A 57,671-nucleotide genomic window follows, 5' to 3' on the forward strand; every position below is an offset into this window, starting at 1 on the left:
ATAAATACAGTGATAACAAGGCGTAAATTTTGACATGTAGTTGTTCTACTTGAAAAAATTATAACGCAGTTAGCGCTTTATTTAGCTCGCTAGAATGGTTAAATATTTAAGTCGATTGGTATAACTAGGAGTTAGGGTGTATTCGAAGCTTGTCGCTCAAAGCCAGTGACGTTTTACCTAACTTCCTAACCTATCAATGTAATTATCTTTTCATACCCAGCTACAGCCCATACAATAAACAACACTATCAGTGCTAATGTTACAGCCGCTGAAGCGATATCTTTCGCACGCCCTGATAGCACGTGGTATTCAACACCTACTCGATCTGTTAATGCTTCAATTGCTGAGTTTAGCAACTCAACAATCAACAATAACAAAAAGCTGATTACAAGAAGTGCCCAGTGCTGCAATGATTGTGCTAGCCAAAATGATAACGGCAATAATACTAGCCCTAGCGCAAGCTCAGTGCGAAAGGCCGATTCTTCCTTAAATGCAGCTTTAAAACCTTTAATTGAGCACTTGGTTGCTTTAAAAATACGCCCAATCCCTATGCCGTTGGGTTTGTTTACTAAATTAATTTCTGGTTTAGTCATTTTATAATCTTTAGCGTATAGCTTTTGCTTATCGGGTGATGGGCCAAACACATTACCTTAATCCATGCCTTGAGTTAATAACTGCCAGGCTGTCGCCATATACTGGGTATATGCTTGCTCTGCCTGCGCATCAACTTCGACAAATTGCGGTGGTGTTGTCGGTAAAAGCTGAGTTTTATCCCGCTCATTGACCCTATAATACTCATAAAGTGCCGATAAATCACCACGCCAAAGCTGCTCATTGTGACGTATTGTTTGAAAACCAAATACCCTTCGATCTGGCGCTGCATTAAATAATGATTGTCCCATGCTATAAAACTGAGTATTTGCTGGCGCAATTAAATCTAATAATGTTGGAGCGATATCCATATGGCTTGCCACTTGTTGTGCTGGCACTAAATCTGCGCTAACACCTTTGCCATAAATCACCATCGGCACATGAGTTAACTCATATAAATTTGGACGCTTGTGAAAGTTACGACGACTATAATGATCCCCTGTAATGACAAATAATGCATCTGGATAGCGTTGCTCCATCTTAGCCACAAACTCACCCAGCATTTTATCTGCATACCACAAGTGCCCTAATACATACGGATCTAATAACTCCCCTTCTAATCTATTTATCTCTGCAGGGTAATCTGCAGCCGACTTATAAGGGTAGTTATATTTGTCTAAATCGAGATTAAACGGGCCATGATAACTACCAGAGAGAATCACATTAAAACTTTTCTGTGTGGTTTTTTCTGCCACTAAATCAAATAACTGACCATCATCAATGCCCCAGACTCCTGCACTACCTTTTCCGCCAGCATCGGTAGCTGAATAGACCTTATCAGCACCTTGAGATAGAACGTACTCACCGACATTCTGCCATGATAATAAACCACCATAAAAAAACTGGCTGGTGTACCCTAAATGCTCTAATTGATTAAATAACGATAACTTGCTGCTTGGTTTTTGTGGCCCAATCAAACTCATATTAACCCCTGCATAAGGGATCCCAGATACAATACTGGATAGCGAATTCATAGTACTGCTAGCTGCAGGTAAAACGTTATCTAGGTAAATACCTTTACTAGCTAGATTTTTTAACTGATTGGTTAAATTAAGCGAAGCATACTTCTGTTGTAACGGCCAAGAATCATAGCTTTCCATAACAATCACGAACACGTGTGACGGTGCAGCTAACAAAGGTGCTGTAGTATATTGACTCAATGCGTTTAAAGGTAAGACATCAAGCACTGAGTTATGATTTAAATATGGATTTTCGCCGTCTACGCCATGATTTTGTAGATCGTTGTAATCTTTAATGGCATATAAAAAGCTGCGAAATGGATTGATCACTAAATTATTAATAAATGGGTCCGGCGTTACCGCAGACCACTTCCGTGAAGCCGGACGTGACTCAAAAGAACCTCGAATAGCACAGATAAATAACACCACTATGATGCTAATTAACAACGTACGCTTCCATTTACAGTCAGTAAAAATGCGCTGTAAAAAGCTATTCGACTGCTTATCAACGCGATGACATAACTTAAATGCAACCACTAACAGTGTAAATAACCCCAGTAAACTTCCCCATGGCCGATATTGTTCAATCACGGTTAAAGCAATTGCTTGCTGATCATCGTGCAACCCTTCAAACATAAAATAATTGAATTGACTGCCGTACTCTGAAATATACGTAATACTAGTTATACAGAGTAAAATAGCGACCACAAAAAAGAGTTTACCTGTAAAGTTACGCACTATTCTTACCCAATGACCTAAGCGCATCGGCTGTAAAATACAATTTAATAAAAAGGGAATGCTAAAACACACACCACTGGCTGCTGAGTCAAAAGCAAATCCTGTTTCTAAGGTGTTTAAAATGACATCAAGATCTATTGGTGCAGTGATTCGGTCATGAAAGTAGACTAAAAAGAAAATCCGAAAGCTCATAAACAATAAAACACCCGCTAGCCATAATGTAGCGATGCGCCAACTTTCGTTAACAAATGAAAACCAACGGCTTGAGCCTGCAAGTGATGAAGCTAACACTATACTGTCCTTAAAGTAGTATGTTCCCAGAGCGGGAATATTACCGATTTAAGTTACAGTAACAATATTTTTTTTGTAATTATTTGTAATAAATATTTAATAAAAAAACAGTAACAAGAAATTAACTAGCCATCTAGATTATGTCGATTGTTAGCATTAATACGCTATTGTTTATTGGTATGACTACAATTGCCAACTTGGCTTACTTGCTGATCTGTTTGATAGGTTTTATTGATTAAGCGTAATTTAAGAGCAAGCAAGGTATGCATCGCACTTTTTAATCCCACTTTATTGCTTAGCCAATAAGGAATTGCACCACCAGGGTTGGCGTATATTTCATATGTTATGGTTAACAATGATTGCCCTTCACTGCTATGCTGGGTTAATAACCAATGTGCTTTTAGATCTGTGATACGGATCACAGCTTGGCGCTTTGCAAGCTCCCCTGTTTTTGCTGCAATCGTTAACTTCGTCTGAGTGTCGTTCAGTTGTTGGTAGCATGAGTAACTCACCATATCGCGATCAGCGAGCGGCCACGGCGAGTCAAACTCGGTATGTACAATAGTTTCTGAGGGGCTTAGTCGTTCCAACACTTTCACATGGGTAACATTATCAATCCATAACGGCGCGCTGTCAGTATCACTTAGCAATGTCATAAAGTCATTGGCCGTGACGCCTTCAACAGTGATCTCTGCCTGCACTTCAAAAATACCATTGTCATGTTTTTTGTAGTACACACTTGCACCATCACGCTGTTTCCAGAGTTGCCAATGCTGAACATCACTGATCGCATCAGCACTAAATAGCAGAATTAGTAATAATACCCGCCGTACCATGTGTATTCCCTATGTACTGGCTTAAAGGCGATTACTGCCAGTAAGGTGATATTTTATATGAAGCTAAGCGGCTTTGTTCCATTGCGTCGACCAAGAATTCAGACTTTCTTTCAAGCCAGCTTTGAATTTTTGCCAGCTCTTCATCATCTTGTCCTGCACATAACTGCTTTAGATACTCAAGCGTGCTGAGCTCGTACATGCCGTGTGAAATATCTAACCATGGAATACGAAACTCACTGCGTTCATCTTTTTCAAATAACGAACCTAAACAGTTACCACTGAGTAAGCTGTTTTCTAAACGCATACGTAAATCTAAGTAATCCCTAACAGTCAGTGTTTTTTGTTCTGGCAGTAACTGATGAAGGTCTTGCCAATCTTTTTCAAATAATCGATTAGCAATCTCAGCGACTGGTTTTTCAGCTGCTTGAAACTGTACTTGTCCCCAACTTTTACGCCATTGCTTATCCACCAGCCAGGTGGTTAAAGACAATAATAAGCGGTTATAGCGAGCGCTATGAAACAACCGATTAATATCATCAATACTTGGCTGTAGCTCTTTTAAGTCATTAATAACTTGCGTTAACTCAGGTGCACTGTTGATTTTTTTATAGTATGCGTGGCGCTTGGATGTGTAGGTTTTTAGTTGAATCGCGTTTTCAACCCATGCTAATTCACTTAATAGCCATTTTAGCTCGGTGCGTAATAGCTCGGTGGTGCTTTTATCAACAATATCGTCAAACAACCAGAACGTATGACGGATTAAACTAATTCCATCGGTCACTCGTTTCAGAGTTTTTAAACTCGGTTTATCGAAATAACACTGTTCATGTTTTTGTACAAAACGAATACCAAAGCCAATTGCGGCTATAAGTGCTTGCTCTTGTGTTGCATATTTAGGTAACGATACAAAGCCAATTGATTTACTTGGCTTAAGTGGTTTTTCATCCGCAAGGCGATAACCACGAGCCGCTTTAGAATATAACCCTAAACGAATATTACTTTGACTCACTAACTTATCAGCTAAAGCAAATAATTCATCGCGGCTGCCTTCAACCAGTTCAATTTCAAGCTCACAAATTGGCTCCATCAAGCCCGATGCAGATACTTCGCCTTTATCTAACACGACCTCAATTTTAGCGCCACTGTCGGTTTCAATAAGCCAAGTACGACGAATAAAGTTAGTACTAAAAATAGGATAAAGATTAGCGGCAATTGCACTTATTTGCATACCATGCGGCCAAATACTGGCATCAAATGCAGTTATATTTGGTCGGCTACTTTCCAGCGGTAAATTATATTCAGGTCGTTGATGCAACCCGCCCATAACTTCTCCAGCAAGCTTGATAGTTTGCTCACATTGATTATCAGCACAGCGGGTACGAAAACCGATATCGAGCGCTCTTAATTCACGGCTTGGCGTGTCAAAATAAGCATTTTGTAAACTACGCGAAGGTTTATTAGTAACCGTTTTTGCAAATTGAGTAATTAACGCGGGGATCAGTGGGATTACGGCGTCTGACACCAAAAACTTCAGTTCTATCTCAGTATCCATTAGGCTTGAGGATTACCTTTAAAATAAATAAGAGCTCAAAATAAACAAAGCTGCTCAACATTGCAAATTTTTTAGCTTATTTGAATCATGAAACAGCAGCCATGATTACAATATCAGTCTTGCTATTAGGGCGCTAAATCCATACTATCTCAATACTTAACTATGAATAATACGATTGCTGTCCCACAGACGGTTACATTAACAGGGTAGATTGATGTTTAAACATTCTTTATTAGCTTTGCTATTCGCGGCGGCCGCATTTATGACTCACGCAGAAGAAAGCAATTCAGCTAGCGATGCAAACACCGCTTATATAGTCGATAATCTTTATACATTTATGCACTCTGGCGCGAGTAAAAATTACCGCATTGTTGGCTCTGTTGATGCTGGTACAAAATTAACCCAGCTATCTGCTGAAGAAAATGGCTTTGTTAAAGTTATTGATGATAAAGAACGAGAAGGCTGGGTAGAAGCTAAATTTGTTTCTAAAACTCCTGGTATTCACCAACAATATCGCACGCTCAGTGCTGAAATGGCATCAATGCAAGAGCAACTTCGTCAAGCACAAATTGAATTGCCGCAGCTGCAAGAGCAAAGCCAAACTTTAACTGACCAAAATAGTGCTCTATCAGAGCAGATTACTAAATTAAAAAGTACCTTAGAAGTTGAACGCACTGAAAAACAACAAGCCGGTGCAAAAGAAAAACGTCAGCTACTAACTTATGGCGGAGCAATTGCCTTCATAGGTCTATTTTTAGGTATTATTTTGACTATCGTATTATCGCGCCGTAAACGTTACGACGGCTGGGCTTAATCGATAACCACTATATTTGATATTAAAAAAGCACCCTTGGGTGCTTTTTTAATGCGTGGGGTAAACCCGCGCCTACGTATTGGTAGCAGCGAGTTTACCTCGCGACTGTTTATACCTTTACACAAACAAACCTATTTAACCACCGAGGGCACAAAGGCGCTGCGCGCTACACAGAAAAACCAAAGTAAAAAATCACTTATTTCTTCTCTGTGAACTCTGTGTTCTCGGTGGTGAATTAATCACTGACAGAACTTGAATCTATTGCGCGGGGTAAACCCGCGCCTACGCATTGGTAGCTGCGAGTTTACCTCGCGATAAAGCCCATTATTTACCACTGAGGGCACAGAGGCGCTACGCGCTACACAGAGAAACCAAAGTAAAAATCACTTATTTCTTCTCGGTGGTGAATTAATCTCTGAAAGAACTTTAATCTAATTGCGTGGGGTAAACCAGCGCCTACGTATTGGTAGCAGCGAGTTTAAATTTAAGTATCGAGTCTGAGCCCAGTGTCTTGTTTAATTTTTTCGATCACCATATAAGTGTGGTGCGTACCAACTCCCGGTATATCGACTAAATCACCAAGCACTTGACGGTATTCATCCATATCCGAAACCCGAATCTTTAATAGGTAATCATAGCCACCAGCAACCATGTCGCACTCAACAACTTGCTTGATTTTTAAAATATGTTCACGGAACACTTTAAATACCGCAGTATTTGACGTCACTAACGACACTTGCACATGCGCGACTAAGCTTTGATTAAGTTTGGCTTCGCTCAACTTGGCAAAGTAACCTTCGATATAACCTTCTTGTTCAAGCCGTTTTACTCGATCAAGACACGGGCTGGGACTTAAGTTAACCTGCTTTGCGAGGTTAACATTAGAAATTCTGCCGTTTTTTTGCAGAACGTCTAAAATTGCTAAATCGATACGATCGAGCATGCGTAATCTATTCGGACTTGTCATAACAGAATTTTATGCGGATAAGTTTAAAGTATGCCCTGTAAATTATCGTAAAACGCTAAATTTAACCAGCATATTCTGCTGGATTTTAATTAGAATGCACGCATTACGTACATAAAAATCGGGCAGCGAAATTTTTTAGCTGCAAGACTCCATACACCAGAGGGTTGCTTATGTTATTTGACGGCGATTTGACAACAACGTGTCCAATCAGACAAAAAATCCGTGACTTTTATCGCATTGACGAAAATGCTGTAATTGATCATATTTTACCGCTTGCTGAAGTAGGCGTAAAAGCTCGCAGCCGTGCTTGGGAACGTGCTCGCCAGATAGTTCACACTATTCGTCGCGATCAAGATGGTCAAAGCGGTGTTGATGCGCTACTTAATGAGTTCTCACTCTCTAGTGAAGAAGGTGTGGTATTGATGTGCTTAGCTGAAGCATTGCTTCGCGTGCCAGATAAAGCCACTCAAGACACGCTAATTCGCGATAAGTTAGCCAAAGGCGACTGGAGCTCTCACTTAGGCAGCAGCGACTCACTATTCGTTAATGCGTCATCTTGGGGTCTATTAGTGACCGGTAAAATGGTTAACTACACTGATAAAACCAAAGAACAGCAGTTTGGTGTACTGAAAAAAACCATTGGTCGTTTAGGCGAGCCGGTTATTCGTAAGTCAGTAAACTTTGCCATGAAGATCATGGGTAAGCAGTTTGTTATGGGTCGTACAATTAACGAAGCCATCGAACGCGCAGCAGAAAAAGAGCAAAAAGGCTATGTATATTCATACGATATGCTTGGCGAAGGCGCTCGCACCATGAAAGATGCACAGCGTTACTTTAATAGCTATATGAATGCGATTCATGCTATTGGTAAAGCGGCAAATGGCCGTGGCCCAATTAAGAGCCCTGGTATTTCAGTGAAACTGTCTGCGATCCATCCTCGTTATGAGTTCACTCATAAAGAACGTGTCATGAACGAAATTGTGCCTAAGCTTAAAGAGCTGGCCATGGCAGCTAAAAGCTACGATATTGGCTTTACTGTTGATGCTGAAGAAGCTGATCGCCTTGATATTTCACTTGATGTAATCGAAGCAGTATTTAGTGATGATGACCTAGCTGGTTGGCATGGTTTTGGTTTAGCTGTGCAAGCGTATCAAAAACGCGCAATTTTTGTGATTGAATGGTTAACTGAGCTTGCCAGCCGTGTTGGTCGTAAAATGATGGTGCGTTTAGTTAAAGGTGCCTACTGGGATACCGAAATCAAAACCACACAACAAGATGGTTTAGAGCACTTCCCAGTATTTACTCGTAAGGCAACAACCGACGTATCTTACAAAGCATGTGCTATCAAAATGCTAGAAGCACGTGATGTACTTTATCCACAGTTTGCAACCCACAATGCCTACACTGCGGCAACAATTTTAGAAGTTGCTAAAGGTGATAACCAAGGTTTTGAATTCCAACGCCTGCACGGTATGGGTGAATCATTATTCGACCAAATCGTAACTGAAGAAAAAATTCAGTGTCGTGTTTATGCCCCTGTAGGTCAGCACGAAGATTTATTGGCTTATTTAGTGCGTCGTTTACTTGAAAACGGTGCTAACTCATCGTTTGTTAACGCCATTGTTGATACCACTAAACCTGTTGAATCGTTATTACCGGATCCGGTAGAAACACTGCAAGGTTTGCGTAACAAGTACAACACGCAAATTAAGATGCCAATTGATTTATACGGCGCTGAACGTGCTAACTCAAAAGGTATGGATTTAACCGATATCAATGTGATCACGCCATTCAAGGAAAATCTTGATAACTGGTTTGCAGAGCACCGTATTAGTGAAAGCGATATTCCTGAAGGTTCAATTGCAGTTAAAAACCCTGCCAATCATCAAGAGATTATCGGTCATATCAAGCTACAAAATAGCGATGATATGCTCACTCTACTAAGCAATGCAGAAACCGCCTTTGAGTCGTGGTCACAAACGCCAGTTAAAGAGCGCGCAAACCTATTACGCCGCATTGCTGATATTCTAGAACGTCATCACGACGAACTTGTGGCTATCTGTATCAAAGAAGCCGGCAAAGTAGCACAAGATGGTATTGACGAAGTACGTGAAGCGGTTGATTTTTGTCGCTACTACGCTGCTCGCGCCGAAGAGCTAAGTGAAGATGAGCGTTTTGAAGCCCGTGGTGTGATTTTATGTATCAGCCCATGGAACTTCCCACTAGCAATCTTCTTAGGTCAAGTTGCTGCAGCAATCGTAACTGGTAACACTGTTATTGCAAAGCCAGCTGAACAAACTAGCTATATTGCACTGCGTACTATTGAGCTTATGTTATCTGTTGGTTTACCAGAGCATGTGGTACAGCCTGTTATCGCACGTGGTAGTGAAGTAGGAAAAACCATTGTTCCTGATGAACGCATTCAAGCGGTTATGTTCACAGGCTCTACTGAGACCGGTACCATCATTTCTCAAACACTTGCTGCACGTAATGATCTTCAAGTACCGTTGATTGCCGAAACAGGCGGTCAGAACTGTATGATCGTAGATTCAACAGCACTGCCAGAGCAAGTCGTTGACGATGTGATCAGCTCTGGTTTCCAAAGTGCTGGTCAACGTTGTTCTGCACTGCGTGTATTGTTCATTCAAGAAGATATCGCAGATAGCGTAATTGAAATGATCAAAGGCGCGTTAAAAGAGCTACACATTGGCGATCCATCATTACTATCAACCGATATCGGCCCTGTAATTGATGAAAAAGCCTTGAAGAACTTAAACGAACACGTTGAGTACTTAAAAGGCAACGCAACACTGCATTATGAGTGTGATATTCCAGATAACAGCGAAAACGGAGCGTATTTCTTTGCGCCACGTTTATATGAAATCAAAGATCTATCTGTACTGAAACGTGAAGTATTTGGCCCATGTGTGCATATAATTCGCTTTAAAGGCACAGAACTTGATAACGTGATTGACCAAATAAATAACACTGGGTTTGGTTTAACCATGGGTATCCATTCACGCATCGAAGAGCGTTGTGAATACTTAGCAAAAATGTCGCGTGCCGGGAACGTCTACGTTAACCGTAATATGATTGGCGCGATTGTTGGCGTACAACCGTTTGGTGGTCGTGGTTTATCTGGCACCGGACCTAAAGCAGGTGGCCCTAACTACTTAACTCGTTTAGTTAAAGAAAAAGCATCGCCTGAAAACGTGCAAATGACTAACTTGACGCCAGACGAGCTTGATACTCACCACTATTCAGGTGCTGCTGAGCAAGTCGAGAAGTTAATGGCAAATTCAATGCGCGATGAAAAAATTTGGCGCGCAACACCACTGAACGATCGTGTTTCAGCGGTACGTCAGCTATTAGCTAAAGTTGCCACAGTCGATATTATCGATGAACTAGCCGACGATTTAGCATTAACACTTGCCGATGCACGTGCCCAGCTTAATCGCCTTGAAAAGCACATGCGTAAGTTTACTACTTTGCCGGGGCCAACAGGTGAATCAAACACCCTTCACCTTGAAGCGCGTGGTTGTGTGGTTTGTTATGCAGATAAGAGTACCTCGTTTAACTTCTGGGCTATTTCGATCATCACAGCTCTTGCTGCTGGTAATACCGTGATCACCGTAGCATCTGAGTTATTCTATGACGAAGCGGTAGCCTTTAAAGATAAATTTATCTCAACTGGTATTGCTGAAGGGGTATTCCAAGTAGCTAAGCCGAATCAGTTACAAGCTATTTTGGCGCACCCTCATTTAGCAGGTGCTGTTGTTGCAGCGCGCTCATCGCGCTTAGGTTACTTCAGTCAACAGCTGGCACAACGTAAAGGAGCTATCTTGCCAGTGATCAGTGCTGAGTACTACGACACGCTAATCAAACGCTTAGTAACAGAAAAGACCATAAGTATTGATACAACAGCTTCGGGCGGTAATACATCACTAATGACTTTAGTTGAAGATGACGAGTAGAGTTTAAGTAGATATTAACAAAGGGCGCTAATTAGCGCCCTTTTTACTACTTATCCAGTAAAAAGTTTGCTAGTTTTGTAGTACGTTATTTATTATGAAGTAAACACATTGAAAATTATCCCAATCGATCAGCTTATGCCAGGTATGTTTGTGCATAGCGTAACTAAACAAACTGGTAAAATAAAAATCAAAAACCAAGGTTGGGTAAAAACGCAAGCAGGCGTGCAGCAGCTTATAAAAGCCGGTATCTTAGAAATCGAAATTGATCCTGATAAAACCATCGTTGAACTCACTCCTACAGCCACAACAAACGATATAAAGGTTGAACCGCCTAAACAACGTGATCCTTGGTCTACAACACACAGTGTTGAGCAAGAGATGGACAAAGCATTTAAGCTCTACAGCGAAGCAAAACAACTGCAAAGCAAAGCATTTACCGATATAAAAGCCGGTAACACTATAGATATTGCCCCCTTTAAAGAGTTAGCTAGCGGCTTTATTGATTCGGTATTTCGTAATCAAGATGCCCTAGCATGCATCACCCGTATGCGTGAAAAAGACGCCTACCTACTAGAACACTCGATCAACGTCTCGATCTTAATCAGTATTTTTGCCAAACACTTAGGTTTTGAACGAGCGCTTATTGAAGAACTTGCCACCGGTGCGCTGTTACATGATATTGGTAAAATTCAGATACCGGATGACATTCTTAATAAGCCGGGTAAGTTAACCGATCAAGAATATAAAGTGATTCAGGATCATGCGCGCTTTAGTAAAGAAATTTTAGAACTGGCGGGCCTTAAAGGCATTGCTGTCGATATTGCAGGCTTTCATCATGAGCGACTAGATGGCACGGGTTACCCGTTTGGCAAGCGAGCTGATGAAATAAGCCAGTACGTGCGTATGGCATCGATTGTTGATGTCTATGACGCACTTACCGCAGAGCGTGTTTATAAGGCCGGCATGGAGCCAATCAAGGCCTTTAAAATACTCAAAGACGGTTGTCCAGATAGCTTTGATGGCGAGTTACTGACTAAATTTATTCAGTGTATTGGCGTTCATCCAGTTGGCACGTTAGTTAAACTGTCGAGTCAAAAAGTCGGCCTAGTGACCAAAAGCAACCCTAGCAGCCCTCTTAAACCTCAAGTGAAAACTTTTTACAATGCAAAACACGCTCACTACACACAAGTTCAAGATATAGATCTGGCGCACAACCGAACTCAAGATTCGTTAGAATCCGCCATTAAACCAGCGGATTTCAACATTGATTTAATTAGATTTTTCAAAAATTCAATTTTGCCGTAATAATCGCCGAAAACGAAATTGGCCTGCGCGAAGTAGCTATCTAATCTTCACTCGGGCCAATCTTGCAGCGCTTTTAAGCTAAATTCATAATCATCAAAGCTCAGCACCGTTTGCTCTGGAGTGATCTCTAATACTCTTAAGTCCCCAATGCTATCCCCCTCATACAACTCCCGATTATTGAGCTTAACCCAACGTTTATCAGGTGATGATGAGTAAATATGCGCTTGGTATTTAATTTCTGGCATCAATGCCAACAAAGCATCAGGTAGTAACTCAATCGGCTCAGCATAAGATGAATTTTTAGTGCCTTGCGTTACTTGATGAGATTGGGTGCTTTGAGTATCTTCGATAGCGCGAGCAAAGGCATTTTTAAGCGCCGTTGGCACAGTTTCAAGTTCTTCATCGCTTACCGTTGCAACCGGCTTTGATTTCTCACTAGTCGGTTCGCCAAGAGGCTTCCCCAATACTTTGTATTTACTCATATCGATATTGCTAGCGCTATTGTTAATCATTGGCTGCATTTGCACTGCATTAGGATTATATTGCTGCTGAGGCGCTGCATATACTTGCTGATAACCATTAGGTGTTTGCACCAGTATTGGCTGACCTTGCGGATAAGTTGGTGCAGTATTTACTGGCACTTGCACCCACTGATATTGCCCTGTTGCTTGTTGGTATTGCTGAGGTTGAACAAATTGCGGCTGAGACATCGGCTCCGTGCTAGCAACTTGCGCTGGGCTAGTTTGTACTGGATTCGTTTGCACAGGTATCGATTGCTCAGGTTTCACTGTGGCAGGCACAGGTGTTTTGTCATCAGCAGGCTCCACTGATTGATCCTGAACACTCGTTACCATTTGTTCAGGGGTATTTAAATGATTTTTTTGTAACCATTTACCAATTGAAAACCCTGCCATCAAGGTCAGTAAAAAAGCAACCAACAAGCCAAGCGAAATCGCAATAAAACGATAACGCTGTAGTTCTTGCTGCTGTTTTAATTGCTCAGCGTTTCTGTCATGTGCTGACGCTTCATCATGTTGTTCTGATTGTTTTAAGGCATCTAATAAATACGACATATATGACCATTAATTAAAGAATGAACGACAAACCAATACCCAGACTGAGCACAGTTAAAAATGCCAACGGATAGAGCCAATTAAACGACGACTGCTGCTCTATGCTAACGGAACTTAATGCACTCGGCGGTAACGCTTCTTGTGCTGAGCGCATTACTATATCACTATCAATCATCGTTAGCTGCTTAGAAAAAGCTCCCATTAAACAGCGTTCACATAATAAATTTACTAAACGCGGAATACCTGCAGTAACTAAGTGAATCGTTTTTAACGCATCATTTGAGAATAGTCCCCGATCACAACCTGCAACATACAAACGATGTTTAACGTAAGCAAAAGTTTGTCCTTCAGTTAACGGTAGTAAATGATAACGAGCAGTGATCCGCTGCGCTAACTGACGCAACTCATTACGCTTTAATAAAGCCTGTAATTCTGGCTGACCAACCAATACTATTTGTAGTAATTTTTTATGATTTGTTTCTATGTTAGTTAATAAACGAAGCTGTTCTAGTACGTCAGGGGCTAAAAGCTGAGCTTCATCAATAATCAAAATAGTGTGGCCACCAGCTTGATGATTTGCTTCAAGATGCTTTTTAATTGCATCAGTTAAGGTTTTTAACGTCGCATTTTGCTCGTCATAAACAATATGAAATTCATCGCAAATACTCGCTAACAGTTCCAATTGTGACAGTGCTGGATTATGGATCAACGCCACTTGTGTGTTTTCAGGTAACTGCTCTTGCAAACTGCGGGTTAAGGTCGTTTTCCCTGTTCCCACCTCACCGGTTAACAATACAAACCCACCGGCTTCACCTAAGCCATAAGTTAAATGCGCCAACGCTTCTTTATGGCGTTCGCTTAAAAATAAGTACTGTGGATTTGGCGCGATTGAAAACGGTTTCTCTGACAAGCCAAAATAGCTTAAATACACCCTAAATTTCCTTACTGATTAAATCACGGCCTATAATGGCAAAAAAACAGCGTAAGTGAAAACCTTGTTAGCGTTTTATTAGCTAAATAACGTAAAATAGTTTGCACAGTTAATATTCAGGGGAAATTATGCAAGTTTATTTGGTCGGTGGAGCAGTTCGTGATGAGCTATTAGGGCGAATCATCAAAGAACGCGATTATGTGGTGGTCGGTGCAACTCCTGAGCAACTGATCAAACAAGGCTATCAACAAGTTGGTAAAGACTTTCCCGTTTTTTTACACCCAAAAACTAAAGAAGAATACGCACTAGCTCGTACCGAGCGAAAACAAGGCCAAGGTTACACGGGCTTTGTCTGCGAGTTTTCAGCAGATGTTACCTTAGAAGACGACTTACGCCGCCGCGATTTAACCGTTAACGCTATTGCAAAAGCACAAGATGGCAACTTAATTGATCCTTATGGCGGCAAGCAAGATTTAGACAACCGCATTTTGCGCCATGTATCTGACGCATTTAGCGAAGATCCACTACGTATATTACGCGTTGCCCGTTTTGCAGCTCGTTATCATTATCTTGGTTTTACGATTGCCGAAGAAACCCAGCAATTGCTAACACAGATGATCAACCAAGGTGAGTTACAAACACTCACCGCAGAACGCATTTGGCTAGAATGTGAAAAATCATTAACGGATGGCGCATTTGCTGAGTTTTTGAATATTTTAGCGCAGTTAGGCGCGCTTAGTGCAATCAGCCCTGCCTTAGCAGGTAACTGGAGCGATGAGTTATATCAACAACTAAAAAACCGTTACGCTTACGCACAAAGCCAAAATATAACCGATCAGGCATTATTGTTTGCACAAGCCACTGCATCATTGACGCAAGAAGAGATTAAAATTCTCAGTCAAACTATTCGTTTACCAAATGACGTACGCGATTTGGCATTACAACTTAATGCCCACCAAGCAACCTTAAGTAGCCAAACAATCACCGCACAGCAACTACTCCGTTGCTGCAATCAACTCGATTTATGGCGCCGCCCTGAACGGTTCGAGGCAGTTCTTAAAGCCGTTGAGATTAACCAAGCAGCATCACTGGCTAATCAAAAATTATTAACAGCAACCAAAGCAGCTAAAGCAATTAACCCGCAGCAATTTATTACGCAAGGCATTAAGGGCGCAGCAATAAAAACCGCGCTAGAACAAGCGCGGTTAGAGATATTGCAGCAGTATTTCAATTAACTAAGCTAGCTACTTTTCATAACGTACTAGACGTAGGTACACAAATGAGGTTTTATCGTGCAAACTGTTAAGGCCTCTGTCAAAGGTGTATACCCAAGCTGAAGTTTTATCGGCAATACCTGAAGTATTTGTCCAATAGTTTTCACTTTTATTACCTAAAAATACAGACTGATTAATACTTGGGGTAACACAGCTGTGCTCTAAAATACTAGCAAGCTCTTTATTATTAGGTAGTTGCCAATCTGTATATGCACCTGTTCGGTCATTCACAGCGGCTCTTAGCGCCTCTTGCCAATTTACTTTTACAGCACTATTAATACAGCTGTTGGTGGCAACATCATAACCTTGTCCATAACTACAGGTTTGCCACATTAGCCCGGTTACACTGTCGCTAACGGTGCCATCAACACTAACTGTAAAACGGGTTGCGGGTGTTGTTTCGGTCACACCAGTGTAGCAAGTCTGCACAGCCATCACGGCAGGACTAAGTAGCAGTAAGCCAACTAATAATGATTTCATTGCGATGCTCCTGCAGTTCTAACCAAGCGCACAAAGGCGGTATTACCTTTTGGATAAGCCAGATCATTGCCGTTACTCATATCAAAAACATACGCTTGCGATAAACTGGTACCATCGGCCGAAGTTTGTGAGGTCCAATAAATTAGTCCATCCTCTAATAAGTTGCTATTAGGCGTATTAGGAAAATAATTCTCATCAAGCAATATTGATTGTCCATGCTTGCCATAATTAAGTAGCGTTAATAACTCTGTGTAAGTAGGCACTCGCCAGTTGGTACCACCACAATAATCGAGTGTATTGACGGCATTAATATACACCTGCAAATTACAGTTACTACTACTTGGGCAAGTACTATTCGGTGTCCCTTGTACACTCCCCGTTTGTACGCCATCGCCACTATTTAAATACCATGTGTAGTGATTTTGACCTTCACGCAACGCCGTATTTGGCAAAGTGCCTGTATTAGGGCTTTTTACTTCCCAAATCAAACCCGTTACGTTATCGCGAATACAACTAAAGTTGCTTGCAGAATCACTCAGTTCATCTGCGAACTCATTTAATTTAGTAAAATCAAAAGCCAATTCACCTTTACCGACTTTTTCTATATGTGTAGTTGCGACGCTGTCACGACCCAAAACAGCATCTTGGCGAGGAAAGTCAGGGCTCGTACAGGCTATTTCTTGGGTGTTGTTGTAACATTTATCCATACCGGTATCATTGAGCAAACCAAGCGGTTTTGATTTAACCACGATATTGACGGTGTCTGTATCTGTGCGCCCTTTGCTATCAGTCACGGTTACTTCAAAGGTATGCGTGTTAACCGCTTCGGTCGCTGGTGCAGTAAAAGAGGTAATGCATTGTTGCTGATTATCAAGTATTGCATTGCCAGATATTTGTTGCCAATAGCATTTAAAGGTGTCTGTTACTGTTTCTGAACCTGTGGCATCTAAGGTCACTCTTTCCAGCTCAATAGCACTCTGATCAATACCAGCATTGGCAATAATCACATCGCTGGTTTTATTTAAGGTATGTGAATATTGCGTGCTTGCTTCTCCCCCCTCATCATCGACAACTGTTAACAGCCAAGTGATCTGCGTGTTGGTATCAAGTAACGGATGAGTGAAACTAATTGTTGCATTGCTATTACTATCTACAGCAAGCGTTGGTCCTGCAATTTGTTGCCAGTTATAGCTATTAATTTGGCCATTTTCATCCGGATCAACTGAGCTGGCACCACTTAAGGTAATTGTATCTTTATAATCAGAAGGCAGTGTTTCGGGTGAAGTTTGAGTAACAATAACCTGAGGAAGCTGATTATTTGACTCAATTTCGATCAGTAAGTCATCACTTACTAATTGACCATCTGTGGTTTGATAACTAACACGCAATAATAATTCGCTGTTTGCTTTAATATCGGGGGCGGTAATTGTTTGTAGTGCACCATCAAGGGGGAAACTGTCAATAATTGGTCCACTTACTCGCTGCCACGTAAAAGTACCATCAACAGGCGAACCTTTGGCTTCAATAGTAAATTCACTTTTTTCAATAATGCGCTGATCATCGCCAGCAAAAACGGATGCTGCAACCACGGGATTATCGTTGCCGCCTCCGCCGCCACCGCATGCTGTCAATACAGCTAATAACGGTAAAACTATCAAGGGGGATTTCATGCACTGATTCCTCATTTAAAACTGAAATTACATAGCCTTAATGTTAATAGCCACGCCAATCAATAAATTAAGCAACAACAATGCCAGATACAAAAGAGAGGATGTTATAAATAGCTATCTTGGTGAATACGGACAAATAACTTTGTGCCTATTTTACTATAATCTATCTTATACTCACGGCCATCTAACGCCTGAATAAACAGTAAACGCTTCTCTTCACCAAATACGTCTACACTGCCAACATAGACCATTTCTAAATAGCGTTCTTTAGCTTCACGACGGTTTTTTGGCAACTCTTCTTTGAATGGTTCTAAACCATGTTGAGTTACCTTTATTTTTGGGTGCACTTCAGAATTCACGATCACTAAATCGAGTTTTTTATCTTTATGGATTATGGTATTTCTGCCACTTTTAATAAAAGATCTATCTTGACTCATCGCTTCATCCTACTAACTAACGCCTATTTTCAGGCGTCTTACTCTCTAATTGAGATTCAATAAATACTACTGGGTTATTCCGCCATGCATTTAAGCTGTGGCTAAAATCCCAAATACTTCTATCCAATACACTTGCTGGTAACAGTAAATCATATCCTGTTAATTGTCGTAGATGTCGCATTCTATTAGCAAACATGGCTATAAGGCCATTAAAACTGCGACCATTCACAGAAGTGTAATGATTATCCTCAACTAACCATTCTGATGGGCAATTGCCATTTTTGCAATGTTTTTGAATTACTTGCATAAATAAATGTCGTTGTTCGATCAATAATTTACCTGCAATTCTTGGTCCTAGTTGTAATAAAAATTCATCGGTGTCGTTAAGTTTGATACCTACAGCATTTAACTCAAGTTGCTCAAGTTCTTGTTCTACTTTAGGAATACCACTGTAATTTAGATTTTCTTGCTTAACACACCAGCAGCCATACTTATGCTGGTAAGTAAGCTCCTTTTCTGTAATAACTAAACTGTAAAATGGCTCTTGAGTTTTTAAAAACCCAACAAAAATGGCAGCCAAACATAAACTCACCAAGAAAATTTCGAAAATGCTAATTTCGTCGGGCCGCAGTAAATTAACTAGCATTATAAATAAAAGCCCAACCGCACCGACAGTGAGAGTTTCGATACCATTGCGCGCACCTTGCGCACGCAATTTCAAAACAGCGTTTTTGCGTTTAACCATAACGATAAAAAACAATATAAAAAGCGTACATAATTATAGCCCAAATTATCAATTTACGTATTTTCATACAACGCGGACATTTGCTCGTTAACTTCATAACTCTCTCACACACCAACATAAAATGGGAACAAAATGAAAAACAACTGAACTTTTACGCCTAACCGACAGATTTATGAGATACGCGGCCGCCAATTCACGCTGTAATTTTGTACACTAGAGGCAATTAATTCTCCGGTATTTTTTAACAATGTATGCAAAGCAATCTGGCAAAGCGCTCTTTCCATTTATTATTACTCTACTTTTGGGGCTATGTGTTTATCTTTATTTACCAAGCAGCCAAGGTGAGCAATCTGACTTCACAGCTAATGCAACGCAAGTAACCGCTCACACTGTTGCAAGTGAAGAAAATGCTGTCCTCATTGAGGCTATCGGCAGTGCCCGCGCTAATCAAGCAATTTATATACAAAGCGCACAAAATGATTACGTAACTGACATTTATTTCAAAGACGGTGATTTAGTCAGTAAAGGTCAAAAGCTCGTACAATTGCAATCGCAGCAAGAAGAGCTCACTGTTAAAGAGCTGGCAATCAACTTACGCGAAGAAAAACGTCAACTTGAACGCTTAACAGAGCTTTCTCGCTCACAAGCAACTGCAAAGTCATTACTCGAAGAGCAACTTTCTCGCGTTGATGCAACCGAAGCTCAGCTTGAAAACGCCAAAACAAAATTATCTGAAATGACTATTACCGCGCCTTTTTCAGGTATTTTAGGTAAGCGTCAGATCTCAGTAGGTGCGTATGTAAATAACAGCACAATTATTACAAGCTTAGATGATATAAGCATTATTAAAGTCGATTTTAAAGTCCCAGAAAAATACCTTGCGCAATTAAACGTTGGCATGAAAGTAATGACCCAAAATGATGCTTACCCTGAAAAAACCTTCACCGGTAAAGTAACGCACGTTAGTGCTCGGATTGATTCAATCACCCGCAGTGTTGAAGTCACAGCAAGCTTCGCGAATAAAAGTGGTTTATTACGCCCTGGCATGTTGCTCAAGACCGCGTTACAACTTAGCTCGAATCAAGCGATGATGGTGCCAGAGAAAGCGGTGATCCCACAACAAGATAAACATTATGTTTTTCAAATTGAAGACGGAATAGCAACCAAAGTAGAGGTTCACGTTGCAGGTCGTCACAATGGCTGGGTTGCCATCGATGAAGGTATTAGTAATGGGCAACAAATTGTTACTGAAGGAATTATTAAAATTCGCTCAGGCAGCAAAGTTACTGTGAAGGGGTAAACTGTGAAAATTACTGATACCAGTGTCAAACGTCCCGTTTTTGCAATTGTAATTAACCTACTGTTACTAACCTTTGGCTTAGTGGCTTTTTCGATGTTACCGCTGCGCGAATATCCTGATATTGAATCACCCATAGTCAGTGTAAGCACTGAATATACGGGAGCGTCAGCCGAGATCATTGAAACAAAAATTACCCAAGTGCTGGAAAACCGTATTTCCGGTATTGAAGGCATTAAAAGCATTAATTCATCAAGTAGAAATGGCCGCTCAAATATTACCATTGAGTTTAATATCAGCCGTGATATTGATGCCGCATCAAACGATGTCCGTGAACGTGTAGCGCGCGCACTTGATAGTCTACCTGAGCAAGTACGCCCGCCAGAAGTATCTAAATCTAACAGTGATGAAAGCCCTATTGCATGGTTTTTACTCAATAGCGACACAATGGATTCATTGCAACTGTCTGATTATGCACAGCGCTTTATTGTCGACCGTTTAGCTGTGGTAGATGGTGTTTCCAATGTACGTGTTGGTGGTGAACGTAAATATGCCATGAAAATTTGGCTCAACCGCCAAGCAATGGCTGCTCGTGGCATAACCAGTAGTGACATAGAAAACACCCTACGAACTGAAAATGTTGAGCTACCTGCAGGTGAGATAGAATCTATCGACCGTGACTTTACAGTTCGAACAGCGCGTAGTTACAAAGAGCAGCGTGATTTTCAAAACCTAGTAATTAAACGTGGCGACGATGGTTACTTAGTTCGTCTTGGTGAAGTCGCTGATGTAAAATTAGAAGCCGCTGACGATGAAAGCTTATTCCGAGGTAATGGCCGCAATATGGTTGGCCTTGGTATTGTTAAACAAGCTAAAGCGAATACACTTACCGTGGTTGATAATGCCCGTGCTGAACTTGAAAAAATCAAACGCAACCTGCCAGAAGGCACAACTATTCAAGACAGCTACGACTCGTCAATATTCATTAAAGAATCAATTAACGAGGTTTACAGAACCTTGGCTATTTCTATGGCCTTGGTGGTATTAATTATCTTCTTATTTTTAGGGAACATTCGCGCCACCTTGATCCCAGCGGTAACAGTCCCAGTTGCGCTGGTCGGTAGCTTTATGTTCTTATTGGCGATGGGTTACTCAATTAACTTATTGACACTACTGGCGCTGGTGCTAGCAATTGGCTTGGTTGTTGATGACGCGATTGTAATGCTAGAAAACATTCACCGGCGTATCGAACTGGGCGAACCTGCCCTACTAGCCGCTTATCGTGGCGCCCGTGAGGTTGGCTTTGCAATTATTGCCACCACCTTAGTGCTGATCTCGGTGTTTGTCCCCTTGGTATTTATGGATGGCCGTATCGGCGCATTATTTACCGAGTTTGCGATGGCCGTCAGCGCCGCGGTATTCTTCTCAAGCATTACCGCATTAACACTCTCGCCAGCGTTGTGTTCATTAGTACTTAAACCATCCTCAAAAGAGAGTAAATTCAGCCAATGGATGGACCGTATCTTTAGTAAGATTGAGCAAAGTTATAAAAACTCTTTACGCTCAAATATGACGCGTTCAGGTGGTTTAACAATCACCCTACTGCTGGCTGGTTTTGTTAGTTATTTACTGTTCCAACAAATTCCTTCAGAACTTACGCCAAAAGAAGACCGTGGTACTTTCTTTATCATGATGAGTGGCCCTGAAGGGGCAAGTTATGAAAATAACGCCGCCAACATGGCAAAAATTGAAGAACGTTTAATGCCTTATTCCGAAGCGGGCGAACTAAGTCGAGTGCTGGTACGCGTTCCTGGCTGGGGTGGCAGCGGTGGTGTGGCAATTGTTGGTATGGCAGACTGGGATGAACGTAAACGTTCAACTTGGGAAGTAATGGATGAGATCAGTGCAAAAATGACTGAAGTCACCGATGTGCGCGCGTTTGCTATTATGCGCCGTGGTATTGGTGGCGGTGGCTCATCACGGCCCATTGAGTTTGTCCTGCAAGGTAATGATTATGCACAATTAGCTGATTGGCGAGACCGGATCATTGAACGTGCAGAGAAAAACCCAGGACTGGTGCGTATTGACCATGACTACAAAGAAACCTTCCCGCAGTTTTTGATCAGTATCGATAAAAACAAAGCGGCGGATTTAGGGATTTCAGTTTCGGATGTTGGCCGCACCCTTGAAACCATGTTAGGCCAACGCCGTGTTACCACCTTTATTGACCGTGGTGAAGAGTACGATGTGATCTTAAAAGGCACTAAAGCTGACTTTGCTGATCCTACCGATATATCAAATATTTACTTAAAATCACGCAGTGATGAACTGGTTCCTCTAGATAGCTTAATTAGCTTAAAAGAAGAAGCCACTGCATCAAGGCTAAATCGTTACAACCGAATGCGTGCTATTACTTTGAGCGCTAACCTCGCCGATGGTTATACCCTTGAAGAAGCGCTTAACTTTTTAAATAGAGTGGCAATGGAAGAAAACGAAATTGATGGCGCCATTGATTATAAAGGTGAATCGCAATTATATTATGAAGGTGCCTCAGCGATGACGTATGTTTTCATTCTAGCGCTTACTGTTACCTTCTTAGTTTTAGCCGCTCAGTTTGAAAGCTTTATGCACCCCTTTGTGATCATGCTCACTGTGCCACTGGGTTTGATGGGCGCAATGTTTGGTTTATGGGTTGCAGGACTAACCATAAACATTTACAGCCAAATAGGCATTGTAATGCTGATTGGTCTTAGTGCTAAGAACGGTATATTGATTGTCGAATTTACCAATCAATTGCGCGATAAAGGCGTAGAGTTTAGTGAAGCTATTTTACAAGCAGCAACCCAAAGATTGCGACCAATTATTATGACCTCTTTGACTACGGTAATGAGTGCGGTGCCACTAGTGCTAGCCTCAGGCCCTGGTGCAGAGAGCCGTATGGTAATTGGTGTAGTGGTGTTTACTGGTGTTATTGTCGCAACCATACTTACGCTATTTGTTGTTCCTGCGGCGTACTATGCGCTGGCTCGCAATACTCAGTCTCCTGAGTTTTTACAACAAAAGCTCAACCAACAAGAAGCTGAAAGGCCGCTAAAAGAGCTTTAATCTCATCGTAGCGTTGCAAACCCATAGCAACGCTACTTTTCACTTCAACACACTTCCCTGCCGTAATTAAATGAAATAATAAACCTCCTTGCTCGTTCTTCTGTTACGCTAGATAATCCGTGTAATTTAACAGCTTTAAGGAACAACTAAATGAGTATAACAAATGAAACTGCAACATTTGGTGGTGGCTGCTTTTGGTGTATTGATGCCGCGTTTAGGCGCGTGAAAGGCGTTTTACAAGTAAGCTCTGGCTATACTGGCGGCGAAACAACTGAGCCTACGTATAAACAAATTTGCACTGGCCTCACCGGCCACGCAGAGGTTGTACAGATTAAGTTTGACAGTAGCCAGATAAGCTATGAGACCTTACTGGCGATGTTTTTTACCCTGCATGATGCCACTCAGCTAAACCGCCAAGGTAATGATATAGGCACCCAATATCGAAGTGTGATTTATTATCATGATAGCGAGCAGCAAGCGCAAACTAATCAATATATTGCAAAATTACAAAGCCAAATACGCGAAGATATCGTCACTGAAGTTAGCCCTGCAACCACTTACTACCCAGCAGAGCAGTATCACCAAGACTACTACAACGAAAACCCTGAGCAACGCTATTGCAGTTTATTGATAGCACCTAAGCTGAAAAAGTTTGAGAAAGACTATAAACAGTTTTTAGTAAACTAAGCAAAGTGCTAAATAAGCATTTTCATCTGAATATAAAAAAGCCCGACAAACAAAAGTGTCGGGCTTTTTTATTTAAGCTAGAACGAGATCAGAGCTGGTAACTTGCGCCAACAAAGAAGCGACGGTCAACTGTATTGTAGTAAAACACTTCGCCAGTTGCATAATCCATACTTGAGTCAACCGCGTTGTATTGCTTATCAAATAAGTTTTCAACACGAGCAGAAAATGAAAGCGCACTGTTAAATTGATAATTTGCAGTTAAGTTCCATAACGTATAAGAACTAAGCTCTGTTACTTTACCTTTTCGATCACTACGGTACTGCATATCAAAACCGGCATCAAAATCGCCCCACTGCTTCGCAACAGACCAGTTCACAGTACGTGGTGAAACATAAGTTTGTGCTACACCCGTTTCGGTATTTTCAGCATTTAAATAAGTAAAATTAAACTGATTATCAAAACCAAGTACTGTATTGGCAAAGCTAAACTCAACACCCTCATGGCGTGCTTCATTTATATTTTCTGGCTGCCATTTACCAGCTGCATTAGGTGCCCATGCAATTAGGTTTTCAATATTATTTCTGAATATTGATATATCAAGCTTTTCCTGAGAAAAGTCTAAACTCAAACCTAACTCTTGGTTAGTTGATGTCTCTGGTGCTAAATTTGGATTACCTGGAGATAAAGGGTCAGGAAAATAAAGATCATTAAATGTTGGCGCTTTAAATCCCGTGCTTTGGCTCAATCGAAGTGTTGCACGCTTATTTAAGTGATAACCAACAGCTGCGGCGTAAGTTGTTTCATTACCAAACTGCTCATCATCATCTAAACGCAATGCTAAATTTGCAATGAATTTATTATCATCAAAATAGCCCCCAAGAAATGCAGCTTTAGCTACTTTGCTATCCGCTAGATAAGCCTTACCATTAGTAAATATTTCATCTTTATACCAATTAAGCCCGCCATTAACGGTTAAAACTTGGCTTGCATTATAACTGCCGTGGTAATCAAATTGTTTACGTTTTGTTTTATAACTATTAGTAATAATCGCACCAGTGTAATCATAGCCTTTGTTGTCAGAATCGTCGGTTGCAATAGCAACATTAATTGAGTGCTTATGATCGGTAAAGGATTTATCCCAATCCAGCCCTAGCTGATAATTTTCAAATTCATTATTTTCTACGATACTATCAATAGGCGAGAAAGCATTGTCGTATTGTGCATTACCTTCACTGTATTGACCCAGCGCTTTAAGCTCACCTAACAGCTCATCTGCATAGCGAATATTAAATCCTAAATTTTTGTTCTCATAACCATCTTCATCCGATGCTACGCCTTGCAATACGTCAAAGCCATCCGTTTTTTCAAACCCAGCATTAAACGACGCTTTAACAGCATCAACTACCGTTGTACCTGCAACTTGATAATTTTGATAAGCATCAGTACCAAATGTTGCATCTAGGCTGACGGATTCCTTTGTACGAGTAATAATATTGATCACACCAGCGAGCGCGTCAGACCCATAAACTGCAGCACGAGAGCCTTTAACAATTTCAATGCGCTCTATTGAATTAAGAGGAATATTACTAATTGATTTATAACCAAGGGTTGCAGAGCCCGTACGTACGCCATCAATCAAAATAAGTGTATGTCGCGAGCTTGAACCGCGAAGTGACACGCCAGAACTTTGCCCAAAGCCACCATTGGAATTTATTTGAAAACCAACTTGGGTTGCTAGTAAACTCGGTAAATCACGGACATTACTTGTTTCAATATCACTGCGCTCAATAACAGTTACACTGGCAAGTACATCAGTAATTGATTGTTCAAATTTATTAGCGGTTACCGTCAGGCGTTCTATTGATTGCTCTGCAGACACAGAAAAAGACAACGCAGCGGCAATTGCTACGCATAGAGTAGATTTGTTTAACATGATATCCCCTGACCCGCGCCCACCGCACAAGTGATAGTAAATTGACTTCAAGGCCGGTCTCCGGACTTAACATAACTTGCTAATAAATTTAGCTAAAAGTATGTATCACCGTTGCGGGGGCAGTGTTGGACTTCGTTTATATCCTATAAACGCCACCAACTTCCCGATTATCTTGCTTTACTTAATCAACAACCTTGAAAAGTAACCACAAGCACCTTGAAAATAGGTCGCTATTGTGATTATTTTAAGCACAAAAGTCAATGGACGGCTATACATCTAAACACTCTAGGTTCTAGGAATAATCATAAGTTCTAAACTAAAAAAGCCAAACTACATTGCTGCAATTTGGCTTTTTCTAGCACCTAGAAACCTAGCTCCTAGCTTTCTAATCTCTAAAGTTTTTAAACTGAAATGGTTGCCCTAAATCAGCACTGCGTACTACTTGCATGGCTTCTTGTAGGTCATCACGTTTTTTGCCCGTTACACGTACTTCTTCGCCTTGGATCGCGGCTTGTACTTTCACTTTAGAGTCTTTAATGGCTTTAACTACTTTTTTAGCCATATCTTTTTCGATACCTTGCTTTAGCGCAACATTACGGTAAACATTTTTTCCCGCACGTGAAATATCTTGCAGCTCTAAACTTGATACGTCCATACCGCGTTTTGATATTTTGCTCGCTAAAATATCAAACAACTGCATAACCTGTGAATCAGCTTCTGCTTTTAGTTTAATGGTTTTATCATTAAGCTCTATTGACGCATCAACGCCTCTAAAGTCAAAGCGAGTTTCCAGCTCACGGTTGGCGTTATCAACAGCATTTTTTGCTTCGTTCATTTCGACTTCCGAAACAATGTCAAATGAAGGCATAAGTCTCTCCTAACAAGATATTTTTAATTCAAATTTATATTGTCGATAATTATACTATATAAATTTTATAAATCTTTACACTTTTCTATGCTTTGTTCAGGTGCGATACGAAATTTGTTTGATATACTGCGGTTCTATTTTTAAACGATTTAGGATTTTTCGTGACTCGGCGTGTTTATCAAACTCTATTTTTAATCAGTATTCTGGTATTTACCTTTTTGTTTGCCCGCGATTTTAGGGGCGTTGGGGTATCGTCACTGCCTCATCTAGATAAGTTAGTGCATTTTATTATTTTCTTTGTTCTGGCAGCCGTCATGGTCAGAGCGTTCAAGCTACCTGTATTCGTTCACCTCGTGTTATTAGCATTTTATGGCATCGCTATTGAGCTAATGCAAAGCACAATCCCTTATCGTAGCGCATCTGTTGCTGATGTTGTTGCTGACTTTTCTGGGGCTGCTAGTTTCTTTTTGTTGTTCGGTATTTATTCTCGTTTTAAAAAGAATCAAAATGGCTAATATATTCGTCGTTGGCGATGGTGCCATTGGGCTGCTCTATAGCCATTATTTGAGTCAACAGCACAGGGTTACCCTACTTACCAAGCATGCTATTGACGAACCTCGTTTTTATCAACAAGCAAACGCGCCAAAACAAGCAATTAATTGCCAACTGACAAACCTGACTCAATTATCTGAGCACGGCCAAGTCGATGTTGTTATTTTTACTGTTAAAGCATATCAAGTTGCCACCGCATTTAGGCAACTAAAGCCTTTTTTAAGCGCTCAATGCCAATTGATTTTATCTCACAATGGCATGGGTAATGTAGATGAAATAAATAGCGAACTTACAAAACAACAAGGACTATACTTTTTAACAACACGTTTAGCGGGCTACAAAGATACACCTTTTAGTGTGTTGCATACTGGTATCGGGAGCAGCATTTTAGGTGATTGTAACCAGCAAGCAAAAACACAACTCGCTGAAGTTAAAAATCTACTAAACGCTATTCCTGAATTAACAACCACAAATAATATACAACAATTACGCTTTGAAAAATTACTCGTTAATATTGCTATTAATCCACTCAGTGCGCTGCACAATTTGAAAAATGGCGCACTGACTGCACCACAGTTTAGTGGCATAATTTTAAATATCTTAAACGAAGCGTGTACCGTAGCAAATAAACTAGGTATTAATGTGCGACTTGCTGAAGCATTAGCGAACGCCTATCAAGTGATGAGTGATACCAAAAACAATTACTCATCAATGCATCAAGATGTCGCCCATAATCGCATCACAGAAATTGACGCGATGTGCGGTTATATTTGCCAAAAAGGTAATCAACTAGGTATTAATACCCCTCACAATCAATCTTTACTCGATGCTATCAGACATAAAAAAAGCGCGATTTAACTCGCGCTTGTTATTAATAACTATCAACCTTACGGGCGATAAACTTTAACATTGGCAAAGCCATTTTCATGTAAAATAAGCGCCTGTAGCTGACTCATTACACCTTTAGTGCAATATAAGTAGTAGTCTTTGTCTTGCGGTAGGTCTGCAAATTTGGTCGCTAAGCGGAAAAATGGCAAATGCACAACTTCTATCCCATCAATTTCAAGCGGTGCTGCATCTTCTTCTTCCGGCGAGCGAATATCAACAACAACTGCATCAGCTGGTAAATCAGAAACTGACTCTGCCTCTTTTAGCTCTTGTTTAGCTTCGACGTCAATGTCACGAATATCCATAATACGTGCGTTTTCAATAACAGTATTGAGCACATCAAAATCAAACTTTTGCTCTTCAGCTTCTACTACGGCAATTTTAGCTTTAACTGTAGGCTTTTTAGAAATCACACCACAGTATTCCGGCATAGTTTCGGCCATTTCTGCGGTGCCGATTTTACGAGCGATGTTTATAATTTCTTGTTTGTCGTGTTGGATCAGCGGGCGTAATATAAGCGTTTCGGTAACACGGTCAATCACACTTAAGTTGGCTAATGTTTGACTTGAAACTTGGCCTAGACTCTCACCGGTAACAAGCGCTTGAATCCCCATTTTTTCAGCTATTTGGCTGCCTGCACGCATCATCATACGTTTGAGAACTACACCCATTTGACTGTTTTCAACATTTTCTAAAATTTCGGCAACAACGGGGTCAAAGTCAACACTGATAAATTTAACTTTATGGGTTGAGCTAAACTGCTTCCAAATATAATAGCTGGCTTGTTTAACACCAATCTCGTGCGCCGCACCGCCTAAATTGAAGAACAAAAAGTGCGTACGAGCGCCTTTGCGGATCATTTGATAACTAGCAACGCCCGAGTCAAATCCACCTGACATTAACGACAAGACATCTTCTTGCGTTGGTAATGGGAAACCGGCCATACCATGATGGGTGTGCGTTACTACGTAAGCTTTATCATCTTTAATTTCAAGGCGAATAGTTACTTCAGGATTTTTCAGTCTTACGCTGGCGCCATCGACGTGTTGATTTAACCCACCCCCAACATAACGCTCTACATCGGTAGAAGTGAAATCATGCTTACCTTGGCGTTTACAACGCACACAGAATGTTTTGCCAACAACAGTGTGACCAACCATATCTAGCGCTTTTTCGTAAATATCGTGCAGGTTTTCGTAGTTAGTTTCGGTCACTTCAATAAACTGCACGATACCTGGGATCCGTTGTAAGCCATCGATAAAATCAATACGCATTTGCGCGTCATCTAATTTAGTTACGACGGATATATTGTCCCAGTTATTTTGTACTTGTACTTTTTCGTCAAGCTTGCGTAATACAATTTTAATGTTGTTCTCTAACAACTTAGTAAAACGTTTTCGCACAGAACGGCTTTTAATGGCTATTTCAGGATGGAGTTTGACGATAAATTTAAGCATAGTTTACTCGTTAGACAATATTTAGGATTCACGCACCCACGTGTTGGGCGCGGGATTATAACAAAAAATCTAACGTCTAGGAAATAAACAACCGCTGCGTTTAATTAAACGGCACCTGCCTGTGCCGCTAATTTACTGTATTTTTCGCGTAACAAGTTAATTTTTGGGATGCTTTGCTCTGTACCAAATGCTTTAAAAAGTGCTAACACTTTTAAGATACCATTATAAATATCTTGCTGAATTAACTCACCGCTTAACCGTCTAGCTTTAATGTAAGGAGTCCAAAAACTGACAGTAATTTTTAGCATGTGAGCAAGCTCAACAGCATCTTCATCGTCAATTGCGATCATACCAACTTCACGCAGGCCAATTACAATTTCGCGCACTTGGCTTAACAAAGCTGCTTGGAACTCAATATAGTCTTTTTTCAGTACTTCGTCGCGAGATAAAATATCACCCAAATTGTCATAGAAAAAATGAAAACGCCACATCAACTCAAACAAAGCATCAAGATACCCAGTTAAGTGTGTCAGTGCTTCATCCTGCTTATCCATTGGCACAAACTGAGTGTGCAAATGCTTACTATATAATGCAAAAATATGGCGAATAATGTCTTCTTTATTTTTAAAGTGATAATAAAGATTACCGGGACTGATGCCCATGTGAGAAGCGATATGATTGGTTGTTATCGCGCGCTCGCCATGTTGGTTAAATAGCATTATGCTAGTTGTAATTATTTTATCCTTGGTACTCATATCCTGCGACTCTGATTATTTTTATTAGAGTAAATGACCATAATTCACTCAGTATTATTAGCCGCGCAGTATATACAAATATAATCCAATAAAATACTACCTTGAAAATTTCTAATCCATAATTCGTAGTTATTGTTTCTTATTGAAATAAACTCATTTACAAATGAAAATATGCAGTCGCAATTTGCAGGCTGATCTGGACAACAAAGACTGTTAATATAACCCTCAAAATAACACTAAGATGATATTTATGAAAGTCACCGCAATTTACCCTGGTACCTTTGATCCATTAACCAATGGACACACAGATCTGATCCAGCGGGCAGCTAAAATGTTTGATACTGTAATTGTTGCAGTTGCTCACAACCCTAGTAAAAAACCCTGCTTTAGCCTTGATGAGCGGGTAGCAATTGCCAATAGTTTACTCACTCATTTAGATAACGTCAGTGTTATTGGCTTTTCTGGATTATTAGCTGATTTAGCACGCGATCATAGTGCGAATGTGTTGATCCGCGGTATTCGTGCTGTGTCTGACTTTGATTATGAGTTTCAGCTTGCCAATATGAATCGTCGTTTAAATCCTGATTTAGAGAGTGTTTTTTTAACCCCAGCTGAAAAAAACTCATTTATCTCTTCAACCCTCGTTAAAGAAGTCGCCCGTCATAAAGGCGATGTCAGTGAGTTTGTACACCCTATTGTAGTAAAAGCATTGCAGGAAAAGTTACACGGATGAAGTTAAATATCTATTTAAGCGCCTTAATTGCCATTGCTACACCGGCGTTTGCAACACCTTGGATTGAAAGTGACGACCCTTTATTACGCGCTTCAATTGAAATGCTCTTTAACCAAGGTGTGATTAAACAACCGATCAATAGTTATCCCCTAATGTGGCAAGGTATTGCCAGAGATTTAAGTACAATTGAAAGCAGCAGTTTATCAACACAGAGTCAATTTGCTTATCAACACGTAAAACATGCCTTAGATAGAGCTAAACAAGGCAGTAGCTCTGGTGTCAGGCTTAACTACAATAGTGAGCCAGCTTTGGAACAAAGCTTTGGTAAGCGCGATCAACAAAAAAGTGGTATAAATAGCTATGGCTCTATCACTGGCGACCGTGTTAGCGCCAAAGTCAGTGTTAATTACGCTGATGAGGCACTAGATGATGAATACACAAATTATCACGGCAGTTATTTAGCAGTATTAATCGGCGGCTGGTCTGTCAGTGCAGAGCAAGTAAGCCATTGGTGGGGACCCAGTAACGATAACGCACTACTGCTATCAAATAATGCAGCACCAATGAAAGGGCTACGGATAAACCGCGCTAACACCCAATATGTAGGTCCAAGCTGGCTCTCCTTTATTGGTAATTGGCAGTTAACCGGGATTTACGCGAAACAAAAACCGCATTTAAGTAATGGTGAAAAAGGCGACTACTGGGCTATGCGCTTTGCCAGCACACCACTTGCGGGGCTTGAGATTGCATTTAGCTCAGCGGGCTCTGATTATTTAACCAGCACAGAAATAGCCCCCAATTCGCTCGAACTGATAACAACTAAGCAACGCTTAACCAGTTTAGATGCTAAGTACTCAACCAGCATCGCCAATCAACCGATTGCTTTTTATACTGAGCTAATGGGTAAAAATGACAGTGGTATTGCGCCCAGTGATCCTTTTTATACCCTTGGTGTAGAGAGTTTTTTTGGTGATCAAAAACAGTTATTAAAAACCTATTTTGAATATTCAAATACCCAACAAGATTGTACGGCCCAACTTAGCTGTAATGAGGCTAATGAAAGCTTTACTAACTATGCCCAAGCCTATAATCATAAAGACCGCTTAATTGGCTCTGCAACACCACAGCAAAGTAAATCAGCAGTATTAGGTGCGCATTATCATACTATGAACGGTTATGGCGGCTATGCGAAGTTACGTTGGTTTAAAACTGACATCACCGACTTGACTCAAGTCGCTGAAACGTTTGAACGCTTACAATTAGAGCTTGGTTATCAGCAGGCTATTTTTAGTGGTTTATGGAAGATCAGCGGCTCAGTGTATAAAGACGAACTTGCTAACGAGTCTGATACCAACAGCGCATTAAAAACCAGCTGGGAATATCGGTTTTAAGTACGTTTTCGCAATGAATGAACTAAAATTCAAACAAGGTCAGATGATTTATTTGACCTTGCCAGCCACTGATAAATACGAACAAACCCTAAAAAGTCTTTATTGCAAAATAAAGCAATAATCATTATCACATCCATCACATTAACCGTGACAGAATAAACTTTCCAAAACCACCAAGGTTCAAATAGATTAATCATGTTGACATCTACATGCATACCAATGAATAACAGCATATTGACTGTTAAGCCTATAATGACATAGAGCTTGGCTGGATAGCGTTTTATAGACTTATTCTTGGCTATTAGCAGAATTACAACTAAGATAAATAAATCAGACAGAGCCCAAATTAAGTAGCTCTTATAGCTATACATCATATCAACCCCAAGTGATAAATTGAGTAAAGGGTCAGAAACAAGATAAGATAAAAAAATAGCTAATGACATCCACATAACAGAAGGATCACTACTTGGAGCTGATGATTTTTTAACAACATTGTATAGAAACGCCATCATAAAGCCCCACATAATGAGTGAAGCTAAATAAGCACTAAAATACTGTTCAATCATGTCCACAATGTGTAATCACTCCACCAGTAAAATGAACTCCATATACTCACTTTATATTAAGCCTTTTTAAGAGTAAAAAATCCTTCTCAGCAAACAGAGCAAATATCATTAATAAGTCAATTATATTAACTCCGAACGAATAAACAGTCCACAACTACCATGGTTCAAGGTTTTGCAAAATGTAAATATTATAATAAGTTACAAGCTCAGAAGAGAGTTAAGCACATAGCCAAGTAAAATATAACGCGGTGAATCGCTGTCTTTTAAAATATATAAACCATACAAACATTACAGCGATGGTGAGTAAGTCATAGATAAGCCAATTTAGGTAATTTGAATAGGAAAAACGTTATAAATCACTAACCATGTAGGAAAAGGCCATCAGAAAAGGAAGCTGAACAATTGCTTTGCCAGGATTATTAAGTCAAGAAACAAGATTGAATAGGAAGGCGATTAAAAATCCCCACTCGATAAACACACCGATATAAGTGCCGATCGTGTAGTTAATAAACATAAACGCTAAACAAGATGCTTTTGCTGTTGTCCTTTAAATAAAGCTTTAATTCCATTTTTAAGCTTAATCAACCCTAAAATGTCACGATCAACAATCAGAGCTACTATCATTGTAAAATCAACAATATTTACACCAAAGGAATATATATCCCAGAGAAACCAATAGGTTGAATTATTATTTACTTGTATATCAAGATATAATGCTGTATGTAAAAAAATATTTACTAATAACCCAAACACCAAATAGAAAAATGAAGGTGTTGTTTTTTTCATAATGAGATAACAAATACCTAGACAAAATAGTGTGGCAAGATCGTATAAACTCCAGTGTAAATAGGTACTAGCTGTAGAAGATAACCAAGTAAAGAAATGGTCTCCTGCCATATAGGAAACCATAAGAACAAATGAGCTCAAAAGAAGAGTAGTCCTACGTTTTATATCAATTAAATAAATAAATATATTGAAAAAAAACGCCATAAGAAAACCCCAAGCACTTAATGCTGATAGGGAAAAAAAGCCAAACTGCTCTGTCAAAAACATTCGATACCTATTTAGGCCTTCTATCTGGTGGAAGAATCACGCCACCACCACGTTGAATTTCAGCACCACCAGCTGCGGCTAATGCTTCTTGAGATATAGACACTGTATCAGATTGTAGGGTTTTATTACTAGCGCTTTGTTCAAGTGCTGGCTTTGATTGTTGCATATTATTATATGCTTGCATTTGTAATTGGCTGTTAGCTGTAACTTGCATAAGATTAATCCTTTCAATAAATGTTGAATAAAATGACTTATTAAATAAGCCACTGTTTTTAACGCTCTGATAACTGCTTGGCGCTTTTAAAGATGAACTCACGCTGAGCCATCTTACACCTAAGTAATAAGCAATTACTGATCCAACATTTAAAAAAACGATCTTTTTTGATCTTTTATTTGCTACAGCTAACCAATACAACAGGTCATACCAGATGTAGCAAAACATAAAAAAACGCACAGGGATAACCGTACGCTTTTTATATCCAGGGATTTTAAGCCACGTTTTTACACGGGATCTCCGTACTCGTACTTAGCTTTAAAATAAATTCCATTGCGACTTCGTCACAATTGTCTCTGCGTAAACACAGTTCACAATCTTTCATTACCTTTTCCGGTAAGCTGTCTTTAGTACAGAATGTGAAACCTTGTTTCTCAAAGAAATCAGGTACTCGCGTCAAAACAATGATGCGATTGAGTGCCAATTTTTTGGCTTTAACTAATAAATGTTCAACTAACTGACGACCTTGCCCAGTAATGCCTGTTTCAGGATCTATCCCTAGTGAACGAATTTCAGCAAGACCAGTATCATAAATATACAATGATGCGCAGCCCGCGACTTCTCCAGCAACTTCGGTAACTGCAAACTCATTGATTGAATGTACCATGTCGCTTTTAGCACGCGGTAAATTTTCACCTACCGTAGCCCAGTGCTGGATCAATTTAGCAATTGACTCTACATCGTCAAGATTAGCGTCACGAACTGTTATTTGCTGTTTTTTTTTGGCATCTTTAACTGCAACTGTAACTTGCTCTAAAGATGTACCACCAAGTGCTTGGCGCGCTTTTATACATGCGTCTATCTCTAGTACAGCATATACGTCCTGTGCAAAAATACTATGCACCGATTGGAATTGTTCTAAACTTAAATCTTCTAAGTTATTCCCTTGTGCGATAGCCATTTGTACCAACACACCAACAATATGATGACCTTCCCTAAAAGGGATCCCTTTGGCGACTAAATAGTCAGCAAGCTCTGTCGCATTTGAATGCCCGCCCTTAGCAGCGGCTAAAGTACGATCGCCATTTACTTTTATACCTTTGATACACGCTTGCGCCATATGAATACAAGCTAGCCACGTTGGCATGGCATCAAATAAGCCTTCTTTATCTTCTTGCATATCTTTATTATAGGCAAGTGGCAGTGCTTTTAACGTCATCATCATGGCACTAAAGGCACCAAATACACGCCCTGTTTTGCCGCGAATAAGCTCTAGCGCATCTGGGTTCTTCTTTTGTGGCATCAATGATGAGCCTGAAGTAACATTATCTGCTAACTCAATGAAACCCGCTTCACCCGAATTATAAAAGATCAAATCTTCTGACATACGCGATAAATGGATCATAGAGATTGATGCACAGCTTAATAGCTCAACCACAAAGTCACGATCTGATACGGCATCTAGACTATTTTTAGTCGCAGCGGTAAAACCTAACCCCACGGCAAGTGCTTGCCGATCAATTGGGTACGCAGTACCGGCAAGTGCCCCACTGCCCAAAGGGCAAAAATTCATTCGCGCTTTAGCATCTGCTAAACGGCTTTCATCACGTTCGATCATTTCCACGTAAGCCATACACCAATGACTAAACAACAATGGCTGAGCACGTTGTAAATGGGTATAACCAGGTAAGATAGTGCCCAGCTCACGTTCAGCTAAAGCGATAAACTCACCTTTTAACTGACCAAGCGCCGTAAGTATGTGAGCGGCGGTATCACGACACCATAAGCGAAAGTCAGTAGCGACCTGATCGTTACGACTACGTCCGGTATGTAATTTTTTAGCTAAGTCACCCACTTTTTCGATCAATGCAGCTTCAACATGTGAGTGAATATCTTCAGCTCCTGACGTTGCCACAGCTTGTGGATCAGCTTTTACTTCGTCGAGTAATTCATATAATGCAGCGACTAACTTTTTGTGTTCGTCACTACTTAATACGTCAACCTGCTTAAGGGCACCTGCCCACGCTACAGAGCCAACTATATCTTGCTCTGCGAGTTGATAATCGAAGGGAAGTGAGTCGTTAAACTGTTTAAACGCCTCATCTGGACCCGTAGAAAAACGTCCGCCCCATAATGCCATGAAATCTCTCCAAACCCTGAAATTGCCCCGCCTTATTGTTACGAGGCTGTAGTAAAATTACTTCTTCGCTAGTGCTGAAATTCTGCTTGAAAGCGAGAATAAACGAATAAAGCCTTCAGCATGCGATTGGTCGTAAACATCATCTGCACCAAACGTAGCAAAATCTTCGCTGTATAAGCTATTAGGTGATTTTTTCTGAACCGCTGTTACTTGGCCTTTATAAAGCTTAAGAATAACTTCACCAGTAGCCACAGTTGATAACGCTTCTGCGCCCGCTAAGATTGAATCTTTAAGTGGTGTAAACCAACGACCGTCATATACTAAATGTGAAAACTCGCCGCCCAGTACTTCTTTCCATTTGCGGCTTGCTTTATCAAGTACTAACTCATCAATCGCTTGTAATGCCGCCATGATCACTGTGCCACCAGGGGTTTCATAACAACCACGGGATTTCATGCCCACTAAACGGTTTTCAACGATATCAACCCGACCAACACCATGCGGGGATGCAATATCATTAAGTTTAACTAGACAGTCATACGGTTTAAGCTGCTCGCCATTGACAGCAACAACTTCACCTTCAACCACGTTTAAGGTAACAAATTCAGGCTCATTGGGTGCTTGCTCTGGTGAGTTAGTCCAAGTCCACACTTGCTCACTTGGTTGGCACCACGGATCTTCAAGCTCGCCACCTTCATGAGAAATATGCCATGCGTTTGCATCACGGCTGTAGATTTTAGTTGCCGATGCAGAACATGGAATATTACGCTCTGCCAAGTAATCAAGTAATGACTCACGGCTTGATAAGTCCCACTCACGCCATGGCGCAATAACTTGAAGATCAGGCGCAAGGGCCGCAAAACAAGATTCAAAGCGCACTTGGTCATTACCTTTACCAGTACAACCATGAGAAAGTGCATCAGCACCTACTTTACGAGCAATCTCAACTTGCGCTTTAGCGATAATAGGACGTGCCATTGACGTACCTAATAAATAAGTACCTTCGTAAATTGAACCGGTTTTTAACGTTGGGTAAATATAATCACTTACCATTTCGTCTTTTAAGTCAACTACATAACACTCAGACGCACCAGATGCGATCGCTTTTGCTTCAACGCCTTCAAGTTCTTCAGCACCTTGACCTACATCGGCAACAAACGCGATAACTTCACAACCGTAGTTTTCTTTTAACCATGGCACGATGGCTGACGTATCTAAACCACCAGAATAGGCTAATACAACTTTTTTAATAGAACTCATTGGTGATACCTTACACAAAATTTGGATTTAATAATGAAACAAGCAATGCGTTTTGCGCATGCATACGGTTTTCTGCTTGTTGTATAATTTTTGACGCCGGACCATCCATTACCTCAGAAGTAATTTCAAATTCACGGTGTGCTGGCTGGCAATGCAGTACAGTGTCAGCCCCAGTCTGTTTAAGCAACGCCGCATTTAATTGATACGGCATGTACTTTTCTTTTACTTGTTCAAGTGGCGTATCATCGCCCATTGATACCCATGTATCGGCATACACTGCGTTAGCGCCTACAGCCGCTTCAACACGATCACTCACCATCACTGATGCACCATTCATTGCGGCAATTTGCTCAGCCTGCTTTAAAATTTGCGAGTCTGGTGAACTACCTTTAGGGCATACGGCAACAAAATCTGTGCCTAAAGTAGCCGCAAGTAACATCAGTGAATGCGTTACGTTGTTGCCTTCACCTAAATAAGCTAATTTTAGCTGGCTTACATCGCCATATACTTCTTGCAGTGTTAGAAAGTCAGCAAGTGCTTGGCATGGATGATATAAATCGCACAGACTGTTGACCACAGGTACGCTTGAAAATTCAGCAAGTGTGGTTAATGTTTTATGCTGATATACCCGCGCCACAATACCGTCAGCCCAACTGGCAATGTTCAATGCAAAGTCTTTTACTGATTCACGTGCGCCCATGGCGCCATTTTGTGAATCAAGATACACAGCATGTCCACCTAACTTATTAATACCTATATCAAATGATAAACGCGTACGTAAGCTTGGTTTTTCAAATAAAGTAACCACCGATTTGCCAGCCAGTGCTTGACTAAAATCAGCTGGGTTAGCTTTAATTTTTTGCGCTAAGTTAAGTAATTTAAGTGCGCCTTGTTGGTCTAACTCTAGACCCGATAAAAAATGATTAAACATATAAAACCTATGGTGTAATTTTTGTTCCGACGTGCTCACCCGCGAGTAGAGCAATTAAGTTTTCTGGCTTTTGCCAGCTCGAAATGTAAACGCCACGTCGTAAGTGCTGGGCAGCAAGAAGGCTGGTCTTTACTTTGACCTCCATCCCACCCAAAATTACTCCTTCTGCAATTAAAGTATTGATCTGGTTTGTGTCAAGTTGATGTAACGGCTGTTTATTTGCATCAAGTACAGCTTCTACATCAGTCATAAAAATAATTTCCGCATTAAGCTCTTTAGCTATTGCCGCCGCGGCTTCATCAGCGTTTACGTTATACCAAAGGCCATCTTCACCAAAGCCGATAGAGCTGACCAGAGGTAAACGACCAAGTTTTAATAACTCCGGTATCACACTTTGCACACCGCCGTCACAATTACCAACTTGACCAAGCGCTTTGAGTTTTTGTGACGAAATAATGCCCGCTTCGTATAAACTAAGCCCGACGGGTTTATGACCTGCGATAATTGCTTGGCTCATTAATTGTTTATTAGCACACCCAGCAAGCGCGCCAACAATATAAGGCATTTGCTCTTTTGGACTGATGCGTAAACCTTGATGTTTCGCACTAGCAAAACCAGCCTCAGTCAACCAATTATCAACTAGTGAACCGCCACCATGAACGATGACAAATTGTGCTTGAGTTTGCGATGCAAGCGCCTCAAATAACGCTTTAGCCGCGTCTTCTGTATTGAGTACTGCACCACCGAGTTTAATGACCCATGTTTGCATTACTAACTACCCTTTTAAACCTGTACTATGGGCAATACCCATGGCTAAATTAATGCACTGCAATGCTTGCCCTGCAGCACCTTTTAATAAGTTATCAATAGCTGCCATCACAATTAGCTGCGTACCTTGCTGCTGCCATGCAATATCAACGTAAGGCTGCTTTGCAACTCCTTTAATTGATGGCATTTTATTACCAAGCAATCTGATCAGTGGCTCATCAGCAAGCACTTGATAAGCTTGTGTAACTTGCTCTGGTGTAACTCCAGGTTTCAATTGCACATAAATAGTTTCTAAAATACCGCGTGGAAAATTACCTAAATGCGGCGTAAATAACACCTTGTGACCTAAATGCTGCTCAATCTCAGGACTGTGTCTATGATTAAACAATCCATAAGGTGCTAACGACACTTCACAAAAATGCGTGGCTACACTAGCTTTACGCCCCGCACCGGTTACACCCGATACAGCATTAATAATAATGGTTTGATCGGCTAATAAGCCGGCTTGTTGCAAAGGTTTTAACGCATTCAGCGCTGCTGTTGGATAGCAACCAGCCACAGCGACTAACTGCGCTTTAGCGATTGCTTCACTATTCCATTCAGCCAATCCGTAAGCCGCTTCACTGAGTAATTCCGTATGTTGATGCTCAAAACCATAATAAGTTTGATAATCTTCATTACTGCTTAAACGGTAGCCACCCGATAAATCAAATACTTTTTTGCCCATGCTTAAAAAACGTGGCGCTAAGTCAACACTCACTTTATGATCAGTACACAAACATACAAAATCGGCCGACTTTTCAATGTCGTTATAAGCGCTCTCACTAAGAGGCAATAAAGGAGAATCAAGCAAACCTAAATGCTCAGGATACAAGTCACTTAATAATTTACCCTTATCTAAGCTTTGCTCAGATACATAGCAACCAGCTAAGGTTAATTGCGGGTGTTTTACTACCAAACTTGCTAATTCTGCGCCGCTATAGCCACTTGCGCCAATAATCACTACTTTCATTCGTTACTCTTTTTGGTTTTTTGTTACTACATATATATTCAAATCGGGTTTAATAGTGCATAAAACACTATTTAGGAATGAAATCTGGTTATCGTCGTTTTATATTCATTGCGTCGCTTTAATATATTTATGCTTAAAAAGTGAATTGATATTCATCATAAATACTTTTATATTGTTATGCAATTAGATTGAATACTTATTTTGGATTTTTTTATGTCATTACCGTCTTTTTTATCTATGTATCAGCAATTGATTGCTGCACCTTCAATTAGTGCCATGGATGAGTCATTGTCTATGAGCAATAAAGGGGTGATCGATTTATTAGCTACTTGGTGTACAAGTCTTGGATTTGAATGTGAAATTACTGAGTTGTCGGGCCCTAAAGGTCGTTTTAACTTACTCGCAAAACGTGGCCAGGGAGATGGTGGTTTAATGCTTGCCGGTCATACCGATACAGTCCCATTTGATGATAGTCGTTGGAACTATAATCCGTTTAAATTAAGTGAAGATAACAATAAATTATATGGTCTAGGCAGTATTGATATGAAAGGTTTTTTCGCTTTTGTATTACAGGCAATCAGTGAACTAGATAAGAATATTCAAACACAGCCAATTTTGATTCTAGCTACTGCCGACGAAGAAACCACCATGGCCGGTGCACAGCAAGTTTGTCAGCATAAAAACTTAAAGCCAGCTCGGTGTATTATTGGTGAACCTACTGATATGACACCTGTTTTCACACATAAAGGACATATGAGCAGCGCGATTCGCGTAGTCGGTCGTTCCGGACATAGCTCTGATCCTGAACGTGGTTTAAATGCCATTGAAGTGATGCATAAAGTTATTGCAAAACTGTTAACTTTAAAAGAGCAATTAAAGAATAAATATGCAGTTGAGCATTTTGTTATTCCTTACCCTACTTTAAATCTAGGACACATTCATGGTGGCGATAATGCAAATCGCATATGTGGCTGCTGTGAAATGCATATTGATATGCGCCCTTTACCGGGTCTAAGTGTGCAAGAACTGCAAATGATGCTGTTAAAAATAGCTACAGAGATCAATAACCAATATCCAGATTCAGTCAGTGTGATGGATATGCACGAGCCAATCCCCGCTTTTACCGGCAGTACTGATTCGGCATTAGTTAAACTGGCAGAAAAAATATCAGGAGAGCAAGCAGTTGCAGTGAACTACTGTACTGAAGCGCCATTTATTCAACAATTAGGTTGTGAAACGATTGTGATGGGACCGGGTTCAATTAATCAGGCTCACCAACCCGATGAATTTTTGGCGATGGAAAAAATTAAACCATCTCAACATATTATCACTGAAATGATCAGAACATCGTGTTTTAGCTAACAAAGAAAGTGCTGCTTGCGTTATCCCCACGCAACCTGGGAATAACGCAACTGTTACTGCTCAGTCCATGTATTTCTTAAGATATTTCTTAAATACAGGATCTGTTTTAGCCAGCTCTTTTTGCTCAGCAAGTATATCTTTTAAAATACTCTCTGATGTCAGCGGATTTGCAAGTACGACTCGAAATACCACTGTAGGTTGATGATCATACTGCGCGGGAGTTAAACGGGTACGGGACACAAATGAACGACCGGCTTCACGTTGGCGTTTTTGCATACTGGCAGTAAAACGATTTAACGAGGCAAAGATATCCAAACGCGTTTGTTCATCTGCTTGAGCTATTTTTTGTTTTATCTGTTTTGGCACATAACGGTATGTCAGTAAACATAACTCAGGTTCTGAGATCAGCTCAAAGTCGTCATCTGCTTTCACTAAATCAGCAAAGTAACGGGCTTTTTCAATCCCTTTATCTATTAATATTTCGTAGCCTTTACGGCCAATAACGCGTAAGCAAGCATGCACTAACATAGCCATACCAGGACGACTACCTTCAAGTGTGTGGCTGCCTAAATCTTTAGAGCCTTTACGTAAAATATATTCTGCATGATGTTCTATAGCATCCGTAGCTGTAGGATCTTTAAATAGCACTAACCCAGCGCCCATTGGCACATACATTTGTTTATGAGCATCGATGGTAATTGAATCTGCTCGCTCAATACCTTTTAGTAACGAGCGGTATGTACTAGAAAGCAGCGTAGCTCCTCCCCATGCTGCATCTACATGAAAATGGCAGTTGAGTTCAGCGCTTAAATCAGCCATAGCATCAAGAGGATCAATATTACCGGTTTCAGTCGTGCCGGCTACCCCAACAATGGCCATCACTTTTATACCTTGCGCTGCTAGCTCATGGGCTTTGGCGCGCATTGCATCAACATCAACCTTATTGTTATCTGCAGTTTTAATGGCAATAAAGTTATCACGACCAATGCCAAGTAAATCAGCTGATTTTCCTAGCGAGTAATGGCCACGTTCAGAAATAAGTACTGCAAGGCCTTTATATCCATAATGCAACATTGCACTGATCAAACCTTGTGAACCAATCCCTTTAAATTCACCGTCCGCTTTCAGTAAGCGATTACGAGCAATCCACAATGCGGTAATATTGGCGATTGTGCCACCCGAACAAAAAGCACCTAGCGACGTTTTCGCACTGTGCATCCATTTGCTATAAAAACTGTCATCTTGCCCGTATGCCAAATGATGCATCATACCAAGCACTTGGCGCTCAAGTGGAGTAAATGCTTTGGAGGTTTCTATTTTTACTAAGTTTTGATTAAGGCCAACCATCAACTTAGAAAGTGGCAATACAAAATGCGGTAATGCTGACGTCATGTGACCAATAAAGCTTGGCGCAGCCGTATGCACTGAATGAGCGACAAGTTGCTCCATAATATCTTGCGCATAAGCAGATACAAAAGTCGGATCTTCTGGGATCGCTGCCGATTGAAAATCTTTTTCAATCTCATGCAATGGCTTTTCAATTGCCGCTATGTTCTCATTCAAAAAACCTGCTAAATTGCTCGAGATCTCAAGTTCGATTTTACTCAAAGTTGAGTCTGGTGCTTCAGGCACAGTAAATATACGCATCAGAGTTTCTTTAGAGGCGACGGCACAACGCTTTTGATCCATCTTTATACCCAGTGAATGTAGCTTTGTTTAGCTGAAGATCCATATCAATGAACTCCATCGCTAATAACGCCAAAACTACAATGATTCTATGAAATGCGTTAACTTTACTGTAATAGAGTAGAAATGTCTCGTATAAAGCCACAAAAGTAGCCAATTGCATGACAAATTAATGATAAGTTGATTAATATTTATCATTAATTTGGCTAACTATATTTTTATAGGCGATACAGCCTTTTTTTGTATAATAGAAGGGCTAATAAATCAAGGAAGAGCATGATAAATACAAATTTACGGACAAATTGGATAATCGCGGGTTTCATACTGTTTTTTATCAGTTTATTAAGCTACATCTATTACACCTACAACAGCACCCGTAACGATATTATGCACAGCGTCGATACTCGATTACTCAATGCCGCATTAAGTGTCAAGCATATACTTGGTGATGACTATCATCAAAAAATCAATGCAGGCCAATATATATCATCAACCGAATACCAACAAAAAAGTCGGCAACTTTCAGAGTTTGCTAATGCGTTAAATATCGCTTATGTGTACGCCATGATATTAAAAGACGGTAATGTACATTTTAGTGCATCGAGTTACACTCAAAACGATCAAAATACCGGTAGAATCACCCAATTACTCGATCTTTACCCTGAAGCAACTGCCGCTAATATTGGCGCATTTTATTCAACAGAGCCGGTGTTTGAAATATCAAAAGATCAATGGGGACATTTTAAAACAATTTTTGTCCCTTTCGTTGATGCCAATGGAGTCACCTACTTAACAGGGGCCGATATCACCATATACGATCTCAATCAGCGATTAGCGCAAAGTGTATCTAAAGCTGCGGGCATGGCCATTTTTTTCTTTTTTATTGCTCTGTTGGTAGCCGGTATTTATGTGTATTTATTGAAACGTGCAATTTCAACCGATACCAGTAGTGGCTTTGCCAATCATATTGCACTTGAATATTATATTAAAAACTCCCCTAATCATCATCTGCAACTTGCTGTTATTTGGGTAAATGAAGTTGAAGATATAAGCAGTTTTTATGGTACTGAAGTAGGCGACCGCGTTATGAAAAACTTGTTGCAGCACTTCAAAAAGCGCCGCCCTGCGGGTAGTCAGATGTTTCGTCTAACGACCAACAAAATAGTCCTCATCGCTCCTTTGGGTAAAGATAATGCAGGTTTTCTCGAGGTGATCCAAGCCTATAATTGCAGTACCCCATTACTTACCGACCCTTTTATATACATCACCTTGTGCGCAGGCATCGCCAGTGGCAATAAATCAATGTTACTTGAAAATGCCCATATTGCCGCATTACAAGCCAAGCAGGGGCGCCACACTGTGGTCAATTACTCCAGCGCACTGCATGATGTAAAAAACCAATATCAGTATAATGTAGCAATGGCAAAAGAAGTACGTGAAGCATTTGAAAACAACAGAATTGTGCCTTATTTTCAGGCAATTTATGATAATGAAACGAATGCCATTATTCAGTATGAATGTTTGGCTAGAATGATCACCTGCCATGGTGAAATTCTTAAACCAGAATCGTTCTTAGATGTCGTTAATCGCTCTCGCATGGATGGCATGCTCACCCGCACTATGCTCACACAATGCTTTGCACGATTTAGAAAAACCAGTACGTGCTGGAGCATCAATATTACAGCCCAAGATATGCTTGATCCAAGCCTTGCTGAATTTTTGGAAAACGAATTTAAACGCTATCCACTACCGAGTAATATTACCTTAGAACTATTGGAAACCGAAGCTATCGCAAATTTTTCTGAAGTAAAAGCATTTATAACCATGGTTAAAAATCGTGGTATACGGGTAATAATTGATGATTTTGGTACAGGTTATTCGAATATCTCTAATGTACTAAAATTAGAAGTAGATGGTATTAAGCTTGATGGTAGTTTGATCAGACAGATCATTCACGATAAAGACATTTATCTATATGTTGAGCATATTGCCAACTTTGCAAAGCAACTCAACTTACAGCTAATTGCTGAGCATGTAGAGAGTAAACCTATCGCCAACGCGCTTAAAAAAGCAAATGTGACGCTAATGCAAGGCAATTACTTTGCCGAGCCTGTGCCACATATTACTGCAAATAAAAATCAACCGTATCCAATCTCTTAACCTGAACTCAGGTTAAGAGATATACGAAAACATTAACTTATAAAACACTTAATTTTTATTTCGAGCCAGCATTTAAATTAATCACTAAACGGTGACTTTGTTGACCACTTGCCCAATATTTACGTTCAAATGGCGTAACTGCCAGGTCATTTTGATAAAGTTCGACTGTGCAGTCGTGTCCGGTGAGCTTCAGTGCTTGAGCAAACTCTTTAACATAAATATCCCAATTGCTGCGAACTTCTAACAGCCCACCTAATTTAACGATAAATGGAAAAATAGCAGCGCCATGCCAGCGACGTTGAATATGCTTCGCTTTTGGCCACGGATTTGGATACAGCAAATAATGATGTGTGGGTTGCCAATTAGCCGCCACTGCGAGTCGCCAAAAGTCATTTAAATCGGCTTGCACTAAAATGTACTGACCTGAATCGGTTTGTTTATATTCAATATCATGCTTATCCAAACGATGCGATGACTTATCAATTCCTATAACTAACGCATCAGGGTGGCGTTTAGCTAAATTAGCCGTGCTTTCACCTACCCCACAACACGAATCTAAAATAATGGGCCCATTAAAAGCCTGCACTTTTTCATTTACTTGATCAAACGCCGTTTGCGTATGAGCTGCAATGGGTTTTTTAAACTGGGCAGTTAAATGCTTATTAACTATATCATCCAGCTTTTCATGTAAGCCTTGTTGATTCGATACAATACTTCGTGAATTTGCATCACTCATTAGTGTCTTAACCCCACACCTTTTTTAATTAACGTTAAAGCTAATATAAATAAGGCTGTAATAAATAATAACAACACGCCAAATGCGACAGTTAAATCAACATCCGACACGCCTAAGAAACCATACCTAAAGGCATTAACCATATAAATAATTGGATTAACCTGCGATACGCCTTGCCAAAACTCTGGCAATAAAGTGATTGAGTAAAACACACCACCTAGATAGGTCAATGGCGTTAAAATAAAGGTCGGAATTATACTGATATCGTCAAAGCTATTAGCATAAATAGCATTGATCAAACCGCCTAAAGCAAATACCGCAGAAGTTAAAATTACTGTCGCGATGATCACAAAAATATTATGGATTTGAATATCAACAAATAATAACGACACACACGTAACAATTAATCCTACCAGCATGCCACGGGTCATGCCGCCACCCATATAGCCAAGCACAATAATATAATTAGGCACGGGTGCAACTAACAGCTCTTCAATGCTTTTTTGAAACTTGGTTGAATAAAAGCTTGATGCCACATTAGAATACGAATTAGTGATCACCGACATCATGATAAGACCCGGTACAATAAACTCCATATAACTAAAGCCCCCCATATCACCAATACGAGAGCCTATAAGATTACCGAAAATCACAAAGTACAAACTCATAGTGATTGCCGGCGGCACGAGTGTTTGTACCCAGATACGCAAAAATCGAATGCACTCTTTAAACCATAAACTCTTTAAGGCTACGCCATATTTAAACATCTACTTGCCCCGCCCTTGCTCTAGTAAACCTACAAACAACTCTTCTAATCGATTAGCTTTATTACGCATGCTAAGCACGGTATTGCCCTGCTCGGTTAATGCTGTAAATACTGCATTCAAGCCCTGTGATTTGGCTACTTCAACCTCAATAGTATGATCATCAGCCATAGTAAACTTATAACCATCAAGCGTAACGGTAACTGGCTGGACAGGCTGTTTTAAATCAAGAATAAAGGTTTCTTTATCTAGTTTGGCAAGCAGTGCTTTAATGGTGGTGTTTTCAACGATAATGCCGGAATCAATAATCGCGATATTTTTACACAGCAGTTCGGCTTCTTCTAAGTAATGGGTGGTGAGAATAATCGTCACCCCCTGCTCATTAATTTGTCTTAAAAAATCCCACATCGAACGGCGTAATTCAATATCAACACCGGCGGTTGGCTCATCTAAAATTAGCAGTTTTGGTTCATGCATTAACGCGCGAGCAATCATTAAACGACGTTTCATACCGCCTGATAGTGTTCGTGCTTGTTTGTCTTTCTTTTCAAGTAAGCCTAATTGCGCTAAATATTTATCCGCTCGTTGATGCGCCACCTTACGGGGAACTCCGTAATAACCCGCTTGATTTACCAGTATTTGCGTCAACGTTTCAAACTGGCTAAAGTTAAACTCTTGTGGCACTAAGCCTAGTTGTGATTTAGCGGCTTCTAAATCTGAATCTATGTTGTGACCAAACACCTCTACTAAGCCTTTGGTTTTATTGACCAATGATGAGATTACCCCAATGGTAGTTGACTTACCCGCGCCATTTGGGCCTAACAAGGCAAAAAAATCACCTTCATATACTTTTAGATCAACGCCTTTAACGGCTTCAACACCATTTTTATATACCTTGGTCAGGCCTTCAATATTCAAAGCCAATGCTTTACTCATGATTTACCCTCCCCATAACCCCAACGTTTAGTTAGTGTGTGTGCAATATTTAAATGATCTAAAATACGTGCAACCATAAAATCAACTAAGTCATTAATAGTTTGCGGTTGATGATAAAACCCTGGTGCAGCTGGCATAATTGTTACCCCGAGCTTTGCGAGCTTTAGCATGTTTTCTAAATGGATTTCACTAAATGGCGTTTCTCGTGGCACTAAAATTAACTGACCACGCTCTTTAATCACGACATCAGCGGCGCGCTCTAATAAATTATCAGAGGCCCCCATCGCTATTGCAGAGACAGAGCCTGCACTACACGGGCACACGACCATTTTTTTCGGCGCTGCAGAGCCAGATGCCACAGGGCTAAACCAGTTATCTTTACCAAATACTTGTAACTGTCCTGGCTGTGCTTTAAATAAGCTACTTAATTGTTCGGTGGCTTTATCTTCATTGGCTGATAATTTAATGTTTGATTCAGTATCTAGCACTACACGCGCCGCGCTTGAGATCAATACATACACGCGAAACTGCTGCGCGAGCAATACTTCAAGTAATCGTAAGCCATATGGCGCGCCTGACGCACCACTAAAGGCCAGCGTTATGGTTTCTTTATATTGCACTGTCGCTCCGGTTTATTGCTGGATAAATTTATGCTGCAAAGCTGTTATCAATGTGTCGTGGAGGCCATTAAAGCCACCATTACTCATGATTAAAATATGTTGCTGCGGTTGCGCTTGGGAGACTACTTGTTCAACGATCTCATCTGTATTACTCAAGCATAACATACCAGCCTGTTTGGCCTGCTCACTTAATGACCAGGTTAAATTATCTGGCTCGAATAAATACACATCATCAGCATCAGCTAATGACGCCAATAACGTATGTTGATGTACACCCATTTTCATAGTGTTTGAGCGCGGCTCTAATATCGCAATAATTTTTTCATTGCCTACTTTTGCACGCAACCCAGCAAGCGTTGTAGTGATAGCTGTTGGGTGATGAGCAAAGTCGTCATACACTTTAATATTGGCAATATCGGCTTTTAGCTCCATCCTACGTTTAGGACTAATAAATTCCCCTAACCCTGCAATGCTATGTTCAATTGCAATCCCGACATGGCGCGCGGCAGCAATAGCCATAATAGCGTTTTTAACATTGTGCTCACCAAACGCTTGCCATTTTACTGAGCCTTGGTATTCATCATTGAGTAACACTGCAAATTCACTGCCATCGGCATTAATCAGCTCATATCCCCAATCAGCGCCCAGTGTTTCACTTTCGCTCCAACAACCTTGGTTAATCACATCTTGCACAGCATCGTCTTGTTGTGGCCAAATAACTTTGCCGCTACTTGGTAGTGTACGCATCAAATGATGAAATTGTTTTTTAATAGCGTTTAAATCTTCAAAAATATCAGCATGATCAAATTCAAGATTGTTTAAAATCAGTGTGCGCGGTAAGTAATGAACAAACTTACTGCGTTTATCAAAAAATGCAGTGTCGTATTCATCAGCTTCAATAACAAAAAAAGGCGTTTCGCCAACCCGTGCCGACAAACCAAAATTTTGCACGATACCACCGATCAAGAATCCTGGCTTTAAACCCGCAAATTCTAAAATCCATGCCAGCATACTTGCAGTGGTGGTTTTACCATGAGTTCCAGCAACCGCCAGTACCCAGGAGTTTTGTAATAAATTATGCTTTAACCATTCAGGGCCGGAAGTATACGCTAAGCCCTTGTCCAATACATATTCAACACATGGGTTACCACGACTCATTGCATTGCCAATAATCACCATATCTGGTGCAGGTTCTAACTGAGAGACATCATAGCCTTGGGTTAATTTAATACCAAGCTCTTCAAGTTGCGTGCTCATTGGCGGATATACGTTTAGATCCGAGCCCGTGACTGTATGGCCTAGCGACTTAGCTATCGCTGCAATACCACCCATAAAGGTGCCGCAAATGCCTAAAATATGAATATGCATATTATTCCTTTGCCGCCACACATAGCTTACGCAGCACTAAAAAATAGATAATAGATGAGGTGCCATAATGCCAAAAATAGCGTTCAGTTACCATTGCCATCTAACACAACACTTGTGCTAAATGACAACGAATAAGTATATAAGTTAAATAGTTCCCTTACTTATGCCTAACCGCTCAAGTATTGCGCGACACTTTTTAAACAAAATTAACTTTAAAGCTCATTTTACAAACAAAATAATTGATAGTTAATTGCAAAATAGTTAATGAGCAAGATAACTCAATGTTATGAAAATACTAAAAACAAAAAACGTAAAGCTATGAATACAAATAATATAATTTAAAATCAAGATGATACCAACAAATACCCATAATAAAAACAAAAAACACTTTTTAGCAACAAAAGACATATTTGCCCCACAAAAGACTCTATTTGGGTACTGTGATAAAACATCGCACTAAATTACATTTGGTTACATTGAAAGGCATATATTTAACCTCAAAGTTAATATGGCTAACAATGTAAGTCCTTTGTGAATTCCATCAAGTTAAATTACCCACAGGGTAAACCTTGTCGAAATTAAAAGGTGTTATGTTGAAAAAATTAAATCTTATTACAGCTGCAATTAATGCAGTATTAATTACTGGTACTGTTGGTGCTGCCAATGCATTTGCACAAGAAGCAACTGACGTAAAACCTGTCGAGCGCATTCAAGTAACAGGTTCGAAAATAAAGCGATTTAACCTTACTTCACCGACACCAGTTACGGTGATCAGTGGCGTTGAGATGGAAAACGCCGGCATTACTAACGTTAATGATTTATTAGCTGAGCTACCGCAAGCAACGGTTGGCCTATCTCCGGAAACCACTACTAGCTTTATTTATGCATCAGGATTAAACACCACCGATTTACGTGGTTTAGGGTCTGAGCGCACACTGGTATTAGTAAATGGTCGCCGCTTTGTCGCAGGTTCAGTAGGCAGCACTGCGGTAGATTTAAATAATATTCCAACAACTCTGATCGAACGAGTAGAAATCGCCACAGGCGGTGCAGCAGCAGTATATGGTGCCGACGCTGTAGCAGGTGTCGTAAACATCATCACAAAAAAATCATTTGATGGCATTGAAATTGATGCATCTACGATTCGTCCAGAACAAAGCGGTGGCGAGCAAAACTTTTTCTCTATCACCGGTGGTATGGAAGGTGACAAGCTATCGTTTGTAACGTCTCTTAACTACTCAAAAACAGATAGCTATAACAAGTTAAGTCGTGATTTTTACCGTAATCCTGTAACTTCATACGCAAATCCAGCCAATAAATCTGGTACCGATGGTATTCCTGAGCGCGTTATATTAGGTAAGCAAAGTACCCTTGGCTATTACTCTGAAGGCGGTGACTTTTTCAGTAAAACAGGCTCGCTAACTGACGATCATTACAACAACCATCACTGGGCATTTGATAATAGCGGTAACGTACAAGCATTTGATTATGGTCTAGGTCGCGTAGAAAACTCTGGTGTGCCTAACGCATCAGCTAATAACCGTTATTACGCAGATGCTAATAACCCAGGCGATGGTGTTTTTAGTCATGGTTACAAAAGCTATTTTCAAACTCCATTAGAGCGCGCTATTTTATCAACGTATGGTACATACGAAATTAATGACGACCATGCTGCAACATTTGATTTTACTTGGTCTGACTCAAAAGCAACTACTGAAAGCTCGCCAGCTTTCTTTGCTCACACGATTCGTCGTGATAATGCCTTTATCCGCGATGATATGGCTAAGATTATGGATGCTAACGGGTTAGATAAAGTTACTTTGCGCCAAGCTAACGAAAATCTATGGGGTGATCGCGCCTATCAACAAGATCGTTCGGTGATCCGTGCATCTCTTGGTTTTGAAGGCATTTTAAACGATGACTGGGGCTACAGCACCTATGTGCAGTATGGCCGTATCGAACAAGATACCTTATGGCGCGGTGAAGTATTAGAGCAAAATTTAGTCAATGCAATAGATGCTGTAGAACTTAATGGCCAAATCGTGTGTGCAGTTCGTGATGCCGATGGTAATGTCACAGGTGAACGTGAAGGGTGTGTTGCTTTTAACCCTATGGGCGCACAAAGTGCTTCTCAAGCACAGCTTAATTATATAGCAACGAATGCTACGCGTACTGCCAAACAAGACCAGCTAGTTGTTGCTGCAACATTTGATGGTTTATTATTTGAATTACCAGCAGGTGCTGTCGCTGCCGCATTTACCGTTGAACATCGCCGAGAAAGCGCCGAGACTCATCCTGATCACGCAATGCAAAATGGCCTTATTTTTGGGAACTCAAGCTTGCCAATGAAAGGTGATATCGATGTAAATGAATTCTCAACAGAGATCTCAGTGCCATTGCTTGTAGATCATTTTTTAGCAACTGACTTAACCTTTGAAACTGCGTACCGTTATATGGATTACTCGGTTACTGGTGGTGATGATGCGTGGAAGTTATCATTAAACTGGGGCGTTACAGACGAAGTACGTGTGCGTTTAAATCGTTCAAAATCAGTACGTGCACCAAGCCTAAGTGACTTATTTACGCCAAGCTCACAAACGTTTAATTCAGGCCGTAAAGACCCATGTCGTGCTGATGAAATTACCAGCTCAGGTAGCGAATATAAAGCAAATGTAATCGCTAACTGTCAAGCGGACGGTTTAGCTGAAGGTTGGATGCCAACTGCCGATTGGCAAGCCGCTGGTAGCCTGCCAGGTTTTGTACAAGGTAACCAAGCACTAAAAAACGAAACATCAAACGATTACACTATAGGCTTGATCTACACTCCTGAATTTATTGAAGGCTTAGATTTAACTCTTGATTACTGGTCATTTGAAATTGAAGGTGCGATTCAATACTTTGGACGTGATAGCGTAGAACTATGTTATGAGTCATCATCGCTAGACAACCCATTTTGCTCAAACTTCGTACGAAATAAAGAAACGGGCGACATCATTAACTATTATGAGCGTCCAATTAATGCTTCTATCATCGCCAAAAAAGGCCTAGATATTGAAACAGCTTACCGCACAGAATTAGGGAATGGTGATTTAGCAATTAAACTTACTGCAACTTACCTAGAAGAAGACAGTGAAAACCCAACCGGTCGTACGGCAGATTTCCGCTCAAATGTAGGTGAAATGGCAGATCCTCGCTGGAAAGGTCGCTTTAACGCAATCTACTCACATGATGATTCAAGTTACATTTTAACGGCTAATTACCGCCATAGTAGTGTAGAAAGTAATGAATGGAACATTGAAGATAATAACTACAATGATATCCCGTCTTACACAACGTTCGATTTTATGTACAAAACTTATCTATTAGATGAATTACAAGTACGTATTGGTGTAAACAATATCCTAGACCGTGCACCACCTCGTAATCCATTCACTTATGATAATGGTGAGTTCTTTGACGTTAAAGGTCGTCGCTTATCGATGGGTGCAAAATACACTTTCTAATTGAAGGGTATATTGGCTTATAAAAAAACGCCTTAGCTCATTGAGCTAAGGCGTTTTTATTTATCTTTAATAAACGCAGTGCTACATCATCAAAAATACAATTAAACCTACGCCCAATAATAATCGATAGATAACAAATGGCATCATCCCCATACGTTCAATTATTTTTAAGAACAGGAAAATACACGCATACGCAGAGATAAACGATAAACCGGCACCTAAAATTAACGTTGTCCAATCAACTACATGATCCCCTAATGCCAGCTCAATGGTGTAATACAAGCCCATCATTGAGATCACTGGAATTGCGAGTAAAAATGAAAAACGCGCAGCGCTTTGTTTATTCATCCCCAGCATTAAACCGGCGGTCATAGTAATACCCGAGCGTGACGTACCAGGGATCATCGCCATCGCTTGCGCCATACCGATCATCAGTGCTGATTTCCAAGTTAATTGATAAATTGTTTTAGTTTGCTTACCTTTTACGTCGGCATACCAAAGTAATAAGCCAAACAAAATAGTGGTGATTGCAATTACCCACGCACTGCGTAAATAGAGCTCGATTAAGTCTTTAAAAATTAAACCCAGTACAGCGGCTGGTATAGTGCCTAAAATAATCCACCAGCCAAGTTTACTATCATCTGTTGCACCTTGTGCGCCAAATGATTTAAACCATGCCGCAAGTATTTCTACCACTTCTTTGCGGAAATAAATCACCACCGCAATCAAGGTACCAACGTGCACCGCAACATCGAAGGCAAGGCCTTGATCTTGCCAACCAAGAATTTGTGAAGGGAGAATGAGATGAGCTGAGCTTGAAATAGGTAAAAACTCAGTTAATCCCTGGATCAGGGCTAAAACAATAATTTCGATAATACTCATGGGTTAGTAAACTCCACCTTCCATAGTTTTTGCTTAGGGTTGTTGTAAGTATTCCACAACTGGGCAATTGTTTGCTTTGCTGTAGGATGATAAAAATCGGGGGCTATTTCTGCCAATGGCTGCAGGACAAAGGCATTTTTGGTGATTTCATCACGGGGTAACTGTGCAGGAGAATCACACACTACATCATCGTAAAACAGTAAATCTAGATCGAGTGTACGCGGGCTAAATTTTTTATCGTTATTTGTACGACCATTCTCTCGTTCAATCTGTTTGAGTAACTGACATAACTGGGGAAGCGGTATCTGTGTTTGTGCACCAATGACTGAGTTGTAAAAGTTATTACCTGCAAAGCCAACTGCTTCGCTTTCAAAGACACTGGAATGCTCGAATTCTACAAGGTGTGCTTTTAGGGCGATTAACGCTTGGCGGATATAATGTTCTTTATCAACATTAGAGCCAAGGCTAATATAAATTTGCGCCATCTTAACGTGCCTTGAGTCGGGTAATTTCAACACCGACAGTGCGTGCTTGCGCGACGGCTGCGGGTTTACTAACTCGAATGGTAACTTGTGTTGTAGCAAACTCGGTTAAAATGATAGCCGCTAGTTGCTCTACTAAGGTCTCCAATAACTCAACAGGCTTTGCTGTCGTGTGCGCGATTACTCTCTCACTTACCTTTGCGTAATCAAGTGCTAAGGCAATGTCATCGGTTTTTGCTGCGGGTTTAATATCACACAGCATCTCGATATCAAAATACAAACTCTGTTTAGTTTCTTTTTCAAAATCGTACACGCCTATGATAGTGTCAACATGTAGTTGCGATATAAAAACCTTATCCATAACTGCTCCAACTGGCAAAAACTTAAAACTCATTGACTTGAGTCTACATCGGCTATAATTTGCATTTATAGCCTTTATACACTTTAACTGTGTTTTATTATGTAAAAATTACCCATACAATAGCCTATAGGTACATCATGTAAAAATTACCCATATGATATAAGCGTATAGATACATTATGTATCTGCTATTTGAACCACGAAAAGTATGAATGCAATTTTTGCGGCCAATGATAGCCGAAAAACTGCGATTAAAAAATAAGGAAGCGCGTGATAGCCGTTTTAATGTTAGTTTTAGCCTATTTACTCGGGTCGATTTCATCAGCCATTTTAGTGTCTCGGCTATTTAAACTACCCGATCCTCGCAGCAATGGCTCAAACAACCCTGGCGCAACTAATGTTTATCGTCTTGGTGGCGCTGTTCCAGCCTGCTTAGTCTTAGTGTTTGATATTCTCAAAGGGACTATTCCTGTCTGGGGCGCTTATTTTTTACAACTTGAACCACTAATGCTGGGATTGATAGGGGTTGCTGCGTGTTTAGGACATATGTTTCCGGTATTCTTTCACTTTAAAGGCGGTAAAGCAGTTGCAACTGCATTTGGAACATTGCTACCCATTGGCTTGTTGTTAGGCGGGTTATTAATTTCAACCTGGGTGGCTGTTGTTGCTATTACACGCTATTCGTCACTTGGGGCATTAGTCGCCGTTTCTTTAGCGCCATTATACACTTGGTGGATCAAACCGCTTTATACCTTACCAGTAACATTTTTAACTATTTTGATTATCTTTCGCCACCACGCCAATATTAAACGTTTATTTAGTGGCAAAGAACCTAAAATTGGTGACAAAAAAACGCCACCAACTAAAGATGATAACAATACTTAAATTTAAATAGCCTCTAAACTATCTATCGGCCAACGTGGTTTCGTTTTCATATCAAGGCTGGCAAACTGCCCAGCCTTTAAGCGCTGCATACCCGCATAGGCGATCATGGCACCATTGTCAGTACAAAACTCTGTGCGCGGATAATAAACCTGTCCTTTCATGCCTTGCATTACACGCTCTAGTTGCGCACGTAGCTGTATATTGGCGCTTACACCACCGGCAATTACTAAGCGATTTATACCCGTTTGCTTTAAAGCACGCTTACATTTAATAACTAATGTATCAATAACTGCGGTTTGAAACGCATGAGCGATATCGGCTTTGGTTTGCTGATCATCGTCATTATTACGAATAGTAATTGCAGCCGCCGTTTTCAAGCCGCTAAAACTAAAGTCAAGGCCCGGTTTATCTGTCATTGGTCGTGGGAAAATAAAGCGCTTAGGAACACCTTGCTCAGCAAGTTTAGCTAACCGTGGCCCACCAGGGTAATCTAAACCAAGTAACTTAGCTGTTTTATCAAATGCTTCGCCTGCAGCATCATCTACCGATTCACCCAATACTTCATACTGACCAATCCCAGCGACTTTAACCATCATGGTGTGTCCACCTGATACGAGTAAAGCAATAAACGGAAATTCAGGCACGTTTTCTTCAAGCATTGGCGCCAGTAGATGGCCCTCCATATGATGAACAGCCACTGCTGGAATATTCCACCCATAGGCAAGTGAGCGTCCAATTGAAGTACCCACTAATAATGCTCCCACCAGTCCTGGGCCTGCAGTGTAAGCAATACCATCGATATCTTCAGGTCCGCAACCGGCCTGTGCAAAAGCAGCATCGATTAATGGCAAGGTTTTACGAACATGATCTCGAGATGCAAGTTCAGGCACTACACCGCCATAATCTGCATGCACTTTTACTTGGCTATAGAGTTGATGAGCAAGTAGACCTTGTTCATCATCATAGATTGCAATTCCCGTTTCATCACACGACGATTCAATGCCTAAAATTCGCACTGCAGTTTTCTCCCATGCCCTTTGGCACTTTTAAATTCTTAAAATAAATCTCTTAATCAGAGTTTTGGTTACTTAAAGTGTAATACCAATGTTTGTTTGTCCATCAGCGATAGCATGTTGCTTTAACGCTTTCACATTTTCAGCCGTTACTCTGCCCATCTGCTCAACAAAATCAATTAACTCGCCTAACACTTCAATTTCGTATTGCATTAACGGATGTTCACGTACCGCTGTATTATCAGCCAGCTCACCTTCAACCGTTAATTGATATTCAATAAAACGCGCAACAGTCGCCTGAGAGATTTTACTAATGCTGATAAATTCTTGCTCATCTTTGGCAATTAAACCATGCATTAAACCTAATAAGGCAGTGGCGGCATCTATAGCAGGATAAGTACCGAACATATCAAAATCAGCGAGTTCTGGAACATTAGGCTCTATTTTCTCAATTTGCTTTTCAAGGCTTATTTTACTTTTCGGCAGTAAGATTTTTTCCCAACACAAATTAAGTGCACTGCGTAAAATAGCTTCGTCACCAAATCCTGTTGCTTCACTAAATAAACCATAATTAGGTAGCATGCGTTCAATTAATGCTGCTGCCAAT

Annotated in this window: 49 protein-coding genes and 1 riboswitch (1 of these 50 running past the window's edge); of the genes, 15 read left to right on the top strand and 34 right to left on the bottom strand. The window is 40.5% G+C overall.

The window, feature by feature from the left end; all coding sequences use genetic code 11:
• Positions 1–185 precede the first annotated feature (185 nt).
• The 4 genes from H5182_RS14690 to H5182_RS14705 all read right to left on the bottom strand — a co-directional run bounded on the left by H5182_RS14690 (position 186) and on the right by H5182_RS14705 (position 5,027).
• Positions 186–593, bottom strand: coding sequence for a diacylglycerol kinase (locus H5182_RS14690; RefSeq protein WP_182760230.1), 408 nt, complete (start codon positions 591–593; stop codon positions 186–188).
• A gap of 57 nt (positions 594–650) precedes the next feature.
• Positions 651–2,639 (bottom strand): LTA synthase family protein, encoded by a 1,989-nt coding sequence (locus tag H5182_RS14695; protein WP_182760231.1) that lies wholly within the window; start codon positions 2,637–2,639, stop codon positions 651–653.
• A gap of 164 nt (positions 2,640–2,803) precedes the next feature.
• Positions 2,804–3,475, bottom strand: coding sequence for an START domain-containing protein (locus tag H5182_RS14700; protein ID WP_182760232.1), 672 nt, complete (start codon positions 3,473–3,475; stop codon positions 2,804–2,806).
• Positions 3,476–3,506: 31 nt separating this feature from the next.
• Positions 3,507–5,027: a CYTH and CHAD domain-containing protein gene (locus H5182_RS14705; RefSeq protein WP_182760233.1), complete on the bottom strand. Its 1,521-nt coding sequence runs from the start codon at positions 5,025–5,027 to the stop codon at positions 3,507–3,509.
• Between the two features lie 214 nt (positions 5,028–5,241).
• On the opposite strand from H5182_RS14705, the gene H5182_RS14710 reads away from it, so the two are divergent.
• Entirely contained in the window at positions 5,242–5,841 is a 600-nt protein-coding gene (locus H5182_RS14710; RefSeq protein WP_182760234.1) for a TIGR04211 family SH3 domain-containing protein, read from the top strand.
• Positions 5,842–6,325: 484 nt separating this feature from the next.
• On the opposite strand, the gene H5182_RS14715 is transcribed toward H5182_RS14710, so the two are convergent.
• Positions 6,326–6,808, bottom strand: coding sequence for a winged helix-turn-helix transcriptional regulator (locus H5182_RS14715; RefSeq protein WP_145235173.1), 483 nt, complete (start codon positions 6,806–6,808; stop codon positions 6,326–6,328).
• A 170-nt stretch (positions 6,809–6,978) separates the two neighbouring features.
• On the opposite strand from H5182_RS14715, the gene putA reads away from it, so the two are divergent.
• Both putA and H5182_RS14725 read left to right on the top strand, forming a co-directional pair.
• On the top strand, positions 6,979–10,782 hold the full coding sequence (gene putA / locus H5182_RS14720) for a bifunctional proline dehydrogenase/L-glutamate gamma-semialdehyde dehydrogenase PutA (RefSeq protein WP_145235170.1): 3,804 nt from the start codon (positions 6,979–6,981) through the stop codon (positions 10,780–10,782).
• Between the two features lie 108 nt (positions 10,783–10,890).
• The gene (locus H5182_RS14725; protein WP_182760235.1) at positions 10,891–12,087 is read left to right on the top strand and encodes an HD-GYP domain-containing protein; all 1,197 of its coding nucleotides are present in this window, start codon (positions 10,891–10,893) and stop codon (positions 12,085–12,087) included.
• Positions 12,088–12,134: 47 nt separating this feature from the next.
• Here the strand turns inward: H5182_RS14725 and H5182_RS14730 are convergent, their stop codons facing one another.
• Both H5182_RS14730 and H5182_RS14735 read right to left on the bottom strand, forming a co-directional pair.
• Positions 12,135–13,160: a general secretion pathway protein GspB gene (locus H5182_RS14730; RefSeq protein ID WP_182760236.1), complete on the bottom strand. Its 1,026-nt coding sequence runs from the start codon at positions 13,158–13,160 to the stop codon at positions 12,135–12,137.
• A 13-nt stretch (positions 13,161–13,173) separates the two neighbouring features.
• Complete coding sequence (locus H5182_RS14735) at positions 13,174–14,091, bottom strand: ExeA family protein (protein ID WP_145235164.1); 918 nt, start codon at positions 14,089–14,091, stop codon at positions 13,174–13,176.
• Between the two features lie 128 nt (positions 14,092–14,219).
• Here H5182_RS14735 and H5182_RS14740 point away from each other — a divergent pair, with 128 nt between their 5' ends.
• Positions 14,220–15,326 carry a tRNA nucleotidyltransferase gene (locus H5182_RS14740; protein ID WP_145235163.1) on the top strand — a complete coding sequence of 369 codons (1,107 nt, stop codon included), beginning with the start codon at positions 14,220–14,222 and terminating at the stop codon, positions 15,324–15,326.
• 9 nt (positions 15,327–15,335) lie between these two features.
• Here the strand turns inward: H5182_RS14740 and H5182_RS14745 are convergent, their stop codons facing one another.
• The 4 genes from H5182_RS14745 to H5182_RS14760 form a co-directional block, all read right to left on the bottom strand.
• On the bottom strand, positions 15,336–15,845 hold the full coding sequence (locus tag H5182_RS14745; protein ID WP_182760237.1) for a DUF1566 domain-containing protein: 510 nt from the start codon (positions 15,843–15,845) through the stop codon (positions 15,336–15,338).
• Positions 15,842–17,515 carry a DUF1566 domain-containing protein gene (locus H5182_RS14750; protein ID WP_182760238.1) on the bottom strand — a complete coding sequence of 558 codons (1,674 nt, stop codon included), beginning with the start codon at positions 17,513–17,515 and terminating at the stop codon, positions 15,842–15,844. Before H5182_RS14750 ends, H5182_RS14745 begins: the two co-directional genes overlap by 4 nt.
• A 104-nt stretch (positions 17,516–17,619) precedes the next feature.
• Complete coding sequence (locus H5182_RS14755; RefSeq protein ID WP_145235156.1) at positions 17,620–17,952, bottom strand: hypothetical protein; 333 nt, start codon at positions 17,950–17,952, stop codon at positions 17,620–17,622.
• Between the two features lie 16 nt (positions 17,953–17,968).
• The gene (locus tag H5182_RS14760; RefSeq protein WP_145235154.1) at positions 17,969–18,697 is read right to left on the bottom strand and encodes a DUF2982 domain-containing protein; all 729 of its coding nucleotides are present in this window, start codon (positions 18,695–18,697) and stop codon (positions 17,969–17,971) included.
• Between the two features lie 247 nt (positions 18,698–18,944).
• On the opposite strand from H5182_RS14760, the gene H5182_RS14765 reads away from it, so the two are divergent.
• The 3 genes from H5182_RS14765 to msrA all read left to right on the top strand — a co-directional run bounded on the left by H5182_RS14765 (position 18,945) and on the right by msrA (position 23,786).
• Positions 18,945–19,997: an efflux RND transporter periplasmic adaptor subunit gene (locus tag H5182_RS14765; RefSeq protein WP_182760239.1), complete on the top strand. Its 1,053-nt coding sequence runs from the start codon at positions 18,945–18,947 to the stop codon at positions 19,995–19,997.
• A gap of 3 nt (positions 19,998–20,000) precedes the next feature.
• Positions 20,001–23,099, top strand: coding sequence for an efflux RND transporter permease subunit (locus H5182_RS14770; protein WP_182760240.1), 3,099 nt, complete (start codon positions 20,001–20,003; stop codon positions 23,097–23,099).
• A gap of 150 nt (positions 23,100–23,249) precedes the next feature.
• Positions 23,250–23,786, top strand: coding sequence for a peptide-methionine (S)-S-oxide reductase MsrA (gene msrA, locus H5182_RS14775; protein ID WP_182758410.1), 537 nt, complete (start codon positions 23,250–23,252; stop codon positions 23,784–23,786).
• Positions 23,787–23,874: 88 nt separating this feature from the next.
• On the opposite strand, the gene H5182_RS14780 is transcribed toward msrA, so the two are convergent.
• On the bottom strand, positions 23,875–25,719 hold the full coding sequence (locus H5182_RS14780; protein WP_182760241.1) for a TonB-dependent receptor domain-containing protein: 1,845 nt from the start codon (positions 25,717–25,719) through the stop codon (positions 23,875–23,877).
• A 33-nt stretch (positions 25,720–25,752) separates the two neighbouring features.
• Positions 25,753–25,931, bottom strand: a riboswitch (cobalamin riboswitch).
• Positions 25,932–26,104: 173 nt separating this feature from the next.
• Positions 26,105–26,587: a YajQ family cyclic di-GMP-binding protein gene (locus H5182_RS14785; protein WP_145235145.1), complete on the bottom strand. Its 483-nt coding sequence runs from the start codon at positions 26,585–26,587 to the stop codon at positions 26,105–26,107.
• A 161-nt stretch (positions 26,588–26,748) separates the two neighbouring features.
• Here H5182_RS14785 and H5182_RS14790 point away from each other — a divergent pair, with 161 nt between their 5' ends.
• Positions 26,749–27,102, top strand: a complete 354-nt coding sequence (locus H5182_RS14790) for a VanZ family protein (RefSeq protein ID WP_145235143.1) — start codon at positions 26,749–26,751, stop codon at positions 27,100–27,102.
• Positions 27,095–27,997 (top strand): ketopantoate reductase family protein, encoded by a 903-nt coding sequence (locus H5182_RS14795; RefSeq protein WP_182760242.1) that lies wholly within the window; start codon positions 27,095–27,097, stop codon positions 27,995–27,997. The genes H5182_RS14790 and H5182_RS14795 overlap by 8 nt, the downstream gene beginning before the upstream one ends.
• A 29-nt stretch (positions 27,998–28,026) precedes the next feature.
• On the opposite strand, the gene thiI is transcribed toward H5182_RS14795, so the two are convergent.
• Entirely contained in the window at positions 28,027–29,484 is a 1,458-nt protein-coding gene (thiI, locus tag H5182_RS14800) for a tRNA uracil 4-sulfurtransferase ThiI (RefSeq protein WP_182760243.1), read from the bottom strand.
• A 104-nt stretch (positions 29,485–29,588) separates the two neighbouring features.
• Positions 29,589–30,239: a TetR/AcrR family transcriptional regulator gene (locus H5182_RS14805; RefSeq protein WP_182731760.1), complete on the bottom strand. Its 651-nt coding sequence runs from the start codon at positions 30,237–30,239 to the stop codon at positions 29,589–29,591.
• A 250-nt stretch (positions 30,240–30,489) separates the two neighbouring features.
• Here H5182_RS14805 and coaD point away from each other — a divergent pair, with 250 nt between their 5' ends.
• A complete protein-coding gene (gene coaD / locus H5182_RS14810) occupies positions 30,490–30,972 on the top strand; it encodes a pantetheine-phosphate adenylyltransferase (protein WP_145235133.1) in 483 nt (160 codons plus the stop codon).
• Positions 30,969–32,363 (top strand): capsule assembly Wzi family protein, encoded by a 1,395-nt coding sequence (locus H5182_RS14815; RefSeq protein ID WP_182760244.1) that lies wholly within the window; start codon positions 30,969–30,971, stop codon positions 32,361–32,363. Before coaD ends, H5182_RS14815 begins: the two co-directional genes overlap by 4 nt.
• Before the next feature lie 29 nt (positions 32,364–32,392).
• Here the strand turns inward: H5182_RS14815 and H5182_RS14820 are convergent, their stop codons facing one another.
• From H5182_RS14820 to argC, 8 genes are all read right to left on the bottom strand, one after another.
• Positions 32,393–32,935, bottom strand: coding sequence for a hypothetical protein (locus tag H5182_RS14820; RefSeq protein ID WP_182758414.1), 543 nt, complete (start codon positions 32,933–32,935; stop codon positions 32,393–32,395).
• 513 nt (positions 32,936–33,448) lie between these two features.
• The gene (locus H5182_RS14825) at positions 33,449–33,982 is read right to left on the bottom strand and encodes a hypothetical protein (RefSeq protein ID WP_182758415.1); all 534 of its coding nucleotides are present in this window, start codon (positions 33,980–33,982) and stop codon (positions 33,449–33,451) included.
• Between the two features lie 7 nt (positions 33,983–33,989).
• Positions 33,990–34,196, bottom strand: coding sequence for a hypothetical protein (locus tag H5182_RS14830; protein WP_182758427.1), 207 nt, complete (start codon positions 34,194–34,196; stop codon positions 33,990–33,992).
• Between the two features lie 274 nt (positions 34,197–34,470).
• Positions 34,471–36,336, bottom strand: a complete 1,866-nt coding sequence (gene argH, locus H5182_RS14835) for an argininosuccinate lyase (protein ID WP_182735353.1) — start codon at positions 36,334–36,336, stop codon at positions 34,471–34,473.
• 57 nt (positions 36,337–36,393) lie between these two features.
• Positions 36,394–37,596, bottom strand: a complete 1,203-nt coding sequence (locus H5182_RS14840) for an argininosuccinate synthase (RefSeq protein WP_182735354.1) — start codon at positions 37,594–37,596, stop codon at positions 36,394–36,396.
• 10 nt (positions 37,597–37,606) lie between these two features.
• Positions 37,607–38,527 carry an ornithine carbamoyltransferase gene (locus tag H5182_RS14845; protein ID WP_145235120.1) on the bottom strand — a complete coding sequence of 307 codons (921 nt, stop codon included), beginning with the start codon at positions 38,525–38,527 and terminating at the stop codon, positions 37,607–37,609.
• A gap of 7 nt (positions 38,528–38,534) precedes the next feature.
• Positions 38,535–39,296, bottom strand: coding sequence for an acetylglutamate kinase (argB, locus tag H5182_RS14850; protein ID WP_145235118.1), 762 nt, complete (start codon positions 39,294–39,296; stop codon positions 38,535–38,537).
• Between the two features lie 6 nt (positions 39,297–39,302).
• A complete protein-coding gene (gene argC / locus H5182_RS14855; protein ID WP_182760245.1) occupies positions 39,303–40,307 on the bottom strand; it encodes an N-acetyl-gamma-glutamyl-phosphate reductase in 1,005 nt (334 codons plus the stop codon).
• Positions 40,308–40,520: 213 nt separating this feature from the next.
• Between argC and argE the strand changes: the two genes are divergently transcribed.
• A complete protein-coding gene (gene argE / locus H5182_RS14860) occupies positions 40,521–41,669 on the top strand; it encodes an acetylornithine deacetylase (RefSeq protein ID WP_182718378.1) in 1,149 nt (382 codons plus the stop codon).
• 60 nt (positions 41,670–41,729) lie between these two features.
• On the opposite strand, the gene panP is transcribed toward argE, so the two are convergent.
• Positions 41,730–43,358 (bottom strand): pyridoxal-dependent aspartate 1-decarboxylase PanP, encoded by a 1,629-nt coding sequence (gene panP, locus H5182_RS14865; protein ID WP_182735357.1) that lies wholly within the window; start codon positions 43,356–43,358, stop codon positions 41,730–41,732.
• A 273-nt stretch (positions 43,359–43,631) separates the two neighbouring features.
• On the opposite strand from panP, the gene H5182_RS14870 reads away from it, so the two are divergent.
• A complete protein-coding gene (locus H5182_RS14870; RefSeq protein WP_145235110.1) occupies positions 43,632–45,515 on the top strand; it encodes a bifunctional diguanylate cyclase/phosphodiesterase in 1,884 nt (627 codons plus the stop codon).
• Positions 45,516–45,570: 55 nt separating this feature from the next.
• Here H5182_RS14870 and H5182_RS14875 read toward each other — a convergent pair whose 3' ends face one another.
• From H5182_RS14875 to mpl, 5 genes are read right to left on the bottom strand one after another with little or no spacing between them, the layout of a single operon-like run.
• Positions 45,571–46,251, bottom strand: a complete 681-nt coding sequence (locus tag H5182_RS14875) for a tRNA (guanosine(46)-N(7))-methyltransferase TrmB (protein WP_145235108.1) — start codon at positions 46,249–46,251, stop codon at positions 45,571–45,573.
• Positions 46,251–47,018 carry an ABC transporter permease gene (locus H5182_RS14880; protein WP_145235106.1) on the bottom strand — a complete coding sequence of 256 codons (768 nt, stop codon included), beginning with the start codon at positions 47,016–47,018 and terminating at the stop codon, positions 46,251–46,253. Before H5182_RS14880 ends, H5182_RS14875 begins: the two co-directional genes overlap by 1 nt.
• On the bottom strand, positions 47,019–47,951 hold the full coding sequence (locus H5182_RS14885; protein ID WP_145235104.1) for an ABC transporter ATP-binding protein: 933 nt from the start codon (positions 47,949–47,951) through the stop codon (positions 47,019–47,021).
• Positions 47,948–48,571, bottom strand: coding sequence for a flavin prenyltransferase UbiX (locus H5182_RS14890; protein WP_145235103.1), 624 nt, complete (start codon positions 48,569–48,571; stop codon positions 47,948–47,950). Before H5182_RS14890 ends, H5182_RS14885 begins: the two co-directional genes overlap by 4 nt.
• A gap of 12 nt (positions 48,572–48,583) precedes the next feature.
• Complete coding sequence (gene mpl / locus H5182_RS14895; protein ID WP_145235101.1) at positions 48,584–49,939, bottom strand: UDP-N-acetylmuramate:L-alanyl-gamma-D-glutamyl-meso-diaminopimelate ligase; 1,356 nt, start codon at positions 49,937–49,939, stop codon at positions 48,584–48,586.
• A gap of 590 nt (positions 49,940–50,529) precedes the next feature.
• On the opposite strand from mpl, the gene H5182_RS14900 reads away from it, so the two are divergent.
• Positions 50,530–53,442 (top strand): TonB-dependent receptor domain-containing protein, encoded by a 2,913-nt coding sequence (locus tag H5182_RS14900; RefSeq protein WP_182731750.1) that lies wholly within the window; start codon positions 50,530–50,532, stop codon positions 53,440–53,442.
• An 81-nt stretch (positions 53,443–53,523) separates the two neighbouring features.
• On the opposite strand, the gene H5182_RS14905 is transcribed toward H5182_RS14900, so the two are convergent.
• The 3 genes from H5182_RS14905 to folB are packed head-to-tail and all read right to left on the bottom strand — an operon-like array spanning position 53,524 to position 55,167.
• A complete protein-coding gene (locus tag H5182_RS14905) occupies positions 53,524–54,324 on the bottom strand; it encodes an undecaprenyl-diphosphate phosphatase (protein ID WP_145235097.1) in 801 nt (266 codons plus the stop codon).
• On the bottom strand, positions 54,321–54,809 hold the full coding sequence (gene folK, locus H5182_RS14910) for a 2-amino-4-hydroxy-6-hydroxymethyldihydropteridine diphosphokinase (RefSeq protein ID WP_145235095.1): 489 nt from the start codon (positions 54,807–54,809) through the stop codon (positions 54,321–54,323). The genes H5182_RS14905 and folK overlap by 4 nt, the downstream gene beginning before the upstream one ends.
• 1 nt (position 54,810) lies before the next feature.
• Entirely contained in the window at positions 54,811–55,167 is a 357-nt protein-coding gene (gene folB / locus H5182_RS14915) for a dihydroneopterin aldolase (protein ID WP_145235093.1), read from the bottom strand.
• Between the two features lie 269 nt (positions 55,168–55,436).
• Between folB and plsY the strand changes: the two genes are divergently transcribed.
• The gene (gene plsY, locus H5182_RS14920) at positions 55,437–56,051 is read left to right on the top strand and encodes a glycerol-3-phosphate 1-O-acyltransferase PlsY (protein WP_145235091.1); all 615 of its coding nucleotides are present in this window, start codon (positions 55,437–55,439) and stop codon (positions 56,049–56,051) included.
• A gap of 2 nt (positions 56,052–56,053) precedes the next feature.
• On the opposite strand, the gene tsaD is transcribed toward plsY, so the two are convergent.
• Both tsaD and H5182_RS14930 read right to left on the bottom strand, forming a co-directional pair.
• Positions 56,054–57,067 (bottom strand): tRNA (adenosine(37)-N6)-threonylcarbamoyltransferase complex transferase subunit TsaD, encoded by a 1,014-nt coding sequence (tsaD, locus tag H5182_RS14925; RefSeq protein WP_145235089.1) that lies wholly within the window; start codon positions 57,065–57,067, stop codon positions 56,054–56,056.
• A gap of 72 nt (positions 57,068–57,139) precedes the next feature.
• Positions 57,140–57,671 carry the 3' portion of a YjaG family protein gene (locus H5182_RS14930; protein ID WP_145235087.1) on the bottom strand. It continues 59 nt past the right edge of the window, so only the last 532 of its 591 coding nucleotides appear in the window; its start codon lies beyond the right edge, outside the window; it ends in the stop codon at positions 57,140–57,142.

Source organism: Pseudoalteromonas sp. SG44-17 (assembly GCF_014164235.1).
Classification (GTDB): domain Bacteria; phylum Pseudomonadota; class Gammaproteobacteria; order Enterobacterales; family Alteromonadaceae; genus Pseudoalteromonas; species Pseudoalteromonas rhizosphaerae.

Bases quoted from the DNA above. Each gene is read 5' to 3' on its own strand.
- H5182_RS14690 (WP_182760230.1), bottom strand. From the start codon at position 593: ATGACTAAACCAGAAATTAATTTAGTAAACAAACCCAACGGCATAGGG.
- H5182_RS14700 (WP_182760232.1), bottom strand. From the start codon at position 3,475: ATGGTACGGCGGGTATTATTACTAATTCTGCTATTTAGTGCTGATGCG.
- H5182_RS14705 (WP_182760233.1), bottom strand. From the start codon at position 5,027: ATGGATACTGAGATAGAACTGAAGTTTTTGGTGTCAGACGCCGTAATC.
- H5182_RS14710 (WP_182760234.1), top strand. From the start codon at position 5,242: ATGTTTAAACATTCTTTATTAGCTTTGCTATTCGCGGCGGCCGCATTT.
- H5182_RS14715 (WP_145235173.1), bottom strand. From the start codon at position 6,808: ATGACAAGTCCGAATAGATTACGCATGCTCGATCGTATCGATTTAGCA.
- putA (WP_145235170.1), top strand. From the start codon at position 6,979: ATGTTATTTGACGGCGATTTGACAACAACGTGTCCAATCAGACAAAAA.
- H5182_RS14730 (WP_182760236.1), bottom strand. From the start codon at position 13,160: ATGTCGTATTTATTAGATGCCTTAAAACAATCAGAACAACATGATGAA.
- H5182_RS14740 (WP_145235163.1), top strand. From the start codon at position 14,220: ATGCAAGTTTATTTGGTCGGTGGAGCAGTTCGTGATGAGCTATTAGGG.
- H5182_RS14745 (WP_182760237.1), bottom strand. From the start codon at position 15,845: ATGAAATCATTATTAGTTGGCTTACTGCTACTTAGTCCTGCCGTGATG.
- H5182_RS14750 (WP_182760238.1), bottom strand. From the start codon at position 17,515: ATGAAATCCCCCTTGATAGTTTTACCGTTATTAGCTGTATTGACAGCA.
- H5182_RS14755 (WP_145235156.1), bottom strand. From the start codon at position 17,952: ATGAGTCAAGATAGATCTTTTATTAAAAGTGGCAGAAATACCATAATC.
- H5182_RS14760 (WP_145235154.1), bottom strand. From the start codon at position 18,697: ATGGTTAAACGCAAAAACGCTGTTTTGAAATTGCGTGCGCAAGGTGCG.
- H5182_RS14765 (WP_182760239.1), top strand. From the start codon at position 18,945: ATGTATGCAAAGCAATCTGGCAAAGCGCTCTTTCCATTTATTATTACT.
- msrA (WP_182758410.1), top strand. From the start codon at position 23,250: ATGAGTATAACAAATGAAACTGCAACATTTGGTGGTGGCTGCTTTTGG.
- H5182_RS14780 (WP_182760241.1), bottom strand. From the start codon at position 25,719: ATGTTAAACAAATCTACTCTATGCGTAGCAATTGCCGCTGCGTTGTCT.
- H5182_RS14785 (WP_145235145.1), bottom strand. From the start codon at position 26,587: ATGCCTTCATTTGACATTGTTTCGGAAGTCGAAATGAACGAAGCAAAA.
- H5182_RS14795 (WP_182760242.1), top strand. From the start codon at position 27,095: ATGGCTAATATATTCGTCGTTGGCGATGGTGCCATTGGGCTGCTCTAT.
- thiI (WP_182760243.1), bottom strand. From the start codon at position 29,484: ATGCTTAAATTTATCGTCAAACTCCATCCTGAAATAGCCATTAAAAGC.
- H5182_RS14805 (WP_182731760.1), bottom strand. From the start codon at position 30,239: ATGAGTACCAAGGATAAAATAATTACAACTAGCATAATGCTATTTAAC.
- coaD (WP_145235133.1), top strand. From the start codon at position 30,490: ATGAAAGTCACCGCAATTTACCCTGGTACCTTTGATCCATTAACCAAT.
- H5182_RS14815 (WP_182760244.1), top strand. From the start codon at position 30,969: ATGAAGTTAAATATCTATTTAAGCGCCTTAATTGCCATTGCTACACCG.
- H5182_RS14825 (WP_182758415.1), bottom strand. From the start codon at position 33,982: ATGTTTTTGACAGAGCAGTTTGGCTTTTTTTCCCTATCAGCATTAAGT.
- H5182_RS14830 (WP_182758427.1), bottom strand. From the start codon at position 34,196: ATGCAAGTTACAGCTAACAGCCAATTACAAATGCAAGCATATAATAAT.
- argH (WP_182735353.1), bottom strand. From the start codon at position 36,336: ATGGCATTATGGGGCGGACGTTTTTCTACGGGTCCAGATGAGGCGTTT.
- H5182_RS14840 (WP_182735354.1), bottom strand. From the start codon at position 37,596: ATGAGTTCTATTAAAAAAGTTGTATTAGCCTATTCTGGTGGTTTAGAT.
- H5182_RS14845 (WP_145235120.1), bottom strand. From the start codon at position 38,527: ATGTTTAATCATTTTTTATCGGGTCTAGAGTTAGACCAACAAGGCGCA.
- argB (WP_145235118.1), bottom strand. From the start codon at position 39,296: ATGCAAACATGGGTCATTAAACTCGGTGGTGCAGTACTCAATACAGAA.
- argC (WP_182760245.1), bottom strand. From the start codon at position 40,307: ATGAAAGTAGTGATTATTGGCGCAAGTGGCTATAGCGGCGCAGAATTA.
- argE (WP_182718378.1), top strand. From the start codon at position 40,521: ATGTCATTACCGTCTTTTTTATCTATGTATCAGCAATTGATTGCTGCA.
- panP (WP_182735357.1), bottom strand. From the start codon at position 43,358: ATGGATCAAAAGCGTTGTGCCGTCGCCTCTAAAGAAACTCTGATGCGT.
- H5182_RS14870 (WP_145235110.1), top strand. From the start codon at position 43,632: ATGATAAATACAAATTTACGGACAAATTGGATAATCGCGGGTTTCATA.
- H5182_RS14875 (WP_145235108.1), bottom strand. From the start codon at position 46,251: ATGAGTGATGCAAATTCACGAAGTATTGTATCGAATCAACAAGGCTTA.
- H5182_RS14880 (WP_145235106.1), bottom strand. From the start codon at position 47,018: ATGTTTAAATATGGCGTAGCCTTAAAGAGTTTATGGTTTAAAGAGTGC.
- H5182_RS14885 (WP_145235104.1), bottom strand. From the start codon at position 47,951: ATGAGTAAAGCATTGGCTTTGAATATTGAAGGCCTGACCAAGGTATAT.
- mpl (WP_145235101.1), bottom strand. From the start codon at position 49,939: ATGCATATTCATATTTTAGGCATTTGCGGCACCTTTATGGGTGGTATT.
- H5182_RS14900 (WP_182731750.1), top strand. From the start codon at position 50,530: ATGTTGAAAAAATTAAATCTTATTACAGCTGCAATTAATGCAGTATTA.
- H5182_RS14905 (WP_145235097.1), bottom strand. From the start codon at position 54,324: ATGAGTATTATCGAAATTATTGTTTTAGCCCTGATCCAGGGATTAACT.
- folK (WP_145235095.1), bottom strand. From the start codon at position 54,809: ATGGCGCAAATTTATATTAGCCTTGGCTCTAATGTTGATAAAGAACAT.
- folB (WP_145235093.1), bottom strand. From the start codon at position 55,167: ATGGATAAGGTTTTTATATCGCAACTACATGTTGACACTATCATAGGC.